General features: G+C 57.7%; 54 protein-coding genes and 1 pseudogene. 26 read left to right on the top strand and 29 right to left on the bottom strand.

The window, feature by feature from the left end:
• Positions 1–117: 117 nt before the first annotated feature.
• Positions 118–293: pseudogene (locus R0J92_RS18770) on the top strand (transposase); the annotation flags it as partial.
• A gap of 53 nt (positions 294–346) precedes the next feature.
• Here R0J92_RS18770 and R0J92_RS18765 read toward each other — a convergent pair.
• The 3 genes from R0J92_RS18765 to xylF form a co-directional block, all read right to left on the bottom strand.
• On the bottom strand, positions 347–1,129 hold the full coding sequence (locus tag R0J92_RS18765) for an ATP-binding cassette domain-containing protein (RefSeq protein ID WP_106162572.1): 783 nt from the start codon (positions 1,127–1,129) through the stop codon (positions 347–349).
• Positions 1,129–2,427, bottom strand: coding sequence for a sugar ABC transporter permease (locus R0J92_RS18760; protein WP_106162571.1), 1,299 nt, complete (start codon positions 2,425–2,427; stop codon positions 1,129–1,131). Before R0J92_RS18760 ends, R0J92_RS18765 begins: the two co-directional genes overlap by 1 nt.
• Positions 2,428–2,512: 85 nt before the next feature.
• Positions 2,513–3,541 (bottom strand): D-xylose ABC transporter substrate-binding protein, encoded by a 1,029-nt coding sequence (gene xylF, locus R0J92_RS18755; RefSeq protein WP_106162570.1) that lies wholly within the window; start codon positions 3,539–3,541, stop codon positions 2,513–2,515.
• A 186-nt stretch (positions 3,542–3,727) separates the two neighbouring features.
• Here xylF and R0J92_RS18750 point away from each other — a divergent pair, with 186 nt between their 5' ends.
• Both R0J92_RS18750 and R0J92_RS18745 read left to right on the top strand, forming a co-directional pair.
• The gene (locus R0J92_RS18750; protein WP_106162569.1) at positions 3,728–4,942 is read left to right on the top strand and encodes an ROK family transcriptional regulator; all 1,215 of its coding nucleotides are present in this window, start codon (positions 3,728–3,730) and stop codon (positions 4,940–4,942) included.
• A complete protein-coding gene (locus R0J92_RS18745; protein ID WP_411052712.1) occupies positions 4,929–6,476 on the top strand; it encodes a CRTAC1 family protein in 1,548 nt (515 codons plus the stop codon). Before R0J92_RS18750 ends, R0J92_RS18745 begins: the two co-directional genes overlap by 14 nt.
• On the opposite strand, the gene R0J92_RS18740 is transcribed toward R0J92_RS18745, so the two are convergent.
• The 7 genes from R0J92_RS18740 to R0J92_RS18710 all read right to left on the bottom strand — a co-directional run bounded on the left by R0J92_RS18740 (position 6,473) and on the right by R0J92_RS18710 (position 14,367).
• The gene (locus R0J92_RS18740; RefSeq protein WP_411052711.1) at positions 6,473–7,789 is read right to left on the bottom strand and encodes a cytochrome-c peroxidase; all 1,317 of its coding nucleotides are present in this window, start codon (positions 7,787–7,789) and stop codon (positions 6,473–6,475) included. The two genes, R0J92_RS18745 and R0J92_RS18740, sit on opposite strands and share 4 nt — an antisense overlap.
• Positions 7,780–8,787 (bottom strand): aldose epimerase family protein, encoded by a 1,008-nt coding sequence (locus tag R0J92_RS18735; RefSeq protein WP_411052710.1) that lies wholly within the window; start codon positions 8,785–8,787, stop codon positions 7,780–7,782. The genes R0J92_RS18740 and R0J92_RS18735 overlap by 10 nt, the downstream gene beginning before the upstream one ends.
• A gap of 6 nt (positions 8,788–8,793) precedes the next feature.
• Positions 8,794–10,104 carry a xylose isomerase gene (gene xylA, locus R0J92_RS18730; protein ID WP_411052709.1) on the bottom strand — a complete coding sequence of 437 codons (1,311 nt, stop codon included), beginning with the start codon at positions 10,102–10,104 and terminating at the stop codon, positions 8,794–8,796.
• Positions 10,101–11,552, bottom strand: a complete 1,452-nt coding sequence (gene xylB, locus R0J92_RS18725) for a xylulokinase (RefSeq protein ID WP_411052708.1) — start codon at positions 11,550–11,552, stop codon at positions 10,101–10,103. Before xylB ends, xylA begins: the two co-directional genes overlap by 4 nt.
• A gap of 337 nt (positions 11,553–11,889) precedes the next feature.
• Complete coding sequence (locus R0J92_RS18720) at positions 11,890–12,150, bottom strand: hypothetical protein (protein WP_317384773.1); 261 nt, start codon at positions 12,148–12,150, stop codon at positions 11,890–11,892.
• A gap of 187 nt (positions 12,151–12,337) precedes the next feature.
• Entirely contained in the window at positions 12,338–13,684 is a 1,347-nt protein-coding gene (locus R0J92_RS18715; protein WP_411052707.1) for a TrkH family potassium uptake protein, read from the bottom strand.
• Positions 13,681–14,367, bottom strand: coding sequence for a TrkA family potassium uptake protein (locus R0J92_RS18710; RefSeq protein WP_317384775.1), 687 nt, complete (start codon positions 14,365–14,367; stop codon positions 13,681–13,683). Before R0J92_RS18710 ends, R0J92_RS18715 begins: the two co-directional genes overlap by 4 nt.
• Positions 14,368–14,858: 491 nt before the next feature.
• Between R0J92_RS18710 and R0J92_RS18705 the strand changes: the two genes are divergently transcribed.
• From R0J92_RS18705 to R0J92_RS18680, 6 genes are all read left to right on the top strand, one after another.
• A complete protein-coding gene (locus tag R0J92_RS18705) occupies positions 14,859–15,473 on the top strand; it encodes a ribonuclease D (RefSeq protein ID WP_317384776.1) in 615 nt (204 codons plus the stop codon).
• Between the two features lie 68 nt (positions 15,474–15,541).
• A complete protein-coding gene (gene lptC / locus R0J92_RS18700; protein ID WP_106162724.1) occupies positions 15,542–16,141 on the top strand; it encodes an LPS export ABC transporter periplasmic protein LptC in 600 nt (199 codons plus the stop codon).
• Between the two features lie 3 nt (positions 16,142–16,144).
• The gene (gene lptA, locus R0J92_RS18695; RefSeq protein WP_106162559.1) at positions 16,145–16,642 is read left to right on the top strand and encodes a lipopolysaccharide transport periplasmic protein LptA; all 498 of its coding nucleotides are present in this window, start codon (positions 16,145–16,147) and stop codon (positions 16,640–16,642) included.
• Positions 16,642–17,400, top strand: a complete 759-nt coding sequence (gene lptB / locus R0J92_RS18690; RefSeq protein WP_106162558.1) for an LPS export ABC transporter ATP-binding protein — start codon at positions 16,642–16,644, stop codon at positions 17,398–17,400. The genes lptA and lptB overlap by 1 nt, the downstream gene beginning before the upstream one ends.
• A 278-nt stretch (positions 17,401–17,678) precedes the next feature.
• Positions 17,679–18,242: a ribosome hibernation-promoting factor, HPF/YfiA family gene (gene hpf / locus R0J92_RS18685; RefSeq protein WP_106162557.1), complete on the top strand. Its 564-nt coding sequence runs from the start codon at positions 17,679–17,681 to the stop codon at positions 18,240–18,242.
• 55 nt (positions 18,243–18,297) lie between these two features.
• A complete protein-coding gene (locus tag R0J92_RS18680) occupies positions 18,298–18,762 on the top strand; it encodes a PTS sugar transporter subunit IIA (protein WP_106162556.1) in 465 nt (154 codons plus the stop codon).
• Positions 18,763–18,825: 63 nt separating this feature from the next.
• On the opposite strand, the gene R0J92_RS18675 is transcribed toward R0J92_RS18680, so the two are convergent.
• The 8 genes from R0J92_RS18675 to cysQ form a co-directional block, all read right to left on the bottom strand.
• A complete protein-coding gene (locus R0J92_RS18675) occupies positions 18,826–20,253 on the bottom strand; it encodes a sulfotransferase family 2 domain-containing protein (protein ID WP_411052706.1) in 1,428 nt (475 codons plus the stop codon).
• Between the two features lie 5 nt (positions 20,254–20,258).
• Complete coding sequence (locus R0J92_RS18670; RefSeq protein WP_317384779.1) at positions 20,259–21,959, bottom strand: beta-1,6-N-acetylglucosaminyltransferase; 1,701 nt, start codon at positions 21,957–21,959, stop codon at positions 20,259–20,261.
• Positions 21,956–22,942 (bottom strand): glycosyltransferase family 2 protein, encoded by a 987-nt coding sequence (locus tag R0J92_RS18665; RefSeq protein WP_411052705.1) that lies wholly within the window; start codon positions 22,940–22,942, stop codon positions 21,956–21,958. The genes R0J92_RS18670 and R0J92_RS18665 overlap by 4 nt, the downstream gene beginning before the upstream one ends.
• A 159-nt stretch (positions 22,943–23,101) precedes the next feature.
• On the bottom strand, positions 23,102–24,067 hold the full coding sequence (locus R0J92_RS18660; protein ID WP_411052704.1) for a glycosyltransferase family 2 protein: 966 nt from the start codon (positions 24,065–24,067) through the stop codon (positions 23,102–23,104).
• A 70-nt stretch (positions 24,068–24,137) separates the two neighbouring features.
• Positions 24,138–25,121 carry a UDP-glucose 4-epimerase GalE gene (gene galE / locus R0J92_RS18655; RefSeq protein WP_411052703.1) on the bottom strand — a complete coding sequence of 328 codons (984 nt, stop codon included), beginning with the start codon at positions 25,119–25,121 and terminating at the stop codon, positions 24,138–24,140.
• A 101-nt stretch (positions 25,122–25,222) separates the two neighbouring features.
• Entirely contained in the window at positions 25,223–26,116 is an 894-nt protein-coding gene (galU, locus tag R0J92_RS18650) for a UTP--glucose-1-phosphate uridylyltransferase GalU (RefSeq protein ID WP_411052702.1), read from the bottom strand.
• A 170-nt stretch (positions 26,117–26,286) separates the two neighbouring features.
• Positions 26,287–27,087 carry a 3-deoxy-manno-octulosonate cytidylyltransferase gene (locus tag R0J92_RS18645; RefSeq protein ID WP_411052701.1) on the bottom strand — a complete coding sequence of 267 codons (801 nt, stop codon included), beginning with the start codon at positions 27,085–27,087 and terminating at the stop codon, positions 26,287–26,289.
• Entirely contained in the window at positions 27,088–27,885 is a 798-nt protein-coding gene (cysQ, locus tag R0J92_RS18640; RefSeq protein WP_411052700.1) for a 3'(2'),5'-bisphosphate nucleotidase CysQ, read from the bottom strand.
• A 120-nt stretch (positions 27,886–28,005) separates the two neighbouring features.
• Between cysQ and R0J92_RS18635 the strand changes: the two genes are divergently transcribed.
• Entirely contained in the window at positions 28,006–28,827 is an 822-nt protein-coding gene (locus R0J92_RS18635; protein ID WP_106162547.1) for an ABC transporter permease, read from the top strand.
• A 17-nt stretch (positions 28,828–28,844) separates the two neighbouring features.
• Here the strand turns inward: R0J92_RS18635 and R0J92_RS18630 are convergent, their stop codons facing one another.
• Entirely contained in the window at positions 28,845–29,447 is a 603-nt protein-coding gene (locus tag R0J92_RS18630; protein WP_411052699.1) for an alpha-ketoglutarate-dependent dioxygenase AlkB family protein, read from the bottom strand.
• A 207-nt stretch (positions 29,448–29,654) separates the two neighbouring features.
• Here R0J92_RS18630 and dnaK point away from each other — a divergent pair, with 207 nt between their 5' ends.
• From dnaK to radC, 3 genes are all read left to right on the top strand, one after another.
• Positions 29,655–31,586, top strand: a complete 1,932-nt coding sequence (gene dnaK / locus R0J92_RS18625) for a molecular chaperone DnaK (protein ID WP_106162545.1) — start codon at positions 29,655–29,657, stop codon at positions 31,584–31,586.
• Positions 31,587–31,662: 76 nt separating this feature from the next.
• Positions 31,663–32,820 (top strand): molecular chaperone DnaJ, encoded by a 1,158-nt coding sequence (dnaJ, locus tag R0J92_RS18620; protein ID WP_317384787.1) that lies wholly within the window; start codon positions 31,663–31,665, stop codon positions 32,818–32,820.
• Between the two features lie 154 nt (positions 32,821–32,974).
• Positions 32,975–33,739, top strand: coding sequence for a RadC family protein (gene radC / locus R0J92_RS18615; protein ID WP_411052698.1), 765 nt, complete (start codon positions 32,975–32,977; stop codon positions 33,737–33,739).
• A gap of 407 nt (positions 33,740–34,146) precedes the next feature.
• Here the strand turns inward: radC and R0J92_RS18610 are convergent, their stop codons facing one another.
• Positions 34,147–35,475 (bottom strand): FliI/YscN family ATPase, encoded by a 1,329-nt coding sequence (locus tag R0J92_RS18610; protein WP_411052714.1) that lies wholly within the window; start codon positions 35,473–35,475, stop codon positions 34,147–34,149.
• 88 nt (positions 35,476–35,563) lie between these two features.
• Between R0J92_RS18610 and R0J92_RS18605 the strand changes: the two genes are divergently transcribed.
• The 9 genes from R0J92_RS18605 to R0J92_RS18565 are packed head-to-tail and all read left to right on the top strand — an operon-like array spanning position 35,564 to position 40,157.
• Positions 35,564–35,953 carry a FlgB family protein gene (locus R0J92_RS18605; protein WP_207796886.1) on the top strand — a complete coding sequence of 130 codons (390 nt, stop codon included), beginning with the start codon at positions 35,564–35,566 and terminating at the stop codon, positions 35,951–35,953.
• Between the two features lie 15 nt (positions 35,954–35,968).
• On the top strand, positions 35,969–36,361 hold the full coding sequence (gene flgC, locus R0J92_RS18600) for a flagellar basal body rod protein FlgC (RefSeq protein WP_317384789.1): 393 nt from the start codon (positions 35,969–35,971) through the stop codon (positions 36,359–36,361).
• Positions 36,362–36,384: 23 nt separating this feature from the next.
• Positions 36,385–36,681 (top strand): flagellar hook-basal body complex protein FliE, encoded by a 297-nt coding sequence (fliE, locus tag R0J92_RS18595; RefSeq protein WP_106162540.1) that lies wholly within the window; start codon positions 36,385–36,387, stop codon positions 36,679–36,681.
• Positions 36,682–36,684: 3 nt separating this feature from the next.
• Positions 36,685–36,960: a flagellar biosynthetic protein FliQ gene (locus R0J92_RS18590; RefSeq protein ID WP_106162539.1), complete on the top strand. Its 276-nt coding sequence runs from the start codon at positions 36,685–36,687 to the stop codon at positions 36,958–36,960.
• Complete coding sequence (locus R0J92_RS18585) at positions 36,960–37,676, top strand: flagellar hook-basal body complex protein (RefSeq protein WP_106162538.1); 717 nt, start codon at positions 36,960–36,962, stop codon at positions 37,674–37,676. The genes R0J92_RS18590 and R0J92_RS18585 overlap by 1 nt, the downstream gene beginning before the upstream one ends.
• A gap of 9 nt (positions 37,677–37,685) precedes the next feature.
• Positions 37,686–38,471 carry a flagellar basal-body rod protein FlgG gene (gene flgG / locus R0J92_RS18580; RefSeq protein WP_106162537.1) on the top strand — a complete coding sequence of 262 codons (786 nt, stop codon included), beginning with the start codon at positions 37,686–37,688 and terminating at the stop codon, positions 38,469–38,471.
• 1 nt (position 38,472) lies between these two features.
• Positions 38,473–38,889: a flagellar basal body P-ring formation chaperone FlgA gene (gene flgA, locus R0J92_RS18575; protein WP_106162536.1), complete on the top strand. Its 417-nt coding sequence runs from the start codon at positions 38,473–38,475 to the stop codon at positions 38,887–38,889.
• Entirely contained in the window at positions 38,889–39,626 is a 738-nt protein-coding gene (flgH, locus tag R0J92_RS18570) for a flagellar basal body L-ring protein FlgH (RefSeq protein WP_106162535.1), read from the top strand. Before flgA ends, flgH begins: the two co-directional genes overlap by 1 nt.
• A 36-nt stretch (positions 39,627–39,662) precedes the next feature.
• Complete coding sequence (locus R0J92_RS18565) at positions 39,663–40,157, top strand: flagellar basal body-associated protein FliL (protein ID WP_411052696.1); 495 nt, start codon at positions 39,663–39,665, stop codon at positions 40,155–40,157.
• 101 nt (positions 40,158–40,258) lie between these two features.
• Here R0J92_RS18565 and R0J92_RS18560 read toward each other — a convergent pair whose 3' ends face one another.
• The 9 genes from R0J92_RS18560 to fliL all read right to left on the bottom strand — a co-directional run bounded on the left by R0J92_RS18560 (position 40,259) and on the right by fliL (position 49,912).
• Entirely contained in the window at positions 40,259–40,663 is a 405-nt protein-coding gene (locus tag R0J92_RS18560; protein ID WP_317384791.1) for a hypothetical protein, read from the bottom strand.
• Positions 40,660–41,751 carry a flagellar type III secretion system protein FlhB gene (gene flhB, locus R0J92_RS18555; RefSeq protein WP_411052695.1) on the bottom strand — a complete coding sequence of 364 codons (1,092 nt, stop codon included), beginning with the start codon at positions 41,749–41,751 and terminating at the stop codon, positions 40,660–40,662. The genes R0J92_RS18560 and flhB overlap by 4 nt, the downstream gene beginning before the upstream one ends.
• Complete coding sequence (locus R0J92_RS18550) at positions 41,748–42,527, bottom strand: flagellar biosynthetic protein FliR (protein WP_317384793.1); 780 nt, start codon at positions 42,525–42,527, stop codon at positions 41,748–41,750. The genes flhB and R0J92_RS18550 overlap by 4 nt, the downstream gene beginning before the upstream one ends.
• Positions 42,524–44,563: a flagellar biosynthesis protein FlhA gene (flhA, locus tag R0J92_RS18545; protein WP_394804997.1), complete on the bottom strand. Its 2,040-nt coding sequence runs from the start codon at positions 44,561–44,563 to the stop codon at positions 42,524–42,526. The genes R0J92_RS18550 and flhA overlap by 4 nt, the downstream gene beginning before the upstream one ends.
• A 372-nt stretch (positions 44,564–44,935) precedes the next feature.
• On the bottom strand, positions 44,936–47,350 hold the full coding sequence (locus R0J92_RS18540) for a hypothetical protein (RefSeq protein ID WP_411052694.1): 2,415 nt from the start codon (positions 47,348–47,350) through the stop codon (positions 44,936–44,938).
• Positions 47,347–48,216, bottom strand: a complete 870-nt coding sequence (gene motA / locus R0J92_RS18535) for a flagellar motor stator protein MotA (RefSeq protein ID WP_106162528.1) — start codon at positions 48,214–48,216, stop codon at positions 47,347–47,349. Before motA ends, R0J92_RS18540 begins: the two co-directional genes overlap by 4 nt.
• 74 nt (positions 48,217–48,290) lie before the next feature.
• A complete protein-coding gene (locus R0J92_RS18530; RefSeq protein WP_106162527.1) occupies positions 48,291–48,908 on the bottom strand; it encodes a MotE family protein in 618 nt (205 codons plus the stop codon).
• Positions 48,908–49,378: a hypothetical protein gene (locus R0J92_RS18525; protein ID WP_106162526.1), complete on the bottom strand. Its 471-nt coding sequence runs from the start codon at positions 49,376–49,378 to the stop codon at positions 48,908–48,910. The genes R0J92_RS18530 and R0J92_RS18525 overlap by 1 nt, the downstream gene beginning before the upstream one ends.
• 9 nt (positions 49,379–49,387) lie before the next feature.
• A complete protein-coding gene (gene fliL / locus R0J92_RS18520) occupies positions 49,388–49,912 on the bottom strand; it encodes a flagellar basal body-associated protein FliL (RefSeq protein ID WP_106162525.1) in 525 nt (174 codons plus the stop codon).
• 119 nt (positions 49,913–50,031) lie between these two features.
• On the opposite strand from fliL, the gene fliF reads away from it, so the two are divergent.
• Genes fliF through fliP form a run of 4 tightly spaced genes read left to right on the top strand, consistent with a single transcriptional unit; the run spans position 50,032 to position 53,333 of the window.
• On the top strand, positions 50,032–51,708 hold the full coding sequence (gene fliF, locus R0J92_RS18515; RefSeq protein WP_106162722.1) for a flagellar basal-body MS-ring/collar protein FliF: 1,677 nt from the start codon (positions 50,032–50,034) through the stop codon (positions 51,706–51,708).
• A complete protein-coding gene (locus tag R0J92_RS18510; RefSeq protein WP_106162524.1) occupies positions 51,705–52,301 on the top strand; it encodes an ABC transporter ATP-binding protein in 597 nt (198 codons plus the stop codon). Before fliF ends, R0J92_RS18510 begins: the two co-directional genes overlap by 4 nt.
• The gene (locus tag R0J92_RS18505) at positions 52,294–52,590 is read left to right on the top strand and encodes a FliM/FliN family flagellar motor switch protein (protein ID WP_106162523.1); all 297 of its coding nucleotides are present in this window, start codon (positions 52,294–52,296) and stop codon (positions 52,588–52,590) included. The genes R0J92_RS18510 and R0J92_RS18505 overlap by 8 nt, the downstream gene beginning before the upstream one ends.
• Positions 52,587–53,333, top strand: coding sequence for a flagellar type III secretion system pore protein FliP (gene fliP / locus R0J92_RS18500; RefSeq protein ID WP_106162522.1), 747 nt, complete (start codon positions 52,587–52,589; stop codon positions 53,331–53,333). Before R0J92_RS18505 ends, fliP begins: the two co-directional genes overlap by 4 nt.
• Positions 53,334–53,599: the final 266 nt, after the last annotated feature.

The following is a 53,599-nucleotide window of genomic DNA, read 5'->3' as shown; positions in this document are numbered from 1 at the left end:
ACCAAACATGGCCATCGGTAGAGTGAACCCCGCTATGAAGCTGAAAACAGACGAGAAAATTCTACGTCGACCCCAGTGAAAATGGGGGGATTACCCCACCGACCCGCAAACGCGGCCGACAAGCGCCGCATCTGGCAAAATATACACATAGGAATTGACGAAGAATCGCTGGCAGTGCGAGCGGTGGAGGTCACGACCAGCAATGTGGGTGACGCGCCGATGCTGCCGAGCTACGCGATCAAATCCCACTCGATCAGAGCGTTGGATCGGTTCCCGCGGACGGCGCCTATGACAGGCAGCCCAGATTTTGATCCGGACTGCCTTCTGAGCTATGCCGTCTTCTGGGCTATGCCGTATCTTGGCCTGGTTTTTTACCCAGAATGATCATCGACAAAAGATCGTCATCGGTCACATCATCGATGTCCACGGTGCCGACCAGTTGACCGTTCTTCATCACCGACGCCCGGTCACACAGCTCCATCACCGCGTGTACATCATGATCGATCAGGAAAATCGCGATGCCCTGTGCCTTCAGCTGCTGGATCAGCTCCGCCACCATCTGCGTTTCATGCGGTCCTAGCGCCGCAGTAGGCTCGTCCATGATCAGGATCTTGGCGTTAAAATAAACAGCGCGGGCGATCGCCACCGATTGCCGCTGCCCACCCGAAAGCGCCGAGACCGGTTCGTTGAACTTGCGAAAATTCGGGTTCAGGCGGCCCATGATCTTGCGGCACTCGGCCTCCATCGCAGCATCGTTCACCAGACCCGTTGCGGTGACGATCTCGCGCCCCAGAAACAGGTTGGAGGCCGCATCGAGATTATCCGCCAGCGCCAATGTCTGATAGATCGTCTCGATGTTGTGGCTGCGGGCATCACGGGGGTTGGTGATCTCCACCTTGTTGCCGTTGATGCGGATCTCGCCGCTGTCCATCTTGTAGGCGCCTGATAGCACCTTGATAAGCGTCGACTTGCCGGCGCCGTTGTGGCCAAGCAGGCCAACGACCTCGCCGGGATGCAGATCGACCGAGACGTCGTCCACCGCCTTGATGCCGCCGAAAGAGATGGAGATATTGTTCATCTCCACCATCGGAGTTGCGCCTTGGGCGCGGAGTTCTTTGGGAGTGGTCATTACTTGGCCCCCACGCGTTTGCGATAGACGATGTCGATGAAGACGGCTGCGACCAGCACGGAGCCGACGACGATATTCTGGAACGGCGCGTCGACACCGACCATGGCCATGCCGGACTGCAGGCTCTGCATGATCAGCGCGCCGAGGATGGCGCCGTAGATGGTGCCAAAGCCGCCCGACAGCGCAGTGCCGCCGATGACCGCCGCCGCAATCACCCGCAGCTCGTCGAGCGTGCCAATGTCGTTGGAATGGTTGGCGAGACGGGCCGAAGCCACGACCGCAGACAGGGCGCAGAGAAAGCCCATGATGGCAAAGATCTTCACTGTCAGCAGGCGGGTGTTGATGCCCGACAGCTCTGCAGCGTCAGGGTTGCCGCCCGTGGCAAAGATGTAGCGGCCCAGCCGGGTGCGGCGGGCAACTATGGTCATGACCACCGCGACCGCAATCAGGATCAGCACCGAAATCGGCAGGCCGTAGCCCATGGTCAGACCTTCGGGCATGACCTCGCCGCGGGCTTCGAACAGGCGCGCCAAACGGCGGCTGGGGATTTCGTAAGCGTTGAGGATGCCGACAAACCCGAGGATCGCGCCGGAAACGATGACAGCCATAACCGCCTCGGCCCAGAGAGGTTTTACCGGGAATTCATGCGCGAGCTTGGCGCGACGGCTGTTCCAGAGGGTCAATAGTGCAAGCACGGTCGCCACGATGCCGAGGATCCAGCTGAGCGAGACCCCGAGCGTGCCATTGATGCCCCCGAACATCATGAAGGTGGAATCCAACGGGCCGATCGTCTGGCCGTCGGTCAGGTACCAAGCCACGTTGCGCCAGACCAAGAACCCGCCCAGCGTAACGATGAAGGCAGGGATTGTAAGGTAGCCGACCATCCAGCCATGAAACGCCCCGATCAGTGTGCCGGTCACCAGACCAACCAGAACAGCAACGACCCATGTGATCGGGTGGTTGAGGCCAAGTCCTAGAACATGCGGCACAAATTCGGTCTGGGTCATTGCCATCACCGCCGAGCAGGTGGCCAGCAAGGCCCCGACACTGAGGTCGATGTGGCGGGTGACGATCACGAACACCATGCCCGAAGCCATGATCGCCACGGAAACAGTCTGGATCGTCAGATTGAAGATGTTGCGCGGCGTCAGGAAGCGCCCATCGGTCACCAGGTTGAACCCGATGCAAAGAATGATGAAGGCACCAATCATACCCAATAGCCGCACATCCAGCTCAAGCTGCTGGAAGATATTGCGTTTGGTTTGGGGGGTGATTGGCTGAGACGTGGTGTCGGTCATATCCGGCTCCAGTAATCAGCGATTTTATGAGGTGGGATAGGCGCTCCGGAAGATGCCGGAGCGCCCGGTTGTGGTGATACGAAGATCAGTTACAGGGTGCCGGGCCGCTTTCGACACCTTGGCAGAGCGCTTCCTGGGTGATCCAGCCCGCGTCCACGACGGCGGAGAGGTTGTCCTGGGTCACCGGCATCGGCGCCAGGAACTTCGCGGTCATGGTGGTGCCCGCCGGAGAGGTCCAGGAGGTCGCGCCGTCGATCTCTTCCATCGCGGTGCCGCTTGCCATGGCCACCGCGATCTCGCCCGCTGCCGCGCCGAGGTCACGGGCGTCTTTCCAGACGGAAACGGTCTGGGTGCCCTTGGCGACACGGTTCAGTGCGGCGTGGTCGCCATCCTGGCCGGAGACCGGGATGCCTTCCATGCCCTGCGCGGTCAGCGCGGCGACAACACCACCAGCGGTCCCGTCATTGGAGGCCACAACCGCGTCGACGTTGTTGTCGTTCGCGGTCAGGATCTGCTCCATGTTGCGCTGCGCGTTCGCGGGCAGCCAACCATCAGTGTAGGCCTCCGCGACGATATTGATGTCACCAGAGTCGACTGCGGCCTGGATGACCTCCTGTTGACCGCCACGCAGGAAATCTGCGTTGGGGTCGGTGGGAGAGCCTTTGATCATCACGTAGTTGCCCTTGGGCATCGCTTCGAACACGGCACGCGCCTGCATGCGACCTACTTCGACATTGTCAAAGGTCAGGTAGAAGGCGCGATTGTCTTCGATCAGGCGGTCATAGGCGACCACCGGAATGCCTTCATCCGCTGCGGCTTGAACCGCCGGACCGATTGCTTGCGCGTCCTGCGCGAGGATGATCAGCGCATCCACGCCCTGTGCGATCAGGCTTTCGATGTCAGAAAGCTGCTTAGCAGAGGAGGATTGCGCGTCGGCAGAGATATACTCAGCCCCGGCTTCGTCCAATGCGCCCACGATGGCTGCTTCGTCGGTTTTCCAGCGTTCTTCCTGAAAGTTCGACCAGCTTACGCCGACGGTCAGATCCGCGGCAAAGGCCGAGGATGCTGCAAATGCACTCAGTGCGATAACGGAAAGTCCGTTCAAGAATTTCATATTTTCCTCCCTTGGCGTGCGGCCCATTCGTTTGCTGACCTGCACGGTGATTCATGTGTAGCAATATTTTTTTTGAGTTTCAAATTAAATCATGTATCCTCTCTCGAAGGGAGAGATTGCCGGAACCTGCCCAGAGTGTCATACCCTAGCGCGTCTGGGCCGGGCGGGTAGTGGAGGAGCATCGATTTGGCACGATCAGGACGGCTGTCGCCAAGCGGCGATCAGCGCGAAAGCGGGCGTCAGCAGATACTGGATGTGATCCGTGCGGCCGAGAGCATTGCCCGCATCGACATTGCCAAGGCCACGGGCGTAAGTCCTGCTACGGTTACAGCGATCACCGCAGAGCTTCTGGCTGCAGGCCTGATCGAAGAGGTTGCCCCCGAGAGCTCGTCCGAAGCCCGTCGCGGACGCCCACGCGTCGCGCTGAAAATCCGCGGCGGCGCGCATCTGATTGCCGGCCTCAAGGTGTCTCACCATGTGATTTCCACCGTGATTACAGACTTTGTGGGCGAGGAACTGGCGAGCCATGAGATGCCGCTTGCACAGGGCCGCATGCCGGTGCCCGTCCTATGTTCGCAAATCCGCCGTGCGCTGGAGCTGACGTGTCAAAAGGGCGGCTTCACGATTGACGATCTGTCTGGCGTTGGGCTTGGTCTTGCAGGCATGATCGATGCGGAGCGCAGCTTCATATATTGGTCCTCCTCGCTGGAGGAGCGCAATGTACCCTTTGGTGAGGCGATCGCCAGAGAGCTGCCCTGCCCGGTCTTCCTCGACAACGACGCAAACCTTGTGGCCAAGGCCGAACATCTGTTCGGTGAAGGGCGCACCTGCGACAACTTCATCGTCATCACCATCGAGCATGGCGTCGGCATGGGCATCGTAATCGACGGGAAGATCTATCGCGGCACACGTGGATGCGGCGCGGAGTTTGGTCATACGAAGGTCCACCTGGAAGGCGCTTTATGCCAATGCGGCCAGCGCGGCTGTCTGGAGGCCTATGTGGGCGACTACGCATTGTTGCGAGAGGCCAATATCTCCAGCGGCAGCGAACGACACCGCACCTTGGCCTCGCTTTTTCAGGCCGCAGAGAAGGGCGACTCCATGGCGCTGTCCATCCTCGACAGGGCACGGCGCATGTTCGCAATGGGATTGGCGAATGTTGTCAATATCTTCGACCCTACAAAGATCATTCTTGCCGGTGCGCGACTGTCCTTTGACCACCTTTATTCCGGCAAAGTGATCGGTGAGATGCGCCAATGGGTGGTGCAGGTCGATGCGCCCTTGCCCGAGGTCATCGTGCATGACTGGGGCGATCTGATGTGGGCCAAGGGCGCCGCGGCCTATGGAATCGAAGAAGTCACGGCGCGCACCGTGAAGGAGCTTGCCAATGCTGCCGCGTAGCTGGATTGCCCTAACTGCGATCATATGTACCCATGCGGCGAATGCCGATACGCAGCCCCCAAGCTTCACGCCGGTCGAGATGAGCGAACACATATATGGCGGCGGCTGGGAGCACTATGTTGGGGGCGGCCTTGCGGTTTTTGACTGCAACGGCGATGGCCTGCCAGAACTTTACGCTGCCGGCGGCGAAAACACAGCGCAACTGTTTCAGAACACCACCCCCGCCAATGGCGCGTCCGTGGCTTTTGCTGCCGAAACACCGGCGTCCCTCTCCCTGACCGGCGTCACCGGAGCCTACCCGCTAGATATTGACGGTGACGGGTGGACCGACCTTGCGATCCTGCGGGCGGGACCGGACCTCCTGATGCAAGGCTCCGGCGAATGCCAGTTCCAGCCCTTCGATCACCTCGGTTTCGTGAGTGATGATCACTGGACCACTGGCTTCTCCGCAACCTGGGAGGGCGACAATACTCTGCCCACGCTCGCCTTTGGCACCTACGTGGACCGACAGGACCCTAACGGTCCGTTTGGCACCTGCGACGACACCCTTCTGTATCGCCCGGACGGCGAAACATACCAAGCTACGCAATCCCTAGCTCCGGGTTACTGCGCGTTGTCGGTCCTGTTCAGCGACTGGAACCGAACCGGTCACGCAGATCTGCGCCTGTCCAATGACCGGCACTATTACGTGCGCGGTGGGCAAGAACAGATGTGGGCAATGGAAAACACGCCGCGGCTGTACACGACCGACGAAGGCTGGAGGCCTTATGCTCTATGGGGCATGGGCATCGCCTCGCGTGACATAAACGGTGACGGGTTTCAGGATGTCTACCTGACCTCGATGGGGGATCAGAAATTTCAGCTGCGTGACGCCAAAGCGAAGGGTCCGGTTTGGGAAGACGTGACCTACGGCTTCGGCACCACCGCCCATCGGCCCTACACTGGCGGAGATGGGCGCCCGTCAACCGGCTGGCACGCCGCTTTTGGCGATGTGAACAATGATGGGCGTGACGATATTTTTGTGACCAAAGGCAATGTCGAGCAGATGCCCGACGCCGCGCAGAAAGATCCCAATAACTTGATGCTGCAGAATATGGACGGTACGTTTTCAGAAGTCGGTGACACAGCCGGAGTTGCCAGCCTGCATCGCGGTCGTGGCGGCGCTCTGGTGGACCTGAACCGTGACGGGTTGCTGGACATCGCAGTCGTCAATCGCCGCGCCCAGATGGAAGTGTGGGAAAATACCAGCGATCTGGACGGCAACTGGCTGCTGCTACGCCTGCGGGCAGGCGCCCCCAACCCAGACGCCATTGGTGCGTTTGTCGAAGTCAAAACCCAAGACCGGACCCTCACGCGCGAGATCACTGTTGGCGGCGGGCATGCGGGCGGGGATTTGGGGGATCTACACTTCGGCCTTGGCCAGGCCAACATCGTTGATCTGCGTGTCACTTGGCCGGATGGTGCGCTGAGCGACTGGCAGGCGTTTCACGCCAATCAGCACATTACTCTGTCTCCGCAAGACAAGCGCCCCTAACGGTCCACAGGCAAGCCACTGGGCACACTCTCCGGGACGCCCAGCCGACCTTTTGCAGCGTCCTCATCTGTAAGCGCTCGCAGGAACGCCACGATATCGTCCACTTCAGCTGGAGACAGCGGCTGTGGCGTCAGATCCACCGCCCGAAGTACTGCCTCGCGCTCTGCCGCTGCGCGATGAACGCCCCAGTCGTCCTTGCCCTCCAACGGCGGCAAGACAACGGACGCAATATCGAAACTCTCCAGCGAGGCCTCGGGCGACAGGTGATGCTCAACCATCGCCTCCAGCGTCGCAAACGCACCGGAATGTCCATAAGGCGCTGTCAGGCTGACATTGCGCAACGACGGCGTGCGAAAGGCATAAGCATCCTCCGCTGCGCCGGTCACCCGCAAACGCCCCTCATCACGGTTGTGGGCTTCGAAACGTGCGGCCTTGCCCGGCCCCAACTGAGGCACTGCAAGAGCGTGAAAATCGTGATCTGTCTGCAACCAGCCGGAATGGCACTGACTGCAGGCCGCCTTGCCATAGAACAGCTTCATGCCGCTCTGCGCATCGGGCAGCAGTTCACCCTGCTGCAACATATACGCATCAAAGGCATTCATATCCGCGCGCCATTCGAAGCGGATGAAATCGGCAAGGACATTGGCGATATCGGCAAAGGTGATCGCCTCCCCCTCTGCCAAGACCGTATCGAAACGCGTCCGGTATTCCGGGATGGCCTCGACCCGCGCCGCTATCAGGTCCCAAGCCCCACCCGGCGTGGAGAGCTGCCCCAACCGCACCGCCTGCGCCACATCGTTCTCCGAATAGTGGCCCGCCATTTCATCCGCCGAGAGCACCGGGAACATGGCTTGCGCCGCAAGGGCGTCGTCAAATCCGGAAAGCATGTCCTCGCCCAAGGGAGTGCGAATGCCATTGGGAAACGCAGGATCATCTTCCAGTCTACCATCATGGAACATCACGGTGAATTCCGGCGCACCGAGGTTCCAAAGACCCGGCGCATTCCGCGGAATGCGTTGTTCGGGTATATTCAGGGGGTCGGGCGTACGATCCGGGCCGAGGCCAATGCCGCCCTCACCAAGCCCAAGCGCAACACCATCCCCCGTGCCGAATTTCGGATGATGGCATGTGGAGCATGCGATATTGCGGTTTCCCGAAAGAACCGGATCATAAAAAAGCAGCTGCCCCAGCTCGACCGCGGCCATATCGACGGCAGGGAAGACTGGCCGCGGGCCGAGATCTGGCCGCTCGTCAGCGCGAACCGCAGAGACGACCAGAACACCAGCACAGATCACAACCGCCCTCAGATCCATCCGAAATCCAGACGCAACTTTTGAACATACGGCACATCTGGCGACACGATTACCGACGGGAAATCTGGCTGGTTTACCGCGTTTGGAAAGCCCTGCGGTTCAAAGCAGACCCCCATGGCGGGGCCCAGCATTTGCCCTGAATGCCCCTCGGGCTGTGTCGGCAAACCACCAGCTGTATAAATCTGCGCGCCGGGCTGATCGGTCGTCACCGTCATTTGCAAGCCATCAGGCGCAGTCAGCTTTGCCGCCGGGAGCGCCTGTGTGCGATCCGTGTCGAAGACAAGGTTGATATCACACCCCTGGCGTTCGGGGTCCAGCTCTCCAAAACTGCGCCCAAGACGAAAGTCAAAACCGGTATCGGACAGGTCAGCGATTGTGCCGTTCGGCACATTGGTATCATCCAGCACGAGATAGCCTGTGGCATCAACCTGCAAGCGATGATCCCAGATTGCCTGCTGACCACCCGACAAATTGTAGTAGCTATGCTGTGCAAGGCTGATCGGGGTTGGCTGGCTGACGGATGCGATCATCTCGTATTCTACCGAAAACTCGTCAAGCGTAACGGTGACAGTGAAATCTACTGCACCCGGATAGCCGTTTTCCCCTTCGGGTGAGTGATAGGTGAGACGCGCGCTGGCAGACGTCAGCGGCTCGATCCCCCACAGCACATGAGACAGCCCAGAGGGACCACCATGAAGCTGGTTGCCTCCTTCGTTTTCGGCCAACCGCACCATCTGCTCGTCAAGCGCAAAGCGGGCATTCTTGATCCGGCCCGCGACGCGTCCCGCGATCACCCCCATGTATCCGGGATTGGTCAAATAGTCCGCAGGGTTGCGAAAGCCGAGCACAAGAGATCGGTCTTCGCCTTGGTCATGCAGGCGCAGATCGCGCGTCACCGCACCGAAGTTCAACAGACTGAGGCTGAGCCTGTCACTTCGAAGACAGACCTCCTTCAGTATATGACCTTGGTGAAGGCCGTGATTGACGATCTGCGCCATACTCATTCAAACGAACCGATTGACGACATTCTCCAGATACTCCTGGCGGCCGGACCGCGGCCCGGGGTTTATATCCTCGGCCTCAACCTTTTCCGCTATGCTCTCGAGGGACAGCTTTCCGTTCAGCATATCCTGCGCGCTCGCGCCCTGCCAACCAGCGTAGCGGTCGGTGACGAACTGATCCAATGTGCCATCCTCGACCATCGCGACAGCGGCCTTAAAACCACGAGCGCAAACATCCATGCCACCGATGTGCGCCATCAACAGATCTTCGGGGTCGATGGACTGGCGGCGCAGTTTGGCATCGAAGTTGGTGCCGCCGGTGCTGAACCCTCCGTGTTTCAGGATGTGGTAATAGGCCAGCGCCACCTCAGGGGTGGTGTTCGGGAACTGGTCGGTGTCCCAGCCGGACTGGTAATCGTTGCGGTTCATGTCGATGGACCCAAAGATGCCCAGCGCCTGCGCGGTGGCGATCTCATGTTCAAACGAATGGCCCGCAAGGATCGCGTGACCCTGCTCGAGGTTCAGTTTGACCTCGTTTTCCAATCCGTGACGCTTGAGGAAGCCATAGACCGTCGCCGCATCATAATCGTATTGGTGCTTGGAGGGCTCCTGCGGTTTCGGCTCCACAAGGATCGCGCCCTTGAAGCCGATCTTGTGCTTGTACTCGACCACCATGTTGAGCATGCGGCCCATCTGCTGGTCTTCTTGCGCAAGATCGGTGTTCAGCAGGGTTTCATAGCCCTCACGACCGCCCCAGAGCACGTAGTTCTCGCCGCCGAGACGATGTGTTGCATCCATGCAGGTCTTGATGGTCGCTGCCGAGAAGGCAAAGACATCCGGGTCCGGGTTGGTCGACGCCCCCGACATAAACCGCGCGTTGGAAAACAGGTTGGCGGTGCCCCAGAGCAATTTGACGCCGGTTTCTTCCTGCTTTTGCGCGAAATACTCGACGATCTCATTCAGGTTGCGGGTGTTTTCCGCAAAATTCGCCCCCTCCGGCCGCACATCCGCGTCGTGGAAACAGTAGTAGGGCGACTGCAACAGGGTGAACATCTCAAACGCCACATCGGCCTTGAGCTTGGCCGCCTCCATCGTGTCCTTGAACCATGGGCGGTCAAAGGTCTGGCCACCAAAAGGATCGCCGCCCGGCCACACAAAGTTGTGCCAGTAGCAGGTGGCAAAGCGCAGATGCTCTTCCATCCGTTTGCCGAGGATCATCTCGTCGGGGTTGTAGTGGCGGAAGGCCAGCGGGTTGGTGCTGTCTGCGCCTTCATATTGGATTTTGGAAACGTCGCCAAAGAAGCCGGTGGTCATGTCATCAGTGCCTTCATGTTGGGATAGAGCGCGCGATACCGGGCGTATGAGGCGTCATAGGCCTCGGTCAGATCGCTGCGTGGATCAATGGTGTGGGCGATGGGCGGTGCAGTCATCACAGCGGAAATGTCCGCGCCGGTGGCTGTCATCGCCAGTCGGGCGGCGCCCAATGCCGCGCCAAACTCGCCCTTGTCGGGAATGTCGAGGGACACGCCAAGAACGGTGGCGAGGGTCTCCACCCAATAGGGCGAGCGGGTGCCGCCCCCCACTGCGAGCAGGCGCGTGAGGTTGGTATCGGTGCCTTTCAACGCCTCAAGGCAATCACGCAGCGCAAAGGCCACGCCCTCCATCACCGCCTGTGTCAGCTCTGCCGGGCCATCGCCAATATCAAGCCCTGCAAGCGTGGCGCGGATGCTGGCATCGTTATGCGGCGTACGCTCGCCAGAGAGATAGGGCAAGAACGTCACCGAAGAGGGGCCGGAGATCTGGTTCGGCAGCAGTCCCGCCAGCGTCGCCGGGGTCTGCCCAAGCGTGCGCGACAGCCAATTGAGACAGTCCGTCGCCGCAAGGATCACCCCCATCTGATACCACGTATCCGGCACCGCGTGGCAGAAGGTATGCACAGCCGAGGCCGGGTCAGGTTTATAAGCAGATTTGGCGGCCAGGAGCACGCCGGAGGTACCAAGGCTCACAAAGCCCTCACCTTCACGGAAGCACCCGGCCCCGCAGGCGGCAACCGCGTTGTCGCCACCACCTCCGGCGACAACCACCGGGCCGTCGATGCCCCATTCATCGCGAAGCGCGTCACGCAGATCGCCACTGGCGGCAGAGCCTTCGACCAGTTCGGGCATCTGATCACGGCGCATGCCGGACACCTCCAGCAACTGGTCCGACCAATCTCGCGCGCCCACATCGAGCCATGACGTCCCGGCGCTGTCTGACATGTCAGAGACATATGTGCCGGTCAGCCAATAGCGCAGATAATCCTTAGGGAGCAGCACCTTGGCGACCTGAGAAAAAATCTCCGGCTCATGCGCTTTGACCCAGGCCAGTTTTGGCGCGGTGAAGCCGGGAAACACGATATTGCCCGACAGATCCCGCACGCCTTCTGTTCCATCCAGCTGGGCCGCCTCGGCAGCCGATCGCGTGTCGTTCCACAAGATACAGGGGCGCAGAACCTTGCCCGCCGCATCCAGCAGCGTGGCCCCGTGCATGTGGCCGCTGAGACCAATGCCGCGCAGGGAAGCCAGCTCGGTCGGGTGGTCCCTACGCAACGCCGCAATCGCGGTCTGGCAGGCAGTGATCCAGTCCTGCGGGTCCTGTTCGCTCCATCCCGTACGTGGGTGCGAGACCCCATAAGCTGCATCAGCCACGCCAATGACATTGCCACCCTCATCGGCCAGCAACGCGCGCAGCCCCGACGTCCCCACGTCAAGACCCAGAAACATTCGATGTCCTCCCAATCGCCAGATGCACACGCCCATCAGGGTCGTATGCATATTTATTTCGGCAAATAAAATAAAACAGGTTTGGCACAGCCTGTCAATCAGCGAGCAAGCAACCGGCACAGGGATCTCCCCGGTGGCCCGGTGCTAAGGAAACAGGTTTTGGCGGAAAGAGCATTTGGCCGAACATGGCATGGTGTCATGAGGACAACAGCCTGCGGTATCGGAAGTGCCTGCATGCGTGCGGCACGCGGGAGCGTCAATCAGTGGCGACGCAAATACATCCGCATTTCTGCGGGGGTGCCTGCGGAAACAAACTCCGCAGGCATATCGTGGTAGCTTAGGAGTTCATTTCTTCCAGCAGACCATCGTAGTATTCGCACACTTCGGAGAGATCATCGGCGTTTTCGAACATGGCGGATTTTTCCATCATCTCGGTCGCCACTTCCTGCATGCGCTGCGGATCTTTGGCCGCCAGCTTCTGCAGACCTGCGTTTACTTCCATGGATTTCGCCTGTGCGAGTTCCGCGGTGCACTCTTCAGCCAGAGCAGGTGCGGAGAAAGCAACGGTCAGTGCAAGTGCGACAAGTTTCGTTTTCATAACAATAGCCTATAAATTATAAGGGATGGTGATGCGCCGGACAATCCGGGCCGCGCTCACCTACCCAGATCACGCGTAGCGTTCCAGAGGTGAATTGATCTCAACTGAAAGAGGAGCGGAATCCCGCCAGTGATGGCGAGAATTCTTCACACTCCCAAAATGCAATATGGCGGACCCAAGTCACGTCTCAGCCCAGATACACATCACCCTTGGGATAGCGCACGCGTGGCCTGCTGTGCGTGGCGAGGAAAAAGCCCAGTGTCAGCGGCCCGACCCGCCCCAAGAACATGATTGCAATGATGACTGCGCGACCAAAACCATCGAGCTCGCCGGTTGCGCCACGCGACAGTCCAACGGTGCCGAAGGCAGACGTGGCCTCAAATGCAAGATCGAGGAATGCATCGTCATGTGAAACGGAGATCAGGAAGATCCCCACCAAAACAACGAAAATGCTGATGGTGGTCAGCGCCATGACCTTCATCACATCCTCCACCCCGAGGCTGCGGCCAAAAACATGCAGCGCGGTTTGACGGCGAAAGAAGGCAACGGTGCCGATCAATAACACGATCAGCGTGGTCACCTTGATACCGCCCGCGGTGGAGGTGCTTCCGCCTCCCACCAGCATCAGCGACATGGTCATCAGGGAGGTGCTGTCGTGCATCCCGCCGGTGTCGATCGTGTTGAAGCCAGCCGTGCGCGGGGTCACCGCCTGAAACCAACTCGCCCAGAGGCGGCTGGCCGTGTCGGGCATACCGCCAAGCGTGGCGGGGTTTGTCCACTCAAGTGCGGCGAAACCCGCCCAACCAACAAGGATCAACGACAGGGTTCCCGTCAGCATCAACTTGCTGTGCAGGCTGAGCCGCCGCCATGATCGTGCGCGGACCAGATCGCCCACCACGATAGAGCCCAGGCCACCAAGAATGAACAAAGCCGGAATGGTGATGTTGATGATGGGATCATTTGCATAGCCCGACAGACTGTCGGGATAGAGCGCAAAACCTGCGTTATTAAAGGCGGAGATGCTGTGAAACACCGCATGCCATAGCCCCAAGGACCAGCCCAGTTCCGGCACAAACACAAAGGACAGAATCGCTGCCCCGGCCAGCTCGCACACCAGCGCCACCAGCATGATGGTGCGCACGATGATCGCCAGCCCGCCGAGGGTGCGCTGATTGAGGTCCTCGCGCAGCACCAGCCGTTGCGGCAGCCCAACAGGCAGGCCCAGCGCAGACAGCAGCAGCACCGCAAAGGCCATCAGCCCCAGTCCGCCAAGCTGGATCAGAAGCGCGAGAATGGCCTGCCCGATCAGCGTGAGATCGCTGCCGGTATCCACCACTGCCAGCCCCGTCACCGTCACCGCCGAGGCAGAGGTGAAAAACGCATCGCCAAAGCCGACCGCGCCGGTATGCGACATCGGCATCCACAACAGCAACGCGCCGATGAAGATGCTGGAGAAATAAAGGAGTGCCAGCACCAATGGTGGCGGCAATCCGCGATCAACCGGTGGAGCGGCCTTTACTGCGGGGCGTTTCAAGACAGGCTGGCCGCAAAATTTCGCAAGTCGGAGCGTTTCCCGAGCAGGATCAACAGATCGTCCTGCGCGAGGGTGCAGTCAGAGCCATCCTGTCCGAGGAACTCGGTACCGCGCATCACGCCAATGCAGCGCAAGTTGTGGCCGGCGGCATAGGGGATATCCACCAGCGCCTTGCCTTCCAGCGACCGTGGGATCTTGAAGTTCACCACATGGTAGCCGTTGCCAAGGCTCACGTAGTCACGCACCAGCGGATTGTGCAGAACCTGTGCGATATGCATGCCCACGTCGACTTCCGGGTGGATGATCCGATCCACCTTCAGCTTGCTGAGGATACGGTGATGGGTCTTGGTAGTGGCCTTCGCCCAGACCACAGGCACGCCGAGGGTCTTGAGGTTGATGGCCGCCAGGATGGAAGCTTCCAGATCGGAGCCCATTGCGACCAACGCAACATCGCAATCCGCAATTCCTGCCTGTCGCAGGGCAAGATCGTCGCGGGCGTCGATGATCAATGCCTGAGACAATTCATCAGCATATTGACTGACCCGCGCCTCATTGGAGTCTATTCCGATCACATGATTGCCGAAGCGGCTCAGTTCCTTGGCGACGGTCGATCCGAAATTTCCAAGGCCGACGATCACAAAGGTCTGACGTCGATCCGGGTTCTTGCGTATTGCACCCAGCATGCGCATTTTGCTCTCTATGGCGTTGCCGGTTAACCCCGGCAAGAACGGGACAAAGCAAAGGCGCGGTATCTTGGCAAGCCCTCGTCGAGAGTTTGCGAGCCGTCAACTTGGCATCAGATGTCTTGAACAAGCGGAAATCATGCGCCTCACCTTGCCCAAGACACACCGGGAAAAGGCAATGAATTATATAGAGTATGCCAAAGAAACCGATAGAGACGCCTGTCGCTGTAAGATCAGATATAGACCGCCGAGCCTGCGATGCACATATGTCCGGCCTGCAAGACTCGTGCCCGTATTTCGCATGTCGGGCGCAGTTGGCGACCCGATCATGACTTAGACATTCTGCGGCGCGACATGCAAAGGATCGGCAGAAAATACGCGCAAACTCACCACAGGTACTGATCTCACCGCCTGTTGAGTTTAGACCATAAAGCGCCTATGTCGGCGTTAACCCGCACCCTAGAAATCCTCGCAGGATCAAGGACAGCCACGTGGCCACGCATCTTTACCAGAATGATCTTCCCGACACCCTTGACCTTGGACCTGTTGTGGCCATCGACTGCGAAACCATGGGCCTCAACCCGCATCGGGACCGGCTTTGCGTGGTGCAGATGTCCAGCGGCGACGGCAATGCGCATCTGGTTCAGATAGCCAAAGGGCAGAGCGAAGCGCCGAACCTCACACGCATATTGACAGATCCCAAGGTGCTGAAGCTCTTTCACTTTGGGCGCTTCGATATCGCTGCCTTGTATCAGACCTTTGGGGCTCTGACCGCCCCGGTGTACTGCACCAAGATCGCCAGCCGCATGGTGCGCACTTACACGGATCGTCACGGGCTTAAGAACCTGACACAGGATCTGCTTGGCCTCGATATCTCCAAACAACAGCAGATGAGCGATTGGGGCGCCGAGACCCTGACGCAGGCACAACGTGATTACGCCGCCTCTGATGTGCTCCACCTGCACAGGCTGCGCGAGGAATTGGATCTCCGCCTGGAGCGAGAAGATCGCCGCGATTTGGCTCAGGCATGTTTTGATTTCCTGCCCACCCGCGCCCGACTTGATCTGGCCGGATGGCCGGACACCGACATCTTTGCCCATTCCTGAGCAACATCACGTTTCACGTCCCTGACGGGACCCCCGCATAATAGAGTTTGAGAGGAGGCACGGACATGGTGGATCGCTATTCGCGTATCGTTGCCTATCTCAAGGTCGCATTGCCGCTTGCGGCGCTTGCGCTGCTTTCGACCCTGTTTCTCATTTCACGTCGGATCGAAACCGATTCTGCGATACCATTTGCAGAGGTCGACCTCGAAAGTCGTCTGCGCGGACAACAAGTCACTGCCCCATTCTTCACCGGAACAACCAAGACCGGGCACGAAGTCACTATCGCAGCGACCAAAGCCTTGCCGGGTGGCGAAGGAAACACTGCATCGGCAAGTGATCTCGAAGCCGAAATCCGCACGTCTGACGGGCGCAGCATCCTGATGCTGTCAGACGCGGGTTCTGTTCGCCCGGACAAGAACACCGCAGTGCTGACTGGGAATGTTCGGATCATCACGGCAGATGGCACACGTGTCGAAACGGAAACACTGAATGCGCTGCTCGACGGGCTGGAGATCACCAGCCCCGGAACCGTCACGGCAACCGGCCCGTTGGGAGATTTCGAAGCGGGCACGATGCGGATATTCACAAATTCTCAGAACGGTCCCGTACATATTGAGTTCACGGACGGCGTAAAGCTGGTGTACGATCCTGCAAAAGTAGAAAGATAGCCCGTGCTACGACTGACATTAGTTATTCTTTTTGGCCTTACAACACTGCTCCTTTCCCCTGTCGCAATAGCACAAGGGACAGGGGTCTCATTCGGCGTTCTCCAAACAGACACGTCGCAACCTGTTGATATCACATCCGACAATTTGAGTGTGAATCAGGAAGACGGTTCAGCCTTGCTGACCGGAAACGTGCTGATCATTCAAGGTGAGATGCGGCTGAGCGCTGATAATGTGTTGGTGGTCCGGAAAACGGATGGCAACGGGATCGAACGGCTCGAAGCGCGCGGGAATGTACTGTTGGTCAGTGGTGAGGATGCGGCTGAAGCCAGAACCGCAGACTATACCATAGAAAACGGAACGGTCGTGATGCGGGGCGATGTCCTCCTCACGCAGAAGGGCAACACCCTGGGCGCGGAACAAATGACTGTGAATTTGACAACCGGCAACGCAACCCTCAACGGGCGCGTGCGCACCACCTTGCCAGGTAGCGGCGGCGACTGATGGCCCGTCCAGATCTGAAAGTTACCTCAGGCTCATCTGGTTTGCGCATTGAGAAGATGCGCAAGAGCTACCGCAAGAAAGTGGTCATCCGCGACGTGTCGATGGAGTTGAACCGCGGCGAAGTTGTTGCGTTGCTCGGCCCCAACGGTTCCGGCAAGACTACGAGTTTCTACACGATTGCAGGCCTCGTCTTTCCCGAAGCGGGCAGCGTCACCATCGACGGTCAGAATGTCACCACCCTGCCGATGTACCGCAGGGCACGTTTGGGTATCGGCTATCTACCGCAGGAAATGTCGATTTTTCGCGGTCTGTCGGTCGAGGACAATATTTCTGCCGTGCTCGATATCGCGGTCTCGGACGAACACAAACGCCGGGAGCGTTTGGAGGAGTTGTTGTCGGACTTTTCGATAGAACACCTGCGCCGGGCCCCCGCACTTGCGCTGTCGGGTGGCGAACGCCGTCGTGTCGAAATCGCCCGCTGCCTTGCGGCTGATCCGAAATATCTGCTTTTGGATGAACCCTTTGCCGGTGTCGATCCGATCTCCGTTGGCGACATCCGCGGCCTTGTTTCTGATCTCAAAACCCGCGGAATCGGTGTTTTGATAACGGATCACAATGTGCGCGAGACTCTGGAAATCGTGGATCGGGCTTATATCCTTCATGATGGACAGGTACTGATGTCAGGCAGCCCGGCAGAGGTTGTCGAGAACGAAAATGTCCGCCGCGTCTACCTCGGCGACAACTTCCGCATCTCCTAGATAGCCCTACAGCGATCAACACCGGCGAGCGCTCGCCGAAAGGTTGTTAGGACACCTCCTTTGCACGCTGAATTACATTGACTCCGTGCAGGCTTTGTCATCGAATTGAAGCATGGCACATGTGCGACCCGCTGCAGTCTCCGCGATGATCCTGTCTTCAGGGTCCGGCACGCTGCATGCCGCACGTGGCGCCCATCCTTCCTGGCAATCCTAAGACAGACTGAGCAAGTTCCTTGCACCGTTCTGCACGGGTCCAGGCAAAACAAAAAGGAGATCACATGCGTTACAAAGTCAGCGGAAAACAGATCGACATCGGCGAATCTCTACAAACTCATGTAGAGACCGAGCTAAGTGCGGTCTTGGAGAAATACGCAGGCCGACCTACCGACGCGCAGGTCGTTTTCTCCCGCAATGCGCATGAATTTGTCTGCGAAGCAATCGTTCATCTGTCGACAGGCCTGACCTGTCAGGCCAAATCCCATGCCACTGAAATCTATAGCTCCTTTGACGGATGCTTGGAAAAAATGGATAAACAGCTGCGGCGCTACAAGCGGCGGCTGAAGGACCATCACCGGGATCGAGCCGTTCCGGTTGAACTTATGGGGGCCAGCTCGTATATCCTCGCGTCTGATCAAGTGGAATCCGACGCGGAGCCGGAATCGCTGCAACCGATCATTGTGGCTGAGATGGAGACCAAAATCCCATCTTTGTCGGTCGGTGAAGCCGTGATGCAAATGGAGTTGGCTGGCTCTCCCGTTCTGATATTCCGCAACGAAGGAAAAGACGGACTGAACGTGGTGTATCGGCGCGAAGATGGCAACATCGGCTGGATCGATCCCTGATTGAATTTCGAAGGGGCCTCAGAACGGCCCCTTCACCCCGAGTGGAGCAGTGGCAATGCAGATTTCGAACATCCTCAAGCAGGAGGCCGTACGAGTCATCGGAGCGGCATCGAGCAAGAAGCGCCTGTTTCAGGAAGTCGCCGAAGTGGCCCATTCAGCCTATGGGCTTGACGCATCTCCAACCGTAGAAGCGCTGTTGGATCGCGAAAGCCTCGGCCCCACCGGCGTTGGCCATGGGGTCGCCCTGCCGCATGCCCGGCTCAGTGGCATTGATCGCGTGGTCGGTGTGTTTGTTTCGTTAGAGAAGCCTTTGGACTTTGGCGCGGTCGACCGCCAGCCGGTCGATGTGGTCTTTGCATTGTTTGCGCCGGTGGACGCCGGGGTCGAACACCTCAAGGCGCTGGCTTTGGTCTCCCGCACCCTGCGCGAACAGAGTTTTTGCACCAAGCTGCGGGCCAATCCGGACCCGTCGACGCTCCACACAATCCTGACGGAAAGCCAATCGGTGCAAGCGGCCTGAATCCGATAACGCCGGCGTTGCAGGCATGCCGTTGCCAGGTGTCCGCACCGCTGCCGACGGCGACTACGACCAATCTCCGAATCCATAGATAAGATAGTCGCGCGCGTAAATCGATCGGCAGATGGCCTCCAGCTTGTCATCATAGATATCCGCCAATGAGAATGGCTTCCCGGTGCCACAGGCAGGGACGGAGGCTGGCTTCATGCGCCCCAGCTTGCGTGCAAGCCACGGCAGATCCTCTGTCATGTCGGCCTCTCGGAAGATAAAATCTGGCGCACCCAACTCAGAAAACCCTTTGATGATCTGCGTTTGGCTTGCCCAATGCGGATCTATGCGAATTGCGGTTTGGCCGGAAAGATTTGCTTTCAGGAAGACCAAGAATTGCTCAAACGCTGCACGATGCTGCGCGCGCGTGTAGGATTGATCTGGCTCACCTTCCGGTACAGTGAGGTCAAAACGTCGGCGCAACGTGTTGCGGATCTGGGTCATACTTCCCGTCGCCGTCGTCAATATCTTCCTGCAAAACACGTCATGTGCCCGCGCCAACGGATGCCGCACAACCGTAAAGCTGCGATGATCGGGGGTGCCGCGTCGCCATTGCCGCAGCTGTTTCTGGTTCATACCGCTGATCAGACCCTCAGCAGACACATGGTCCAACTCACCCATCCAGTTTGTCACCACTTGCTCAAGCCCGTTGCGGATCGGCATATAGAGGAGCGGCGTCACAACTCCCGCAACATATCCTGGCACTGCAGGACCACGACGTGGTTCAAAATTTGGCGTTCGCGACAGATTGAACCGATCCAAACCGGACAGCGCCGCCGCCATATCCTCAGGGTTCGTCACCTTTGATGTAACCGGAGCTGGGTTTTGCCGCTTCAAGCTGTCATCCAGAGCCTCAAGACGAGCCGACACACCAAGCCAAGCTGCTAACCCATTCATCACGTCAAGGTTCTGCAGGTCCTCATACGCAATGTAGAAGCCCGTTTGACCCGTGCGTTGCATGTGGTTCAACAGCTGCACCTGAAAGGCCTGCTGATCCTCGACATGCGTGCTGAACTCCGTTGCATCAAAGGTCGCCTTGGCATCTTTGCGCCTGGCCACATTGGTCAGCTTCCACTGGCCGGTGGCCTGCGCGATTTTCCATGAGACGTAGCTGTCGAGCGGATTGCGGGTCAGGATGATCTTCGCGACGCGAGGATCATCGAGAACCTGGTCCAGAATCCGAGGATCATGATCGTGAAAGTAACGAAATCCACGTAGCGCACCCGCATCCGACCGGATCGCATCCAAGAGCTGCAAAGGCTCTGCGTCACGGGTATCTTGTGTGATGCCAAGGATCTCCGTCCGGTTTGGGTAGCCAATAAAATGCGGATTGAACGCTTCACCGTGGCAAACCACGCCCTCAAGTGCATTGAGGTTCGTCTCGAGAAAATTCGAACCTGTACGCATTTCAGCAAACACGACGAATGAGGAGAAGCTGCCGGTCATATGCTTTACTTTACCAGATAGACTTTACGCGGGCGCTGCATCGCACGGGAGGGCGTAGCCTCCACCGGGAAATCACCCATCAGATAGGGATGCATCCCTTGGTTTTTCAGATTTTGAAGGAACTGGCCAAACCCGTCCAGGTCAACCAGTTGGGGCGCCTCGCCGATGTGGTTGGTGGCAGATGGTCCAATTTCGTCAATGATCGTTTGCAGATTCTCCATCGGCGCCTCGATAAATTCCGCCATGCTCCAGATGCGAATGCGAGCGCTCGCCCATTGTGAGCGAAGCAGCTTCAGATGATTGGCTTCAATCCACTGTAGACGGGCAGCCTCGCGACGCAAATCGGCGAAGTTCCGGTTTGATCGGAACAGGCTCACAGCCCATGCCCCGGAAATCACCGAAATTTGCGCGTTGGTATCGCGGCTCATGAAACTGTTGGCCTTCTGCGTATCCCGCGGGCCAAACTGAAAACACTGCCGTTCTCCGCGCGTGTTCCAGATCAAATTGGCAAGAAAACTCTCGGGGTTGTGGTCACGCTGCACCGCGCTGTCGCTGAGGCAACCATTGAACAGCGGCTGAGCGCCAGAAAATTCCGCCCGCTCAGGCGCGAATAGATGCCCGTGCACCCGTGTGCCGGTTGCACGCCCGAGCCAGATTTCGAAGTCCTCGAACAACTCCGCAAACCCCTGAAACACCGAATAAGGGCCCGACGTCAGGCCGTTCTCCGCACCGTGTCGCGGAAATCGGCTCTGCATGTAGAGCCCACGGCGGCCGCGTGTGCGTCGCTCCACCGCCTTGGCAAAGATCCTGTCGATCTTGCCGGGATTGGGCTCCGTGCGCTTCGTTTCAGCGGATGGCGGCGAGAGAAACGCCTGATAGAGCCGCTCAGCCTGAGGCCATATCTTGCGCGCAACAAAGCAATCAGACCGCCGCAACAGCTGCAAGTGGTCATCATAAAAGATGTGCGGTTTGCCCTGGTAGTCAAATTTTGACAACGTCAGCGAGCGGCTCTCGATCTTGCTGGAATGCAGGCGTGCCAGAGTCTGATAGTAGCTTTCATCTGGAATCCACACATACCGGAAATAGGCGTCGTTGCGGGGCCGCTCCGGATCGTTAAGAATGGCCGACAGCGTCTTTCGCGTCAGGCACCACCACTGACTGCCCATATGCGGGACCAACCCGGCCGGAATGCGGCGACGGACCTTCAGTTTGCGCTGAACATTCACATAGGCGTCAAACAGCTTGCGCTGACGCTTCCAGGAAATGGGAAAGTGAAGCGTGAAGCGCTCCGTGCTCAAGCCACCCACGATCCACGGCACATCCGCAGTTGTCGCACTTTCGATAAAATCGGTTTCGGGTCGCTGCTGCAGATAGTCTACGAGTTCCTGCACCGGGCGCAGTGGCAGACAGGACCCAGAGGCCAGATACACGTGACCCACATCCGGAAACTCCTTAAGCAGCAGCTCCGATGCGGACTGGGAAGCGGATACAATCCCCCATGTGCCCCATTCACAGCGATGTCGGCGGGAAAATCGCACCAGTGGGTTCTTCGATAACCGTTCGCGAAAGGCCTGGAACGTGCGCGCTTCAACCTTACGATCCACATGTATTACGACGGGGCAGCCCCCGGCCGTCCAGTGGCGCGTCACCTGCTCTGCGCGGTCAAGAGCCGTATGGACCAGCATGACGATGCCCACGGTGCTCATGCCCAGTTCCCCTTGGACATCAGGCCGAGGATCTCCAGCTGCCGCCAGTTGATGTATTTCTCACTCCACTTACACCAAAGCTCAGGCCGCTCCTGCAGCAGCTCGGCATAGGCCTTGTACTCGACCGAGCCGGCATAATGCTCGCGGCGGCGCAGCTCCTCCTGTGCCTTGGCGGAGAACGTATCGAGAAATTTGGTGTGCAGCAGGATGCCGCTGGCTTTCTCGCCACCATTGTCATCGTAGACCTGGTTCAATCCGCGCGGCAACAGCATGTGGGTCGAACTGACATAAGCGTATTTACGACTCCACTTGACCAAAGGGATCTTGTTCAGCGCCGGAGCAATTTTGGGCCGATCCGCAAAGAAGACCCTCGCCCGTGGCCCACCCTGAATCCAGAGGTTTCCAAACCTCTCATTCTTGCGAATGGTGTAGTTCCCACTGTCGAACCACTGAACAATATCAAGCGGATCCTGCCCCGCCTGATATGGTACCTCGTCGATACGTCCCTTGGGATAGAGGTCCAGAAGCATGGCCGAGAAACTGCGAATACGGGCTTCATCAAGCCAATCTGTAAGCGCCCGCACCGGACGTGTATCGCAAAAGGGGTAAACGAAGAACTCATCCGGATCGACTACGAGCGACCAGTGACCATCGGCGTATTTGCGCAGCAGGTAGTTCATCCAATCGACACCAAAGGTCGCCCGCTTGTAGCTGGACTTGCTGTGCCAAACCGACACATCGGGCATGCCCTTCAGGTAGGACAGACAACCATCGTCTGAATCATTATCCACAAAGAAGAAGTGATTTACGCCAAGGCTACGGTAGTACTGCAGAAAATATGGAAGGCGAATGGTCTCGTTGCGAAATGTCGAGAACAGCAGGATATCACCCGGACGAATTCGACCGGTATTGTCCTGCACCGTACGCAACTCACGCGATTTGCGCAGCGCCCGAAGGAGCCGACGCTTCCGCTTCAGGCGCATGCGATACGAGTCCCAGCCCTTCACCAGTAAACTGCCCCCAACTGAACACCGCTGGCCAAACCATCAGCCAGGCTATTATCTCTTTTCAGCCATGTATCTCATGTAAACATAATGGAAACAATGCGTATAGAAACCATTGCCGACCTCACATAATCGGTCTCAGCCTGACCAGTTGCCACGCGTCATCAGCCCTAGCGATTCCATATGCTGCCAGCCTTGATATCGCTCAGACTCGCTATGCCAGAGGGTCGGGTTTTCGCTCAGACGATCATAGTACTCATCATATCGGTCCGCGTGCGTGAAATGCTCTCCACGCGTCTTCTCCGTGACTGATTTATCGACGATTTCATCCAGGAACTTTGTGTGCAAGAAGATGCCAGTCGGCACTCCACTGCGCGCGTCAAAGACTGCATTCAGGCGTCGCGGCAGCGCGATATGGGTCGAGCTGACATAGGCGTAGCGGCGGCTCCAACGGACCAACGGCACCTTATGGAGATGCGGTGCGAAGTCGGGGCAGTCCGCAAAGAACAGCCGCTGCCGGGGGCCGCCCCGGATTGAAATATTCCCGTATTTCAACTGGCGTTCCCATGTATAACCCCAGCCGTCGAACCAGCTCAATGTGCGCGTGGGGTCGTCGCCCACAGTGTAGGCCTGCTCCGCAACTGGGCCTTTGGGGTACATATCCAACATCATTGCACCAAACGCGGGAACCCCCTGCGCATCCAGCCACGCGGTCAGATCCCCAAGGCCCCGATGCTCCATATGCGGGATTATCAGCAGCTCATCCGCATCCGCCGTCAGGCACCAATGCCCGTGGCCATAACGGATCTGTAGCCACGTCAGCCAATCGACGCCAAATCGCGCCGCCTTATAGCTGGCCCCGGTGGTCCAAAGCGACACATCCGGCTGCTCTGCCAGAAACGCCTGCGTATCATCAGTGCTGCCGTTATCGACAAAGAGAAAATGCCCGACTCCCAGTCGTCGGTAATGTGTCAGGAAATACGGGAGCCGGCGGCATTCATTGCGCACCGTAGACAGGCAAAGGATACTATCGGTCGCGCGCTGGTCGGTGCGATCCGCGATCACCCGAAGTGCATGACGGGCCTGCAGACCGCGCCAAAGCAAACGTCGTCGTTTCCATCGCATACGGTAGGCCGCGAGAAGCGCGCTATGCCACCCATGGCCAACCGACATATCAGCGCTCGTACTGGCCGACTTGATGCCATTGCCATGCGTCGGCGATCATCTTCTCAAGCGTTGAGCGCTTTGGCTCCCAGCCCAGTTCCTCACTGGCCCGCGTCGAGCCCGACACCAGTTTGGTGCAATCACCGGCCCGCCGATCGCCAACGGAATATGGCACCTCCTGATTGGTGACCGCACGGGAATGATCAATCACTTCGCGCACCGAGAAGCCCGACCCGGTGCCAAGGTTGAATACCCGGCTGCCCTTGCCGTTTTCCAGCCACTTCAACCCAAGGACATGTGCGTCAACAAGGTCGCAGACATGCACGTAATCGCGAATGCAGGTTCCATCCGGCGTGTCATAATCCGTCCCAAACACTGTCAGCGCTGCACGTTCGCCTCGGATCGCCTGGATCATCAACGGGATCAAATGTGTCTCCGGTTGATGAAACTCACCAACTTCGGCCTCTGGATCCGCACCAGCGACGTTGAAGTAGCGAAAGATCACCGACCGCAGTCCATATGCAGCCTCGAAATCTCCAAGGATGTCTTCGACCGCGCGCTTTGATGCGCCATAGGCGTTCAGTGGCTTTTGCGATGTTGCCTCATCCAGCACAACATTGTCGTGCTCACCATAGGTGGCGCAGGTCGAGGAAAACACGAAGTTCATACAACCCGCATGAACGGCCGCTTCAATCAGGCATAACGAGCCACCGACATTGTTTGCCCAATACCGACCGGGCTGACTCATAGCCTCGCCAACCTGACTCAGTGCCGCAAAGTGCATGACAGCGGCTGGTTGGTACTTCGCAAAAACCTCATCAAGGCGGGCGCGATCTGTCAGTTCGCCGCGTTCAAACGGGCCGAATTTCACCGCATCCTGCCAGCCCGTCACGAGATTGTCGTAGGTGACGGGTGTATAGCCATCCAGTTTCAGTGCCTTGCAAGCATGAGAGCCGATATAACCAGCCCCTCCTGTTACCAGTACATAGGTCAATGAGGGTCTTCTCCTGCAACAATAGTTCGCCTGCACTTTGCACAGTTCGAGCCGTCCCTTCAAACAGGGCAGGCTCGAACTGTCGTGTAGAAACGCGAAATTTACTCGGCGGCCCGACGATCTTGTGTGATGGTCGTGATGTAATTCATCAGGTCATCACGCAGTTCTTCGCGCTCCAACGCGAAAGCCACGGTTGCCTGCAAGAAGCCGGATTTCGAACCACAATCAAACCTCTCGCCTTCAAAGCGGTAGCCATACACTGGCACATCGGATGAGATGTCCGCGGCGATAGCATCGGTGAGTTGGATCTCCCCGCCAGCCCCTTGCTTGAGTTGGTTCAAATTGCGCAAAACCGAAGGGGACAGGATATAGCGCCCAATCACCGCGAGGTTCGAAGGTGCATCCTCAGCTTTGGGTTTTTCGACCATCCCGTTAACCGATACAACGGACCCCATGTTCTCTTTTACATCGAGCACGCCATAAGACGACGTTTTCTCGGGCGCGACTTCCATAGCCGCCACCATGTTGCCTCCAGTCTCGGCATAGGCCTCGACCATCTGCTGGAGGCAGGGCTTTTCTCCCGCGATGACATCATCAGGCAAAATCACCGCGAATGGCTCATCTGCGATCAGGCGACGCGCACACCATACAGCGTGGCCCAGCCCCAAAGCCTTGTGCTGGCGAATGTAGGCAATCGCTCCGGAATCCATATTGGTAGATTTGAGCACTTCGAGCAGATCATTCTTGCCCTTCTTACGCAGCTCCTGCTCAAGAACCGGAGAATGGTCGAAATAATCCTCCAACGCCCCCTTGCCGCGCGACGTAACGAAGATGAACTCCTTGATCCCTGCAGCCCGCGCCTCATCAATGGCGTACTGCACCAACGGACGATCAACCAGCGTCATGATTTCCTTTGGTACGGACTTCGTCGCAGGCAGAAAACGTGTCCCCAGACCGGCGACTGGAAAGATAGCTTTGGTGACTTTTCTACGCATTTAAACTCTCAATTTTCTAAGGACACGAGTGCGCATTCCCATTGCCTCGCAAGAGGATCGTTTCTCGGGCACTACAATTCGCGCAATGCATGGCTCGGATCAGGGCTCCCGGCACCACTGCACAACTCAATTTAACATGGTGAGACCCATAGGGTTCTAGAAAAACCAGCCTAGCTCAGGCCCATTTTTCGCATCATGTGCTCAATTTTCGGCATATCTTGCGGATTGTTGAGTTCCCAGAACTCTCGACCACGCGCCTCGACCTCGACGCAGAGGATCTTGCGCCCGTTCTCCAGAAACCGCAGCTGCTCCAACCCTTCGAGTGTTTCGAGCGGCCCCACCTTCCACTGCGGATAAGCCTTCAGCGCGTCCGGACGATAGGCGTAGACACCGACGTGATGGAACACAGGGGTCTCATCCGCATCCTGGTAGGTCTCGGCACAGAACGGGATGACTTCCTTCGAGAAATAGAGCGCACTATGATCGCCAGAGAATACGGCGGTCGTCCCACCAACACGCCCGGACCGGCGATCTTCCAACAAACTGTTGAGTGTGCTGCCGTCACACCGCAGAACCGGCGTCGCCAGCCCCATGCCAGTTGCATCCTTCAACCCAGAAATCAGGTCCTCGATGAACCATGGCGGTGTCAGAGGCGCGTCCCCTTGCAGATTGACCACAATTTCGTAGCCTCCGCCCAGTGCCGCATGGGCCTCCGCACATCGTTCAGTTCCGTTGGCGCAGTCTGCAGACGTCATAACAACTTCTGCTCCGAAGCCTTCCGACACGGTTCTGATCCGGTCGTCATCGGTCGCAACGACAACCCGGTCCACACCCTGAACCTCCATTGCAGCGCGCCAAGATCTCTCGATAAGCGTGCGCGCCTGGCCAGACGCACCGGTCAGCTCCGCGAGCGGCTTGCCGGGAAAACGAGAGGACGCATAGCGTGCCGGGATCACGATGAGAACGGACATTCAGGCCTCTTTCAATTCGACATCAGGGGCGTAGGCGATGAAAAACGGATTGGCGTATCCCTCTTTTCCATACCGCAGCGGGCTGTGATCGTCGTAACGGACAACCGCGCCTCCTGCACCGCTCAAGACCGCATGACCTGCGGCCGTATCCCATTCCATCGTGCGCCCGACGCGCGGATAGAGATCAGCCTCACCTGTCGCGACAAGGCAGAACTTCAAAGACGATCCGGCGCTCTTCATGTCCTTTACGCTGTATTTATTGATGTAATCGTCCGTGGCTTGGTCCCGATGCGATTTAGAGGCGACCACCATGAGCGCGTCATTGTCGCTCGCGGCCACGCGGAGTTGCGTGGTGGTGCCAGCGGCTTCCAGGCCAAACGGACCCTGCTCCTCAACTGAAGAGCCGTCAGCAAGAGTGTAGAACATACGATCACGCGCCGGGGCGTACACCACACCGCGGGTCGGAACACCGGCCTCGACGAAGGCAATATTCACCGTGAAGTCGCCACGACGGTTGATAAACTCCTTGGTTCCATCCAACGGATCCACAATCAGGAACGTATCACCTTTGCTCTTGTGAGAGTCGGCCTGCTCCTCGGTCACCAGCATGATATCCGGGAACGCCGCGCGCAGACCGGCCGAGATCAATGCGTCGGCTGCCTCATCTGCCTCGGTAACCGGACTGTCGTCTGATTTGACTTTTACGTCGAAATCATCCGCCTCGTAGATCTCCATGATCTTTTGCCCAGCTTCCAGCGCAAGACGTCGCATCGCGACGACCAGTTCGTCATAATTCACCGTAAGACCCCCCAAAGATCCACATGTTGCCACAAAGAATTGCGCTTCTTATGCTTACTTCGCAATGGGTCAGCAAGGAATCCATGCGATTATAGGCAACACACTGCTGAAATTGAGGCCATGTTTCGATATCGCACCGATAGGTCATCGCTGTCCCGCGCCATTACGCTGAGTGAAGTTGTCTTCCACTCGGTCGTGCGCAGCATTCGCTCGAAACATCACAACGCATTTTTCGCGTTGGGGATGAACATCATTCAGGCGGTGATGTTCGTGATGTTCTTTTACTTCATGTTCACTGTCCTCGGCATGCGTGGCGCGGCAATCCGTGGCGACTTTCTTCTCTACATGATGTCAGGCGTCTTCCTGTTCATGACACACACCAAAACCGTCGGCGCGGTTGTTGGCGCTGAAGGCCCGTCGAGCCCGATGATGCAGCATGCGCCAATGAACACAACCATTGCGATTCTGTCCGCAGCGATCGGGGCACTCTATGTTCAGGTGCTGTCGATGCTGATCATCCTGTTCATTTATCACGTCGCCTTCACGCCGATCCAGATTGAAGAGCCCATTCCGGCCTTTGGCATGTTGCTGCTCGGCTGGGCGTCGGGTGCGGCCATTGGCTTGGTTCTATATGTTCTGAAACCCTGGATGCCGGGCCTGATCGGGATTATATCAACGGTCTATCAACGCTCCAACATGCTGTTTTCCGGCAAAATGGTGCTCGCCAACACGCTACCCGGAAACATGTTGCCGCTGTTCATATGGAACCCCCTGTTTCACGTCATCGATCAGGCCCGCGGCTATATTTTCATCAACTACAACCCGCATGTCACTTGGTGGGAATACACGGCTTGGTTGGCACTCGTGTTCTTTGTCCTTGGCCTGATGGGCGAGTTTTACACACGCCGTGCAGTCTCCCTCAGCTGGAGCGCCCGTCGCTGATCCCGGCATTGCGATTGTCAGGTCACCACCCTCAGTGTGAGATTAACCCGCCCTCCCTTCGGCAACAGGCGCGACGACTTGAAACGAATACGGTCAACGCCGTGATAGGCCAGCCGAGCCGAACCACCCATCACGACCACATCGCCTGAATTGAGCCAGATCGACTCGGTCTTTTCCTTGCGGCTTGTACCTCCGAGCAGCAGCAACCCGTCATCGCCAAGCGAAATCGAAACCACAGGATAGGAAAAATCCGCCTCATCCTTGTCCTGATGCAAACCCATCCGCGCGCCTTCACCGTAGTAGTTGAACAGGCAGCACTCCGGCGCGCGTTCCGAATCAACCAGCCCATGCCAGACATCGAGCACCTCGGCGGGGATGCCGGGCCAGGGCCGTCCGGACGGATGCTCGGCCTCATAGCGATATCCGCTGCTGTCACTAAACCAGCCGAAGGCGCCGGCCGACGTCATGCGGACTGACATCTTCCCCCCCCCCGGCACATCGGGCGCGAACAACGGCGCAGAACGCAGAACCGGGCGCAAAGCTTCGATGAGCGCGCGCTGCGTCTCTGAGGGCAGGAAACCCTTGTGAATTTCGAATCCACGCACCTTCAGTCGCGTCATTTACCCAATCTTCACTCTGTTTGTCGCAAAAGCGTTCAGAATTGCCCATAACAGGGCAATCGTGCGGTTGCAGGGGTGATTTTCGCTCCCTATATACGCCGGGAAGCGGTCGGGTGCAGACCCTATCGCAACTGAATCGGGGCCGGAATGCCAAAACGGGTTTCGGCTTCGGGTAATCGCCTTGTGAAGTAAAAGGGATCAAACACAATGAGCAAAGTGATCGGGATCGACCTCGGTACCACCAACTCCTGCGTTGCCATCATGGATGGGTCTCAGCCCCGCGTGATTGAAAACGCTGAAGGTGCGCGCACCACCCCCTCCATCGTCGCCTTCACCGATGAAGAGCGCCTTGTTGGCCAGCCGGCAAAACGCCAAGCCGTGACCAACCCGGACAACACCATTTTTGGTGTGAAGCGCCTCGTCGGTCGTCGGTTCGACGATAGCGACCTCGCCAAGGACAAGAAAAACCTGCCGTTCGCCGTCGTTGACGGTGGCAATGGTGATGCGTGGGTCGAAGCCAAGACTGAGACCTATTCTCCCTCCCAGATTTCCGCTTTCATCCTCGGCAAGATGAAAGAAACCGCGGAGAGCTACCTGAGCGAAGAAGTAACCCAGGCGGTCATCACCGTTCCGGCCTACTTCAACGACGCCCAGCGTCAGGCCACCAAAGACGCCGGCAAAATCGCCGGTCTCGAAGTGCTGCGCATCATCAACGAGCCGACCGCGGCTGCGCTTGCCTATGGCCTCGACAAAGCTGAGACTCAGACCATCGCAGTCTATGACCTTGGCGGTGGTACCTTCGACGTCACCATCCTCGAAATCGACGATGGTCTGTTCGAAGTAAAATCCACCAATGGCGACACGTTCCTCGGCGGTGAAGACTTCGACATGCGCATCGTGAACTACCTCGCTGGTGAGTTCAAAAAAGAGCATGGCGTTGACCTGACCAAGGACAAGATGGCGCTGCAGCGTCTGAAAGAAGCCGCCGAGAAAGCAAAGATCGAGCTGTCCTCCTCCAGCCAGACCGAGATCAACCAGCCGTTCATCTCGATGGACTCCTCCACCGGCCAGCCGCTGCACATGGTTATGAAGCTGACCCGTGCGAAGCTGGAAAGCCTCGTCGGTGACCTGATCAAGAACTCCATGAAGCCCTGCGCCGCCGCGCTGAAGGATGCGGGCCTCTCTGCTTCCGACATCGATGAGGTGGTTCTGGTCGGTGGTATGACCCGGATGCCGAAAGTCATCGAAGAGGTGACCAAGTTCTTCGGCAAGGAACCGCACAAGGGTGTGAACCCGGACGAAGTGGTCGCCATGGGCGCCGCCATTCAAGCTGGCGTTCTGCAGGGTGACGTGAAGGACGTTGTTCTTCTCGACGTGACCCCGCTGTCGCTGGGTATCGAGACCCTCGGTGGCGTCTTCACCCGCCTGATCGACCGCAACACCACGATCCCCACGAAGAAGTCTCAGGTCTTCTCCACCGCTGAGGATCACCAGAACGCCGTGACAATCCGGTGTTTCCAGGGTGAGCGCGAAATGGCGTCCGACAACAAGATGCTCGGCCAGTTCAACCTTGAGGACATCCCGCCGGCACCGCGCGGCATGCCGCAGATCGAAGTGACCTTCGACATCGATGCCAACGGGATCGTTTCCGTGTCTGCTAAGGACAAAGGCACCGGAAAAGAGCAGAAGATCACCATCCAGGCCTCCGGTGGTCTCTCGGACGACGACATCGAAAAGATGGTGCAGGACGCCGAAGACAATGCCGAGGCGGACAAGGAACGTCGCGAGCTGATCGAAGCCCGCAACCAAGCCGAAAGCCTGATCCACTCGACCGAGAAATCTGTCGAGGAGCACGGCGACAAGGTCGATCCGTCCACCGTCGAAGCGATCGAGCTGTCGATTGCCGCGCTGAAGGATGATCTGGAAGGCGACAAGGCGAACGCCGAGAAGATCAAATCCGGCATCCAGAACGTCACCGAAGCGGCGATGCGTCTGGGCGAGGCGATCTACAAGGCTCAGGCGGACGAAGGTGGCGAGGCGGATGAACCCGCAGCAGCCGATGATGAAGCGTCCTCTGGCTCTGCAAACGATGACATCGTTGATGCCGAGTTCGAGGATCTGGACGACAACAAGCGCTAAGGCTGCACCTTGGCCAAAGGTGGGCCGGTCCGATCCCGGGCCGGCCCTCTTTCGTTGAGGCAGAAGGGATTTTCCGATGTCAAAACGTGACTACTACGAGGTGCTCGGGGTCTCTAAAGGGGCCAGCGCCGACGAGATCAAAAAGGGCTTTCGCAAGAAAGCCAAGGAGCTGCACCCGGACCGAAATTCCGACAATCCGGATGCAGAAGCACAGTTCAAGGAAGCCAACGAAGCCTATGACGTTCTGAAAGATGCAGAACGCAAGGCTGCCTATGATCGCTATGGTCATGCCGCCTTCGAAAACGGCATGGGCGGCGGCGGTGGCGGCGGACGTCCCGGCGGCCACCCAGGCGGTGACTTCTCCTCCGCCTTCTCCGACGTGTTCGACGACCTGTTCGGAGATTTCATGGGCGGTGGCGGACGCGGAGGTGGGCGCCAACGCGCATCTCGCGGGGCAGACCTGCGCTACAATCTGCGCCTGTCCCTTGAGGAAGCCTTTGCCGGGCTGCACAAGACCATCAACGTGCCGACCTCTGTCAGCTGTTCCTCCTGCGAGGGCACGGGGGCCGAGGGTGGTGCAGAGCCCACAACATGTCCCACCTGTTCCGGCATGGGCAAGGTACGCGCTCAGCAGGGCTTCTTCACCGTCGAACGCACCTGTCCGACCTGTTCGGGTCTTGGTCAGATGATCAAGAACCCCTGCAAGACCTGCCACGGTCACGGCAGGGTGGAAAAGGATCGTTCGCTTTCCGTGAACATCCCCGCAGGTGTTGAAACCGGCACTCGCATTCGACTTGCCGGCGAAGGCGAGGCAGGCTTGCGCGGTGGCCCGCCCGGCGATCTCTACATCTTCATCGAGGTTGCGCGGCACGAGCTGTTCGAACGTGAAGGCAACAATCTCCATTGTCGCGTCCCGGTCTCCATGGCCAAGGCCGCGCTGGGTGGCGCCATTGAGGTGCCCACCATCGATGGTGGTCGTGGCCGAGTGCAGATCCCAGAGGGCAGCCAATCCGGCCGTCAGATGCGCCTGCGCAACAAGGGCATGCCTGCGCTTCGCGGTGGTGGCGTTGGTGATATGTTCATCGAGCTTGCGGTGGAAACGCCAGTCAGCCTGACCGCCCGTCAGAAGGAGATCTTGAAGGAGTTTGATGAGCTTTCGGAGGAAAACAACAATCCCGAAAGCCGTAGCTTCTTCTCTTCCGTCAAAAGCTTCTGGGACGGCATGAAGGGCTGAACCACGAGGCAAACACCAAGTAGCCGGGCCATCGAACTCGAAGGCCCGGCTTATTCTGCAAAACGCCCATTGGGCGTTTTTCTTTTTGATAGTATCACGCAGACAATCGCAGGCGTTAAGAACTCGCTAACCATATCGCCCTCACCATGGAGTGATGGGAAAGCCTGGTCATTTCAACGAACAGATGCTCCCCTTATTCGGGGACGATGACGAAGCTCCTGCGACTTCTGTGCCGCAAGGGCGCCTCCCATCTTACATCAAAGATCATCGCGCCCGATTGCGCGCACGTTTCATGAGCGGTGGTGCGGACGCCATGCCCGACTACGAGCTGCTAGAGTTGATCCTGTTCCGCTCTATCCCGCGCAAAGATGTCAAACCTCTTGCGCGCGCGTTGCTGGACCAATTCGGTGACTTCAATCGTGTCGTCAGCGCCTCTCCGGAACGGCTTTCGAAGATGTCTGGCATTGGTGACGCAGTCATCTGCGATCTAAAGGTCATCCAATCTGCCGCCCAACGCATGTCCCGGGCCAGAATCATGCAGCGACAAGTGATTTCCAGCTGGGACGCGCTTCTGGATTACTGCCACACCACCATGGCCCACCGTGAAACCGAGCAGTTCCGCGTGCTCTTTCTCGACCGCAAGAACGTTCTCATCGCCGATGAAGAGCAGGCGGAGGGCACCGTGGACCACGTTCCTGTCTATCCTCGCGAGGTTGCAAAACGTGCGCTGGAACTGAACGCCAGTGCGATCATTCTCGTACACAATCATCCATCTGGCGACCCAACTCCGTCGCAGTCCGACATAGCGATGACACGCAAAATTGAAATGGCCCTGGAAGCGCTCAGCATCACGCTACATGATCATCTGATTATAGGTGCCTCGGCGGAACTTTCCTTTCGATCTGACGGGCTTCTTTGATCCCACGCCCTGAATGCTACACATTGGGCGCAATGCACGTGCCCCGCTCGCGTGCCATCTCTGGTGCTCGTTTAGGCCAATTTGCTTTCGAAACCGACTGGACTGTTGTCACCACGCTGAGTGCTTCGGGCGCAGGTAGCAAATGCGGCTGATGTGCTGGAGTATTGCCACTTCAGTGGATCGGCATCTAACCGTCTTGCATCGACGGAAGTGCCTACAGGCGCAGTTTCTCACACCTGAACCCGAGGCAAAGGTATGAAAAACTCTCTGATAACTGTGATCAGGCACTTACTCAATTCTAGCAAGGGCCTCAGTATCAGATAAAAGCTCAGCGCGGAGGGACGGATAGAACACACCGCTTTCGACGCTGAAAGCGCGATCACTGGTGCACAGTAGGGAGACGACGGTCAGCGACCACTGCCAGCCCTGCGTAGGAGAAGCGCCAGTCGGTTGAAACTGCCCTTAACCCCATCTGCTTCTGCACGGCCGAAGAAACCGTCGAGTTCCGGCCAAATCTTCACAGCCTGATCCAGGACAAGATCGTTCCCCTCTGAGTAAAGGCCCGCACGGATCATCACCTCGGATTGCTCATAGGCGCCAAGGAATCTGCGAACCGCGAGAATCATTTCATTCTCATCCTTTGTGGCCGCCGCTGGAAGACTTCGCGACACCGAACGGGAGACATCGATCGCCGGGAAGCGCCCACGTTCGGCGATTTCACGGTTGAGTACAATGTGCCCGTCCAAAACCCCGCGCAGGATATCTGCTATCGGCTCGTCCATATCCGAGCCCGCGACAAGAACACTGAACACCGCCGTGATGTCGCCCTGCCCGTCCGAACCGGGCCCAGCACGCTCACACAAGCCTGTGATAAGCGGCGTTACGGAAGGGGGAAACCCACGCAAAGCCGGAGCCTCGCCGGAGGCGACGGCGATCTCACGATGCGCCTCGGCAAAACGTGTGATCGAATCCGCCATGAAGAGCACGTTGAGACCCTGATCTCGGTAGTGTTCTGCCACGGACATCGCGGCCCATGCGCACCGGCGGCGCACCAACGCCGATTGGTCCGATGTCGCAGCCACAACGACTGCACGCTTCATACCCTCGGGGCCCAAAACCTCTTTTACGAAGTGATTGACCTCGCGTCCGCGCTCGCCGATCAGCGCCATTACAACCACGTCTGCTTCCATGTTCTCGGCCAATTGCGCCATCAGGGTGGATTTCCCGACACCGGAACCAGCGAACAGACCAATACGTTGCCCAGTCACGATCGGCAGCACCGTGTTGAGAATCGCAAGGCCAGTGGACAATCGTTTCCCCAAACCGCGGCGCGCCGCTGCCTTGGGTGGGCTGGCCATGAGATCACGACTGTCGACCCCGCCCAACATCGGCTTACCGTCCAGTGGCTCTCCGAACGGATCAATCACGCGACCTATCCAACTGTTGTCCGGCGCGAACTCCGGCGTCTGGAACAGCAGCACCGCATCACCGATAGACGCACGTTCAGGCGCGGTGTCTGGCAGCATTCGAATATGCTCCGCACCGATCGCCAGTACCTCTCCATGCAGATCGTCCCGTTTGCCGCGACGCAACACCAGCCGGTCCCCGATGCGCGCCTGATCTTCGAGACCTGATACTTCGATCTCGCCACCGGAAATTCCGGTCACCCGTCCCATTGGGGCCGCCAGTCGAGTATTGGCCAGTTCTTGGCTGAGCGCTTGGATCGATTTCATCATCTGCGGGTTCTCCAACATTCCTCTGAAAACAATTTCTAAAGGAATCAGGGTTAAGCCTTGATTGAAATTAATCGAGGGAGAAGCCCCGGTGTTCGAAAGACTGAATGTTTTTAACGTCGCATTTTCCATGGCGACACATGCGGGTAAGCGTCAGGCGCTTATCTCAGAGAATATCGCAAATGCGGATACCCCAGGGTATCACGCAAAGGATATCAAACCCTTCAAGGAAGTCTTTGCCGCTGGCGAAGCGCAGGGCGACATGATCGCCACACGCGGGTCGCATATCAACGGCGCCGACGGCTCTGGGTTCGATTGGGCGGTAACCACGAACGATTCGTCCGTGGACCCCAATAACAACTCCGTTTCGATCGAGGAACAAATCCTCAACGGGGTAGAAGCCAAACGGCAGCATGACCGCGCATTGGCAATCTACCGTTCATCCATGAACATCCTGCGCGCCAGCCTTGGCCGCAGTTGAATCGGAGTATGAATCATGAATGAGTTTTCCAAATCCTTGGCAGTAACTGCCAGCGCACTGCGTGCTCAGGCAGCCCGTTTGACCCACGTTTCCGAGAACATCTCGAACGCGGATACGCCAGGCTATCGCCGTAAAACCGTTTCCTTTCAGGCCGTACGCGACCTGGAAACGGACGTGAGCCAAGTCAAGGTGGGCCGTGTCTCGCTGGACCGCAGTGAGTTGGATCAAATTCACGACCCTTCACACCCTCTGGCCGATGAAACTGGTCACTACGAAGGGTCCAACGTCGATCTGATGATCGAAGTCGCCGACGCGCGCGAAGCGCAGCGTACCTACGAAGCAAACTTGAAAATGTTCGATCAGACACGGCAAATGTCGTCCTCTCTGATGGACTTGTTGCGTCGCTAACCTGAACAGATTGGAGATCCAGAATGGATATTCGTTCACTTACCGCTACCTCCGGCTATGCCGCAGCCCGCCCTGCAACCAAGATCGACCCAAGCTACACGCCTGGTTCCATTCAGGAGCAGGCAAAAACCAGCTTTGAGGACTTCACCAACACACTGAACAACAGTGAACAGGTGTCCGTTCAGGCGATGACCGGTAATGCGGGGCCACATGCCATGGTCCAGGCGCTGGCGCAAACAGAGCTGGCCGTTGAGACAGCCGTAACCGTCCGCAACAAGGTCGTCGAAGCCTATCAAGAAATCCTCCGGATGCCGGTCTGAGCCATGATGAGCGAAGGCGTATTTTACGACACGCTGCGCCAGGCGATGCTGGCGGCGATCACCATGTCACTGCCAATCTTGGTTGTGGCCTTGGTGATCGGCCTCAGCGTTGGTCTGTTTCAAGCCCTGACCTCGATTCAGGAAATGACACTGACCTTCGTGCCGAAATTGGCGGGAATCCTCGTCGTATTCTGGCTCACCATGGGAATCATGACGCAAGCACTCGTCGCGTTTTTTGACGGGCACGTCATTCCCCTCATTCATGGAGGAGGTCTTTAATGGGATCTATCGGTTACACCACCCTATCACGCCAGTCGGGCCTTCTGAATGAAATTCAGGTCGTGGCCAACAACATCGCGAACTCGTCCACGACAGGCTACCGGTCTGAGGGGCTGATCTTTTCAGAGTACGTGAAGTCCGCGCCGGGACAGGAGAGCCTGTCTATGGGGCGTGCGAGCATTCGCAACACCTCGCTGGAGCAGGGCACGCTGAACCAGACCAACGGCAGCTTCGATCTTGCGATCGAGGGAGACGGGTTCTTTATGGTGGAAACACCTGCAGGCAACCGCCTGACCCGGGCCGGGAATTTCACCCCGAATGCCGAAGGCGACTTGGTAACAGCTGACGGCTATCGTGTTCTGGATGCCGGCCAAGCGCCCATGTTCGTGCCTGGCGATGCAGAAACCATCGCCTTCGGATCAGATGGTACACTCAGCGCAGACGGGCAACAGCTTGGCCAAATTGGGCTCTTCATGCCCGATGAGGAAGCGCAAATCCTGCGTGAAGATGGCGTGATGTTCCGCGTCGAGGGCGAGACGCTCCCGGCGGACGGCGCGCAGGTTCTGCAAGGGTTCCTCGAAGGCTCAAACGTGAGCACGATTAACCAGCTTGCCCGCATGATCGAAGTTCAGCGCGCCTATGAAATGGGCCAGAGCTTTCTCGACAATGAAGACAAGCGTATCCGCGCGGCAATCGACAATCTGATGAAATCATAGGAGATAATCATGCGTGCACTTCAAATTGCCGCCACGGGGATGAGCGCACAGCAGCTGCGTGTCGAAACGATCTCCAACAACCTCGCCAATATGAACACCACCGCCTACAACGCGCGACGCGCAGAGTTTGCCGATCTGCACTATCAGCAGGTTTCCCGCGCCGGCACCGTCAACGCATCGGACGGCACCGTTTTGCCAACCGGTGTTCAGGTTGGCCTGGGCGTAAGGCCCTCTGCCGTGTCCATCTACCTGAACCAAGGCGCCCTATCGCAGACCGGGAATGACCTGGACCTGGCGATCGACGGCAACGGGTACTTTGAGGTCACACTGCCTTCGGGCGAGACTGCATATACCCGTGACGGCTCTTTCAAACGTTCTGCCGAAGGACTGGTCGTGACCAACGACGGCTACCCCGTGTCACCCGAAATCACCGTTCCGGAGGATGCGACCTCCGTCTCCATCAACGCCGAAGGTGAGCTTTATGCCTACTTCAGCGATACGGTGGAAGCGGAACTACTGGGGCAATTCACCATCTCCGGTTTTACCAACCCCAAGGGGCTCGAAGCGGTCGGCGGCAATCTGTTTAAACAGACCGAAGCCTCCGGTCAGCCCACCACGACAGACCCGGGGTCAGATGGCGTCGGAACCTTGCGCCAGGGGTATCTGGAAGACAGTTCCGTCGATGCGGTACGCGAGATCACTGACCTGATCGAAGCCCAGCGCGGCTACGAGATGAACTCAAAGGTGATTTCCGCTGTTGACCAGATGATGTCGGCAACCACGCAGGTACGCTAACATGAGAATCCTGCTCATCCTTATCGGGATTGTCTTTGCCCACTCTGCACTGGCCGAAATCCTCGTGCCGGTTCGGACCATCCGGGCCAAAGAAATCATTGCGGCCGAAGATCTGGTGTTCAAGAACATCCAGTCTCCTGGCGCGCTGAGCAGCCCCGAGGAGGTCATCGGGCAGGAAGCGCGGATTGCGCTTTATGCGAGCCGCCCCATTCACGCTGGCGACATCGGGCCGCCGGCGCTCGTGGACCGCAACGATCTGGTGAAGCTCATCTTTCGTCACGGCGGTCTCGAAATCTCCACGGAGGGCCGCTCGCTTGGCCGCGGCGCGGAAGGCGAACTGATCCGTGTCATGAACTTATCCTCGCGCACCACGGTCACCGGCCGGATCAGGGCGGACGGAAATATTGAGGTAAATTGATGAAACCTATTCTCGCAGTCAAATGTGCAGTTCTCGGCCTGGGGCTCCTTGGCGGATGCGCGCGTCTTGACCATCTGGGCAAGCCGCCGAGCTTCACGCCAGCAAATGAAACCCAGGAACATGTCGCCATGCTTTACCAGGGTCTACCGCTGACCTCACAGCAGCAACGTGCGGTCGACAACGCCTCGCTCTGGAGTGGCTCGCGCCAGTCTCTGCTCGGGGATCGTCGTGCAACCAAGAAAGGCGATATCCTTACGGTGGTGATAGAGATCGACGAGCAAGCCTCCATCTCCAACGACACTGAACGTTCCCGGAATTCGTCGGAAAGCATGCAAGTGCCTCAACTTCTGGGCCTGCCGCAGCGTCTCGACGACTCGCTTCCAGATGGAGCATCAAGCGCCGACCTGGTAGACTTGGGCAGCTCGTCTTCCTCCGGCGGCAGCGGATCCGTAAGCCGCAGCGAGAAGCTGGAGTTGCGTGTTGCGGCGACCGTTGTCGACGTGCTTCCGAACGGTGTTCTGGCGATCAGTGGCTCTCAGGAGCTGCGCGTGAACTTCGAGCTGCGCGAACTTTTGGTATCCGGCTACGTGCGCCCCGATGATATCACCCGTCAAAACGAAGTCACCTATGACAAGATCGCCTCGGCGCGCGTGTCCTACGGTGGTCGCGGTCAAATTACCGACGTACAGCAACCCCGCTATGGCCAGCAGGTGCTGGACGCAGTCCTTCCTTTCTGAGGTACAAACATGTTGTCGAAACTGCTTCCCATACTCATGCTGGTGATCGGCATCGGCGGTGGCATAGGTGCGGGCATCATGCTCGCACCGCCCCCCGAGGATACGCAATCCGCCGACGGCGCCGAGGGTGAGGGCTCCAGCGAAAATCCAGAGATGGCGGCGGATGACAAGGCCGACGAAACCATGGCCGCTCAGGACGATGAGATACCGAACGATTTCATAAAGATCAAAAACCAGTTCGTGATCCCCGTCGTGGAGCGCGAACAGTTGACCTCAATGGTGGTTATCTCCCTCAGTCTTGAGACCAAGCCCGGAATGGCCGGCAAGGTACACTCCTTCGAGCCCAAGCTGCGCGATGTCTTTCTGCGCGTGCTGTTCGATCACGCCAACATGGGTGGATTCCGCGGTGCTTTCACACGTTCCGAGGTTCTCGATCCATTGCGCACCTCATTGCGCGAAGAGGCACGGCGTTTTCTCGGCTCGGATCTGATCGATGTACTCATTCTGGAAATTACCCGACAGGACGTCTGATCACAATCGCGCGCACCACTTAACAAGAGAGGCCGCCTTCAACTTCGAAGGCGGCCTCTCTTGGCATCTAGCTTTCTGCCAGGGCTGTTCCCAGGCCCGCCTCAGTCGAGGTTCATCAACCGATCAAACAGCATCTTGTTGCGACGTTCCTTGGCATCCGATTTATGCTGATTTTCCATAGTCTCTACCGCATGTTTACGGCCGAAGGCGTGACGCAGCTTGTCCATTGCACGAAACTTCTGTGCCGTGACCTGAGCAAGGTCCTGATTGATATCCCGGCGTGCATTGGTGTGCCATCTCTGCCATTGCAGATCGACACCGAGAGTCTTCATCTCATGGCTTTCGTCAATCAGGGACCTGGACTCTTCCACTTGCTGTTTCAACATCGCCAGCTTGCCGCGCAGCTGTGCCTCACGGTCAAGAATGGGTTTAACTTTGGCGTGTTCCCGCAGGTAAACGGCATTCGTCACCGCCTTCATCTGCGCAAGCATCTTGTCCTGTTTCATACGACACTCTCCTTCGCCTTCTTACGCATCTCTTCGGCAAAACGAACCGCAGCCGCCACTGGAGCGTAATGTTCCTCGGAAATTTCCTCACCGACCTCAACCGTTGCATAGAGCGCGCGTGCGGTTGGTGGATCACTGTGCAGCGGTACGCCATTCTCCTGCGCGATCTCGCGGATCATGGCAGCAACCTCGTCGACCCCTTTGGCAACGCACTCAGGCGCGCTGCCCGCAACCCGGGTCCATTTCAGGGCTACCGCATAGTGCGTCGGGTTCACGATCACCACATCCGCCTCGGGAACCGCAGCGGCAATCTGTTTGCTCACGATCTGACGCCCCTTCTGCTTGCGCTGGCCTTTCATGTGCGGGTCGCCCTCAGATTGCTTCATTTCATCCATGACATCCTTGCGCGACATCATGTTTTTCCGAATAAATTCAGATTGTTGAAATGATGCATCTACGAGACCGATCGCCAGGGCAATAATCAACGTCAGGATCAGGAACTCCATGGCAAGCTGCGCCAGGAATGGAACAACCGTAAAAGGGCTGGTGCCCACAGATGCGATCATCTCGGGCAACCGCCAAGACAGGTAAACTCCCAGAGCAACAGAATACAGAACCAGCTTGAAGAAGCTCTTAGCAAATTCAAACAGGCCGGAGCGACCAAACTTGTTCTGGGCGTTCTTGATGATGGAGAGGCGCGAGAGCTTTGGTTCAATCCGCTTCGGGGCAAAGACCATGGCCTTTTGTGCAAACACCGCCAGCAACACAAGTGCCGCCGGGACAACAAACCACGACAGTATTGATCCAAACGCTGCAGATATGAACTCCCCCGCAATGGGGGAGGCGCTGCCATCGCCGAAGAATACCGGGACCAGTCGATCAGGCTGGTCGATCATACTCATCAACACGGTGCCGAGTTCTTCAATGGAAGACCGTCCGGCCGCATAAAGCGCGATTAACAGGCCCAGATATGAGGCCGCCTGCAGCAGGTCGTTCGACTTCGGGACATCGCCGTCCTGACGTGCCTTGCGCAGCTTTTCGGGCGTTGGTTCAAATGACTTGTCTGAGTCTTCGCTGTCGTCGCTCATGGCATTCCAACACCCGGGTCTGCAAAGAACATCAACAGATTGCGCCCCCAGACCTGAAGCATCATCGGCGCGCCAATCATCAGGATCGACAAGCCACCAAACGTGATCACTGGTGCACCGACAAAAACCACCATCAGCTGTGGCATCGCACGATTGATGACTCCTAGCGTGAGGTTGTAGATCACTGCGGTGATCAGGAACGGCGCTGCCAGTGTGAACGCGATCGAAAACGTTTCCGACACGCGGTGGACTCCCCATTCCGATAGCCCCGAGGCATCCGGGAAGACACCAATGGGAAACAGGTCATAGGACCTGATCATCAACTCTGCCGCGTGAATGTGAAAATCCAGCATGACCGCTACCGCTATGCCGGAGATCCACAGGACAGCACCAAGCGCAGGCATCGGATCGGCCCCTGCACCGCCTAGCACTTGGCTGAGAGAGGTACATTGAGCCGCTATCGACCCTGCGGTCTGCAACATATGCATGAACATCCGCAGCGCGACCCCAAGCGACAGCCCCACAACCGCCTCTGTCGCAACGAGCCCGGCGTACTGCATGGTCGATTGCGGCATCGGTATCTGCGGCAAAGTCGGGGCGACAATGGCGGTAAACACCAAACCTGAAACGAGTCGGATCTGCGTCGGGACGAGCTGTTCCCCAAACCCGAGCATAACCGCAGTCATTGCTCCGATGCGCAGGAACACAATAGCCCCTTGCCAGAACCCTGCACCGAACAGTGCCAGCAATTCAGGAGTAATGCCTTCAAAGTTCATGCCGCGACCATACCTACAAGTGCAGGGCGGGCCTCCAATCCGATTTCCTCAAAGGACAATACCGGATTTTGAATACCGCGGGACCGCAGGATCGTGCGAAGATACCGACGACGTCGCGTGGAGGTGACGATGGCGGCGAAGATACCCTGCTCGGTGACCTGATTGATCTTGTCGCTCATGGCATCAACGAGCTTGTTGAACGTGTCTGGCGGCAAGGCAATATCAAGGCCGGACTGGGTTTCAACCTGATAGGTGGTGAACGCATCTTCCCATTCAGGGGCCAGCTGTACCAGCGGAATGGTACCATCGTCACGCTTCATTTCTGCCACCAGCTGAAAGCCGAGGCGTTGACGCACATGCTCTGTAATCAGCTCCGGCGACGTGGTTCGCATGCGTGCTTCGGCGATGGACTCAAGGATCAGCGGCATATTTCGGATCGACACGCGTTCTTCGAGCAGAAGGCGCAACACTGCGTGCAGAGTATCGATCGGCACCTTGTCCGGGATCAACTCATCCAACAGTTTCTTGTTGGCATTAGCGCGAAACTCATCTGTCAGATCCGTCATCTCGCGCAGCAAGCGGCGCAGGGCCTTGAGCGTGAACAGGCGCGGGAAGCTTTGTTTGACGACTTCCAGAAGATGCGTGGCAAGGATCTCCGGCGGTGACACCACAGTCGCCCCCATCAGGGCGGCGTCTTCTTGATGCTTGGTCGAAATCCAGCGAGCGGGCGCACCGTAGACGGGCTCTGTCACATCTGTTCCGGACGGCAACGCAGCATGATTATCTGGCATCAATGCCAAAACCATATCCGGATGCAGCGTACCGCGTGCTTGCTCAACACCCTGAATACGAACGACATAGGTTCCGTTCTCCAGTTCGGCCTCATCCGTCAGGCGGATTTCCGGCAAGATCAAACCAAAGGTCGTGGCTACATGCGTGCGCATATTCGCAATTCGTGCGTCCAGTCCGGTTCCGGGATCAAGAACCATCGATACCAAATCTTGGGAAAACTCCAGATGCAGGTCATCGAGGTCCAGAATATCACCAAGCGCCTTGGCTTTTTCGGGCGACTGGACCTCCTCGACTTTCGCATCCAGCTCCGACTGTTCTGTCTCGGCATTCTTCTTCTGGACGCGGTAGGCAAGGTACCCAAGGAGAGCGCCGCCGGTGATGAATGGAATAAACGGCAAACCCGGAACCAGAGCGAAGAGGATCATCAGCACCGATACTGCGGCGATCGCCCCTGGATACTTGGCAAACTGCGAGAAAATCGCGGTGTCTGTGGCACCGGTGGCACCGCCTCGTGCCAGCAGAAGCGCGGCTGCAATAGAGATGATCACCGATGGGATCTGCGACACGAGACCGTCCCCAACGGTCAGGATCGCGTAGGTTTCAAAAGCAGTTCCAATCGGCATGCCGTGGATGAGAACCCCCATCAACAGACCAACAATCAGGTTCAGCAGAGTAATGAGAAGACCCGCGACTGCATCGCCTTTCACAAATTTCGACGCGCCATCGAGCGAGCCGAAGAATGTGGTTTCACGCTGTTCGGTCTCCCGGCGTTCCTTGGCTGTGGCGTGATCGATCGCACCCGCAGACACGTCGCTGTCAATCGCGAGCTGTTTACCAGGCATCCCATCGAGCGCGAAGCGCGCGCCAACTTCCGCCATGCGCGCTGCACCCTTTGTAATGACCATGAAGTTCACGATCAGCAGAACCCCGAAGACCACAAGCCCGAGAAAGACACTGCCGCCCATCACGAAGTTCGCGAACCCCTCGATCACATTGCCGGCCGCATCCGTACCGGTGTGGCCTTGTCCGATGATCAGCTTGGTCGATGACACATTCAAGGACAGGCGCAGCATCAAAGATGCGAGGAGGATCGTCGGAAACGACGAAAAATCCAAAGGTCTCTCGATGAAGAGGGTCACTGTGAATATGAGGATCGCAAGTGCGAACGAAGTGGCAAGCCCCACGTCCAACACCCACGCCGGCATTGGCAAGATCATCATCACGATGATCGCCATAAGCGCCATCGCAAGAAGGATCGTCGGGCTGAAAAGCTCTTTGATTGACAGATTCGGCACGAGTTTTTCTCTTATATGAAAGCGATCAGGATCGGCCCGGCAGTACCGGTCGGAAGATAGGGAGATCCGCTGAGACTGGCGATGATCCATCGCGAAAACGCCAAAAACCGCGCCAGAAGGGGAGCCCCTTGCCGCACGGTCAAAAAATGCCGGGATCGTTGCCCGGTTGCTGTCGTCTTTTTCACTGGCATTTTGCCTGTTCCAAATGAGGATTCTTCCCTGTCCTCACGGTAGGCCGACATGCTTTACAAAATGTTATCAGGCGAAGCGAAATGGCCGTCCTCCGGAACGGCCATGCCAATGCAGAATGAAAGGTATACCCTATTCTTCTTCAGGCGCAGTTCGCTCAACCTGGCGAAGCAGTTCCTCGATCGACGTCCGCGCCCCGGCGCTGCTCTCGATCAGCGCACGTGCTTCTGCCAGTGGGGGCATGCCCTGCGGTTCCTGGACTGCTGTGTCAATCTGCTTGGTCAGATCTGCAACTGCACGGAAAGGGGCGGCTTCTTCATCCAATGCTTCCGCTGCGTCCAGATCCTCAGACAACCAAAACCCACGTGCGGCTTCGTTCAAATCCTGTGCGGACACCATATACTGGCTCGCCCGTTCATACTCCTTGTTACGCCACAGGGCCTCGGCCCGCATACGATCTGCTTGCTGTCCTTCGAGCCCCATCAACTCAACCAGAGCCCGCTGAGGCTGATCCATTTGGAGATGTGCTTCAGCACTCATCATGCGACGTTCGTTATTCTGCGGCTCCAGGCTCATCTTAACCAACAACATTTCTGCTTGCTCCGCAAACCCCAGATCAAGCAACCGGCGGGCCACCATATCGCCAACTTGGCCTGCACGCGTCGCACCCGCCTCTTCTGCAAAAATCAACGCGTACTTTAGAAAGGTCACGTCGTCAGCATTCTCTGTCAGCAACGTCATCAAAGGTACATTGGCTGCATTTCTGGAATTGGTGCCATCGCGTTGTTCCAAAACGGACACTTGCTGGAAAGCCCTGTCAAAGTCGCCCGTTAACGCCAAAGCAGTCACCTCAGCTAGACGCAATTCGGCACCGAGCGCGGAATGACGGTTCTCCAGTTCGTAAGAGGCCGTCAGGTCCGGAACATCCGGAGTCAAAGCGCGACGTTCCGCATAGCTCAGCTTGATAAGGTCGATGAGCGCTTTAGGCGTATTCTGACTCTGCTCTGCGACTTCCTCGTTGAGATTGCGGACCACTTCATCTGTATCACCTTCTAACTCAGCGATCGCGGCCTCGGCGAGATTGCGGTCCGGGACCGCTTCAATCCCAGTGCGGTCCACAGATCGCAGAGCCGCTTTTGCGACGCTTGGATCGCCAGCATCTGCAAAAAACGTGCTTAGGCGTGGGCCCAGCTGCACCCGAAGATGCGCTGGAAGGCGTGCGAATGCCTGCTGAATTGCGTCAGTATTCGCGCTTTTCTTGACCAGCCCATCTGATAGCGCAGCCCAGAAAGCAGCGTCACCGTTGCAGGTCTGCTGTCCCGAGAAAATCGTGTTGACGGGCATGTCGGAAGCATCGAGAATCTTAGCCATCGTCATCATCACTTCACGAGAGCGCGGGTTCAAGTCTCGTTCGGACAGAAGCCCCAAGGCTGCTATCGCCTCAGCTCCGAAGCCAAAATACAGATACGTTCGTGTCAACTTCAGCGCTGAATCACGATTTACCTCGTCAAATTCACCAAGAACCTTGTTACGCAACTCTCCGATCTGTTCAGCGAACGGTGTTTCATCGCCCCATTTGTTAATCGCTATTTCTCTATCCGCGATACAATGCGTATCAACATTCTCATCCCCTGCGCCGGCCGCGAACAATCCTGTTTCGCGATCAATCGCTGATGTGACCGAAATGTTGTCCAAAGGGTTGAGAGGGCGGTTGCCATTATCCAGAGGATTAAGTTGCTGGGTCTCCTGCGTCTCAGCGTTGGGCTGTAGGAGCCCTTGGTTACTGGCACGCCCGATTTGCTGCAGGATGCGCGCCTCGGTGTCATTCACCATGGCAGCCCGCTGGCTTTCGTCGAAATCCATTAGAAGGCTGGCATTCGCATCCAAAGGTTTGGGTTCGGATTTACCATCTTTGTTTTTTTCGGCGGGAGGTTTTGCCTCAGCAAGCGCGCTCTCGGCTGTCGGCCCCGCCTCTTCCGCGTCACGAAGCGGCAGTTCCAATGGCCCGGTGTGCAGCGGTTGCTGCTTTGAAGAACCGAATGCCTGCTCGACCGCGTCCTCGAGATTCAGTGCGACCCGCGCGCTGGCCAAGTTCTGGCGCTCCAGATTAAAACTGTAGCCCTCCCCCGACGTCGGGAATGTCAGTGGCAGACTTGCTCTATCAGACGGTTGCGCTAAAGAAAGTGGACGCCCCTCACGCACATCTACAACAAGATAGCCATCCGATTGCTGATAATAGTCGACGCTACATTCACAACCCAGATCGATTCGCAGCGGCTGGCCTGGGCCGGACTGTCTGATGTCTTGAATGCGGGTGCGGGGGATGAGATCGAATACGCCACGCGTATTGAACACTGCCGTCGGAGACCCGACGTTGATGGTGGCAATGCGATCACTTTGCGTCAGAGACCACTCTACCCCATCAGGGATCCGCATAACGAGCCGGGAAAAGTCTTCGTGTTCACCCGAGCGCGTTACGATGGTTTGTGCTTCTGCATATCCGGCGACCACTACTGCGGTCGCCAATGCGATTGCTCGCGAAATCATGCTGCGTCCTGTTTCACCGAATTCAAGGCTTCCTCCAGCTCGGAGAACCCGGGCCGGATGTGGGAAGGCGTATTCTGACGCCCCACTTCAATGCAGATGGCGGCGGCGTGGTTGTGAAGGTTCGCCACCAGAACCTCTCGGATCAGCTGATAGAAATGCGCGTCTTCCTCGACGACAGATTTCACCTTGCCAGCGAAGGGGGCGACCAGACCATAGGACAGGAAAACCCCAAGGAAAGTCCCGACGAGCGCGCCACCAATCATCTTGCCAAGGACTTCAGGCGGCTGATCGATAGACGCCATCGTCTTGATCACCCCGAGAACAGCGGCCACAATGCCCAGCGCGGGCAAACCGTCGGCCATGGTCTGCAACGCATGGCTTGAATGCAACGCATGATGCAGGTTGGCGTCGATCCGCTTTTCCAGAACCTCTTCGACCTGATGCGGGTCATCGTAGTTCATGGAGGCAGAGCGCATCGTGTCACTAATCAGATTTACGGCTTCTTTATCCGCCAGGATCTTGGGGTATTTTCCAAATACGGAGGAATTCTCCGGATCCTCGATATGCTGTTCCACCTCGACTGGATTCGCTCGGGCGATGCGGATGAGAGCGAATAGCAAGCACAGCAGATCTTTGTAGTCATCCGGCTTCCATTTGGGCCCCTTAAAGACCTTACCCATGTCCTTAAGCGTATGTTTTACGCCGCTCATGTCATTGCTGATCAGGAAAGCCCCGATAGCCGCGCCACCAATCATCATCATCTCAAAAGGAAGAGACTTGATGATGATGCCCAGCTTCCCGCCTGCAAGCAGGTAGCCACCGAACACCATGACAAAGATCACAACGATCCCCACAATCCCGATCATAGGTAAGCTCCAAATTCTATCACTGCTTGGAAGGTAGATGAGTCTTGTTAAGAAAGACTGAGTGAGGGCCCAAGTTATTCCTTGGGCACCTCACCATTTCGCCCGGCCAGTACCACGCTGATTGTGTAGGCCGCCTCTGGGCTGAGGCCGGCCATGACGCCAGCAGCCGCCTCGGGCCGCATACGTGCCAGGAATCCAGCAGCAAAGGTCGGGTCCATTTCCTCGAACAATGCAGCCGCTTCCTTTGGCTTCATCTGCTCGTAGACACTGGTCAGCTTGGTGACATCCTGTTCGGCGGCACCATCGGCAAGCGCGAGAGTGGCCAATAGCTTTTCCTCTGCCTGCTGCAAGTCCGTAAGCTTCTTGTTGATCGCCTGATCGGCGATCTCCAGTGCTCGCATACGATCTTCTAGCTCCGCCTCCCGCTCATTCAGCAAGGTTTCACGTTTCTTGAAGGCCGCAAGCATGGCTTGCATCTCTGCCGAATCGGGGACCGTGGAGCGGCCTCCACCAGCCGTTGGCACGTTTGACCCGTCGTCTGAAGATTGCATCTCGGAAACTTCAAGCGCGATGGCCGGGGCCGCTTCGAGAGCGATTCGAACCGCCGCTGACCCCATCAGGAAAATCGCCAACAGCATCAACGTACCGCGCTTAGCCTTTTCCATTCTCTTGGATTTTTCAGCCTTCGCCATCACGCTACCCGATTTTGATTCCGGTTATGACGCACGAACATCAGACCAGAAGGCTTTGCTTCTTCCTGAGGCTCCGACTGGACGGCATCTGCAGCCGCGTCGTCCTGTGCATCAGCCTCATAAGCTTCTGCAAGCGCGTCATTTTCTTCGGTCGTCGCTGCCGCTTGAGACGCCGGTTCCTGCTGTGGCGCGATATCATGCATCGACGCCATCATCAGTTCCAGCTTGTGCGATACGGATTCGGCCCGGCCAGTCAATTGTTCCAGCGCCTGGCTAGATCCATCCGACATCTTGCGCGCTGCGACCAACGACTTGTTCAGATCATCCACTTGCGACGAGAGCACCGCCACCGCGCCTCCGACCCCTTTTTCGAGATCGTTGAAGCGTTTCAGTCGGCGCGATAGCACCAGGCAATAAAACCCGGCACCCAGTGCTCCGGCCGCAAGCAGGATATCAGCTATAAGTTCCATCCTGTCCTCCTAGTTGAGTACGAAATCCATGATCAGCAGATCACGCACGCGGCCTTGACCGGTCGCGATGTTGATCCGCCGTAGCATCTGTGCCCGCAGTTTCGGCAGGGCCATCGGATCTGTCATATCCTCAAGCTCCAGCGCCCGCAGGTAGCTGTTCAGAACGTCGACAACTCTGGGGAGGACTTTTTCAACCTCGACCTGATCGGCCTGATTGACCTCGAGTTGAGCGCGGAACCGAAGTTGCTGAACGCCACTGGCTTTGTTCAGCGTGATTACGATCGGTTCCATTTCGATAAAGGCTAGGTTGGCGATCTCTCCCGCCGTCTCACCCTTGTCTACGCCTTCTGGCGCCTCTTTGGTGGCATGGGCAACTTCCGACCCAGCCTTATCTCCAAAAGGAAGAAGGCCCGACTGAACGGCATAAAAACCGCCCCCTGCACCGGCGAGTCCAAGTACGAGCCCTATGATAAGGGGCATCTTGCTCTTCTTGGCCGGTCCATCTGTTCCTACATCAGCTACAGCGTCTGTCATGGCTATCCCTAAAACGTCGTGCACCCCGTTCATAACCCGACAGGAACTAACCGAATGTTAAGGCCAATCGGAGAAAAGGGTTGCAGGCCGGAGAGAACGCCGGTGCGACGGAGGTTAATGTGCAGCAGATCAAGAATGTCTGGGCAGGTTTGGATACGCGGAAGCGGTTGATGGCAATCGGGGCGACTCTCGCCGTGATCTTCACCTTCTTCCTCATGTCCATGGTGGCGAATAAGCCATCCATGCAACTACTATATGCCGGGCTCGAGAGCAGCTCGGCCGGAGATGTCGTCAGCGCGCTCGAACAAAGCGCTGTCGACTATGAAATACGCGGCGGGTCGATCTACGTCCCGTCGAATAAACGCGATGAACTGCGAATGACTCTGGCCAGCCAGGGTTTGCCAGCAAATGGCGGCAAAGGGTATGAGCTACTCGATTCGCTCAGCGGGTTCGGGACCACCTCGCAAATGTTTGACGCTGCCTATTGGCGCGCGAAAGAAGGCGAATTGGCCCGCACCATTGTGGCGAACCCTCATGTTAGTCAGGCGCGAGTTCATATCGCCAACACCGGGAGCAACCCGTTCCAACGAACAATCGAACCCACGGCTTCTGTATCTGTGACGCCGATGGGGACACCGGTCACACCAGCGCAGGCCAACGCGATTCGCTTTCTCGTGGCCTCTGCTGTTGCCGGGCTTGCGGTGGATAACGTGGCAGTTATCGACGCCAATGGCGCCCTGATCGGATCGCCTGAAGCAGCTGCTGCCGCGGGCGCGGGCACTGATGATCGATCTCAGACCCTGCGCGAACGTGTTCTGCGCCTGGTGGAGGCGCGCGTCGGACATGGCAATGCCGTTGTCGAAATCAGCGTGGAGACGGTGACTGATACCGAATCGATCCGTGAAAAGCGGATCGACCCGGAAAGCCGTGTCGCGATCAGTACCGACGTTGAGGAACGTACTGACTCCTCGCAGAATCAGGCCGGCGAAGTCACCGTGGCATCGAATATTCCAGATGGTGATGCGGGTACTGGTGAAGGATCGCGTGCCAACACCAACGCCACCCGCGAGCGGGTCAATTACGAAGTGTCCGAAACCGAAAAGGAAATCGTACGCGGTCCTGGCGCGATAAAACGCCTGACCGTCGCGGTTCTGGTCAACGGTGTCACAACCGAAATCGCCGAGGGTCAGACTGAATTCCAGCCCCGCCCTGAAGAAGAGCTCGAAGCACTGCGCGAGTTGATTTCTTCTGCGGTTGGGTTCGATCCGAATCGCGGCGACGTGATCACGTTGAAGTCCATGGATCTGCCGAATGTAGAACCCGAAGGAACAGCAGTCACCGCATCCTTCTTCGACAATCTGTATTTTGACGTAATGTCGATCATCCAGATGGCGGCACTGGCGCTGGTTGCCCTGATCCTTGGCCTGTTCGTGGTGCGTCCGATCCTCGCAGGAAATGGCGCGTCGGTTCGGTCTCTTGCCGCACCGGACGGGTCAACTGTGGACGGTGGCCTGCCAGAGCTGCCGCATATGGCAGGAGGTGATGCCAACTTCATGACCAACCCCGATCTGGGCGCCAACATTGCGCTTGATGGGGAAATCGACAGCGGCGGTCAGGGTGGTTTCGAGCCCATGGGCGAGCTACCGGGCATGGGCGACGGGCTCAACAGCTTTGGCGGCGGCATGAGCGCCGATCCCGTGGATCGTCTGCGATCGATGATCGGCGACCGCCAGGAAGAAACCGTGCAAATCCTGCGCGGGTGGCTGGAAGAAAACAATGAGGAGCGTGCCGGATGACAATTGCACATCTTCTGGAGGACTTTGGCGTCAAAACTCCCGTCGAGCCTGTCAGCAACTTTTCCGAAGAAGTCGTCGAAGAAGCAAAGCTGGTCTCCTTTGAAAAAGGCTACACAGCGGGCTGGGATGACGCGATCGATGCCAAGGACAAGGAAGTCACCAATGTTTCTGCGACCCTTGCCAGTTCGCTCGAGGATCTGAGCTTCACCTATCATGAGGCTCAGTCGCAGCTGATGGAATCGCTTGATCCGATGTTCAAGGTCCTGACCTCGGCCATCCTTCCCGACACGATGGCGGCGACCTTCGGCCACCACATCATCGACCATCTCAATGAAATGGCCAAAAGCCGGATCAATGAACCGATGGAGGTCGTTGCCGCGGCCGGAGAAGGGACTGCCATCCGGGCGCTGCTTGGTGACGAAACATCCCTCGATGTCCGCGTGCGCGAAGATGCAAATCTCAATGCAGGGCAGGCCCAACTTCGGGTTGGGCAGAGCGAACGTGAACTGAACTCCGAGGCACTCATCGAATCCATCCGCGAGTCGATCGATGCCTTCTCCTATCAATTCAAAGAGGAAAGCCACTATGGATGAGTCTGGCGAACTGAACCCGAAATCCGCCGATGCCTCCAATCCGTTTGTCTCGGTCCCGGTGGAGGTGATCGTGTCAGTTGGCAAGGCGCGCCCTCTGATTCGCGACCTTGTGAACCTCGGTGAAAACGCGATTTTGACTTTGGACAAGAAGGTCGAAGATCCCGTGGACCTTTATGTCGGAGACCGTCTGGTGGCGCGCGGTCAACTGGAAGAAATGGAAGGCGATCAGGCCGGCCAGCTGGCCGTACGTTTGACAGAAATTGCAGATCTGCAAAGCGGGCTGGGATGACACGGAAATTTATCGCTCTGGGAGCGCTGGCGGTCTTTGTACTGCTGGCGCAACCTCAGGCAGCGCTGGCTCAAGAATTGAGCCTTAACCTCGCGGATGGACAGTCGATTTCGGCCCGAACCATCCAGCTCATCCTTTTGATCACTGTGCTCAGCGTTGCGCCGGGCCTCCTGGTCATGCTCACCTGTTTTCCATTCCTGATTACGGTTCTGTCGATCTTACGTCAGGGTATCGGTCTACAGCAGGCACCGCCGAACATGCTGATGATCAGCTTGGCGATGTTCCTGACCTATTTCGTGATGGAACCGGTGTTTACCGAAGCCTGGGAGACCGGAATCGCCCCGCTGATTGATGAGGAGCTCGAAGTCGTGCCGGCGCTGGAACGTGCCGTTCAACCCTTTCGGGTCTTCATGGCCAACAGGCTCGATGCTGACACATATTACGCCATCGCCGATCTCAGACCGGCTACGGAGGGAACGGACCCCTCGCCCGACTCGTCACTTTCGGTACTTATCCCAAGCTTCATGCTCTCGGAAATCACCCGAGCCTTCCAAATCGGCTTCTTGGTGTTTCTGCCGTTCCTGGTTATCGATCTTGTAACGGCCGCTGTTCTCATGTCGATGGGCATGATGATGGTGCCGCCAGCACTCGTCTCTCTTCCGTTCAAACTGGCGTTTTTCGTTGTTGCTGACGGTTGGAGCCTGATCGCGAGCGCTCTGGTCCGGAGCTATTATCCGGGCTGACGCAATCCCAACACCTCGAAACAAAGAAGCCCGGGTTGTCCAGCAGCCCGGGCTTTCTTTCATTTATGGGTCCTGCGAATTTCGAGCATGGCGCTGACGGCCCTGGCTCGCGACACGTCGACATCCGTCGGGCGGCGGCTCAAGCAAAAGACATCCACCTCGCTGGCACTCACACATGGAATTAGCGTTTGCTGTGCTGTGCTGTGCTGTGCTGTGCTGTGCTGTGCTGTGCTGTGCTGTGCTGTGCTGTGCTGTGCTGTGCTGTG

It is taken from the genome of Tritonibacter sp. SIMBA_163 (genome assembly GCF_046535935.1).
GTDB lineage: Bacteria > Pseudomonadota > Alphaproteobacteria > Rhodobacterales > Rhodobacteraceae > Epibacterium > Epibacterium scottomollicae.
Note: the sequence above shows the minus strand (reverse complement) of the source record. Positions and strands in the feature narration are given on the sequence as shown.

What these genes read in the sequence shown, in the direction of transcription:
- flhB (WP_411052695.1), bottom strand. Translation starts at nt 41,751, where the DNA reads ATGAGCGACGACAGCGAAGACTCAGACAAGTCATTTGAACCAACGCCC.
- R0J92_RS18590 (WP_106162539.1), top strand. Translation starts at nt 36,685, where the DNA reads ATGATGAGCGAAGGCGTATTTTACGACACGCTGCGCCAGGCGATGCTG.
- R0J92_RS18540 (WP_411052694.1), bottom strand. Translation starts at nt 47,350, where the DNA reads ATGATTTCGCGAGCAATCGCATTGGCGACCGCAGTAGTGGTCGCCGGA.
- fliE (WP_106162540.1), top strand. Translation starts at nt 36,385, where the DNA reads ATGGATATTCGTTCACTTACCGCTACCTCCGGCTATGCCGCAGCCCGC.
- R0J92_RS18585 (WP_106162538.1), top strand. Translation starts at nt 36,960, where the DNA reads ATGGGATCTATCGGTTACACCACCCTATCACGCCAGTCGGGCCTTCTG.
- motA (WP_106162528.1), bottom strand. Translation starts at nt 48,216, where the DNA reads ATGATCGGGATTGTGGGGATCGTTGTGATCTTTGTCATGGTGTTCGGT.
- R0J92_RS18740 (WP_411052711.1), bottom strand. Translation starts at nt 7,789, where the DNA reads ATGGATCTGAGGGCGGTTGTGATCTGTGCTGGTGTTCTGGTCGTCTCT.
- flgG (WP_106162537.1), top strand. Translation starts at nt 37,686, where the DNA reads ATGCGTGCACTTCAAATTGCCGCCACGGGGATGAGCGCACAGCAGCTG.
- R0J92_RS18510 (WP_106162524.1), top strand. Translation starts at nt 51,705, where the DNA reads ATGACAATTGCACATCTTCTGGAGGACTTTGGCGTCAAAACTCCCGTC.
- hpf (WP_106162557.1), top strand. Translation starts at nt 17,679, where the DNA reads ATGCGTTACAAAGTCAGCGGAAAACAGATCGACATCGGCGAATCTCTA.
- R0J92_RS18530 (WP_106162527.1), bottom strand. Translation starts at nt 48,908, where the DNA reads ATGGCGAAGGCTGAAAAATCCAAGAGAATGGAAAAGGCTAAGCGCGGT.
- R0J92_RS18565 (WP_411052696.1), top strand. Translation starts at nt 39,663, where the DNA reads ATGCTGGTGATCGGCATCGGCGGTGGCATAGGTGCGGGCATCATGCTC.
- R0J92_RS18630 (WP_411052699.1), bottom strand. Translation starts at nt 29,447, where the DNA reads ATGACGCGACTGAAGGTGCGTGGATTCGAAATTCACAAGGGTTTCCTG.
- flgC (WP_317384789.1), top strand. Translation starts at nt 35,969, where the DNA reads ATGAATGAGTTTTCCAAATCCTTGGCAGTAACTGCCAGCGCACTGCGT.
- R0J92_RS18635 (WP_106162547.1), top strand. Translation starts at nt 28,006, where the DNA reads ATGTTTCGATATCGCACCGATAGGTCATCGCTGTCCCGCGCCATTACG.
- R0J92_RS18525 (WP_106162526.1), bottom strand. Translation starts at nt 49,378, where the DNA reads ATGGAACTTATAGCTGATATCCTGCTTGCGGCCGGAGCACTGGGTGCC.
- lptB (WP_106162558.1), top strand. Translation starts at nt 16,642, where the DNA reads ATGGCCCGTCCAGATCTGAAAGTTACCTCAGGCTCATCTGGTTTGCGC.
- dnaK (WP_106162545.1), top strand. Translation starts at nt 29,655, where the DNA reads ATGAGCAAAGTGATCGGGATCGACCTCGGTACCACCAACTCCTGCGTT.
- fliL (WP_106162525.1), bottom strand. Translation starts at nt 49,912, where the DNA reads ATGACAGACGCTGTAGCTGATGTAGGAACAGATGGACCGGCCAAGAAG.
- radC (WP_411052698.1), top strand. Translation starts at nt 32,975, where the DNA reads ATGGGAAAGCCTGGTCATTTCAACGAACAGATGCTCCCCTTATTCGGG.
- R0J92_RS18745 (WP_411052712.1), top strand. Translation starts at nt 4,929, where the DNA reads ATGCTGCCGCGTAGCTGGATTGCCCTAACTGCGATCATATGTACCCAT.
- R0J92_RS18505 (WP_106162523.1), top strand. Translation starts at nt 52,294, where the DNA reads ATGGATGAGTCTGGCGAACTGAACCCGAAATCCGCCGATGCCTCCAAT.
- xylB (WP_411052708.1), bottom strand. Translation starts at nt 11,552, where the DNA reads ATGTTTCTGGGTCTTGACGTGGGGACGTCGGGGCTGCGCGCGTTGCTG.
- R0J92_RS18760 (WP_106162571.1), bottom strand. Translation starts at nt 2,427, where the DNA reads ATGACCGACACCACGTCTCAGCCAATCACCCCCCAAACCAAACGCAAT.
- fliP (WP_106162522.1), top strand. Translation starts at nt 52,587, where the DNA reads ATGACACGGAAATTTATCGCTCTGGGAGCGCTGGCGGTCTTTGTACTG.
- dnaJ (WP_317384787.1), top strand. Translation starts at nt 31,663, where the DNA reads ATGTCAAAACGTGACTACTACGAGGTGCTCGGGGTCTCTAAAGGGGCC.
- R0J92_RS18710 (WP_317384775.1), bottom strand. Translation starts at nt 14,367, where the DNA reads ATGCTGGGTGCAATACGCAAGAACCCGGATCGACGTCAGACCTTTGTG.
- R0J92_RS18610 (WP_411052714.1), bottom strand. Translation starts at nt 35,475, where the DNA reads ATGATGAAATCGATCCAAGCGCTCAGCCAAGAACTGGCCAATACTCGA.
- galU (WP_411052702.1), bottom strand. Translation starts at nt 26,116, where the DNA reads ATGCGTAGAAAAGTCACCAAAGCTATCTTTCCAGTCGCCGGTCTGGGG.
- R0J92_RS18765 (WP_106162572.1), bottom strand. Translation starts at nt 1,129, where the DNA reads ATGACCACTCCCAAAGAACTCCGCGCCCAAGGCGCAACTCCGATGGTG.
- R0J92_RS18645 (WP_411052701.1), bottom strand. Translation starts at nt 27,087, where the DNA reads ATGTCCGTTCTCATCGTGATCCCGGCACGCTATGCGTCCTCTCGTTTT.
- R0J92_RS18675 (WP_411052706.1), bottom strand. Translation starts at nt 20,253, where the DNA reads ATGACCGGCAGCTTCTCCTCATTCGTCGTGTTTGCTGAAATGCGTACA.
- flgA (WP_106162536.1), top strand. Translation starts at nt 38,473, where the DNA reads ATGAGAATCCTGCTCATCCTTATCGGGATTGTCTTTGCCCACTCTGCA.
- flhA (WP_394804997.1), bottom strand. Translation starts at nt 44,563, where the DNA reads ATGGCGCTTATGGCGATCATCGTGATGATGATCTTGCCAATGCCGGCG.
- R0J92_RS18720 (WP_317384773.1), bottom strand. Translation starts at nt 12,150, where the DNA reads ATGAAAACGAAACTTGTCGCACTTGCACTGACCGTTGCTTTCTCCGCA.
- flgH (WP_106162535.1), top strand. Translation starts at nt 38,889, where the DNA reads ATGAAACCTATTCTCGCAGTCAAATGTGCAGTTCTCGGCCTGGGGCTC.
- xylF (WP_106162570.1), bottom strand. Translation starts at nt 3,541, where the DNA reads ATGAAATTCTTGAACGGACTTTCCGTTATCGCACTGAGTGCATTTGCA.
- R0J92_RS18550 (WP_317384793.1), bottom strand. Translation starts at nt 42,527, where the DNA reads ATGAACTTTGAAGGCATTACTCCTGAATTGCTGGCACTGTTCGGTGCA.
- R0J92_RS18560 (WP_317384791.1), bottom strand. Translation starts at nt 40,663, where the DNA reads ATGAAACAGGACAAGATGCTTGCGCAGATGAAGGCGGTGACGAATGCC.
- R0J92_RS18665 (WP_411052705.1), bottom strand. Translation starts at nt 22,942, where the DNA reads ATGCGCCTGAAGCGGAAGCGTCGGCTCCTTCGGGCGCTGCGCAAATCG.
- xylA (WP_411052709.1), bottom strand. Translation starts at nt 10,104, where the DNA reads ATGACCACCGGCTTCTTTGGCGACGTTTCCAAAATCCAATATGAAGGC.
- R0J92_RS18680 (WP_106162556.1), top strand. Translation starts at nt 18,298, where the DNA reads ATGCAGATTTCGAACATCCTCAAGCAGGAGGCCGTACGAGTCATCGGA.
- R0J92_RS18670 (WP_317384779.1), bottom strand. Translation starts at nt 21,959, where the DNA reads ATGAGCACCGTGGGCATCGTCATGCTGGTCCATACGGCTCTTGACCGC.
- R0J92_RS18735 (WP_411052710.1), bottom strand. Translation starts at nt 8,787, where the DNA reads ATGGCGCAGATCGTCAATCACGGCCTTCACCAAGGTCATATACTGAAG.